This window comes from Exiguobacterium sp. Leaf196, assembly GCF_001423965.1.
Taxonomy (GTDB): Bacteria; Bacillota; Bacilli; order Exiguobacteriales; family Exiguobacteriaceae; genus Exiguobacterium_A.
Genome location: NZ_LMPV01000001.1, coordinates 1 through 57,671, shown reverse-complemented (window position 1 = coordinate 57,671; position 57,671 = coordinate 1). Strand labels below are relative to the sequence as shown.

Genomic DNA, 57,671 nt, shown 5'->3' with positions numbered 1-57,671 from the left:
CTGTGATCGTCAATCCGACAGCACGTCCGATGATTTCTGCTGTCTCAACAGCGCGAGACAACGGGCTTGCTAGCAAGACATCCCACTTTTCATTGGCTAGATAAGCGGCGCTGAGTTCCGCTTGTCTTTTTCCTGTTGCATTCAACGGGATGTCTTCTCTTCCTTGGATTCGTTCATTTAAGTTCCAATCCGTTTGACCATGTCGCACTAAACAAATTTCAGTCATGCCTCTGTCTCCTTCATTCAAGAAATATGACTGATTGTATCATGTTTTTCATCGGGAAGTTGTCGCGGTGGCAATAACAACACCTGACAAGTGAAGCGTTCAATTCGTTCGAGCAGTCGTTCAATTTTCAATGGATTTTCTGTCTGTGCAAAACTAGCAAGTGAGTGGGTACCGTTCGGAAAAGAAAACAAACGGACATCAGCTCCGACATCGGCTCCTTTTTCAACGAAGTGAAGAGCTTGGGAAAACGGAACGATTGGATCTTTTTTGCCATGCAGGAGCATGATCGGTGGGGCGTCTGACGAGAGATGCGTCACAGGTGAAACGTGGGTCATGAGCTTGCGCCATTCTTCCCGTCCACCTTTATAAAACTTAATGTGAGCGATCCAGGTCTGAATGAAAGTAAACAATAAAAAATTCGTCGGTGGATATAAGGCAATGACACCACTGATCAATGGCATGTGTCGTTCATCGCGCTCACCAACGAAAGCAGATGGGGCAAGTGCCGTCGTCAGCATGAGTGCAGCTCCGGCTGAGTCTCCCCATACTATCATCCGTCCTCTTAAAATGCGAAGATCTTCTGCTTCTTTGTTCAAAAAGCATAAGGCATCCCGTACATCTTCGAGATTATCCGGAAAATAACTCCCTTCTTCAAACAGACGATAATCGATACTACAAACAGCAACCCCAAGTTCAAGCAGGCGATCAACGATCGGGCTAAAACAGAACAGATCCTCGCGCTCTCCACGAACGAATGCGCCACCGTGCGCGTAGATCGCGACCGGAAACGGTCCTTCCCCCGGCGGATAATAGAGATCGAGTTGTAAGGTACGGTCTCCCACTTGTTTGTAAGTGATTGTCCGCGGTGCGAGTTGTTTTTCTGTGATTGGCAAGGCGGGTTCAGTCCACCGAAGTAATGCACCGTAATTGTTCCAGATACTTGCTCCCGCAGCTGCTGTCGTTAGTAGTGCAGCTCCCCCCATTAGCCATGCAGTTTCACGTTTCACTTGATCACCTCCAAAAGACGTATCAATTCCTTCATTTTATTATCCTTTTACCCCGTTTTAAAAGAAGTCGAACGTCTCGGTATTCGTACTTGACGCTTCTCAAACGTTCCGCTATAGTGAAAAAGTCCAAATCGGAATAATTACGTTTTAATAACGGAGGTAACATATAATGAAAAAAATCATTCCTGCTTTAACGGTCGCATTCGCGAGCGCAAGTATCCTCGCAGCTTGTGGATCAAACACCGATTCATCGACTTCAGATGATAAAAAGACGGAAATCTATACATCGACGTTCGCAACAGCTGCCATTGCCCGTGAAATCGGTGGTAATCAAGTCAACGTCAAGATGATCGTCCCACCTGGAGCAGATCCGCACTCCTATGAACCGACGTCAAAGCAACTCACTGAGATTGCCAAAGGTGACCTTTTCCTTTTGACGGGTACGACACTTGAACCCTATTCAAAAAAAATCCAAGAGAGTCTAAAAGGCACGGACGTCCGGTTCGTCGAGACGAGTAAGGATGTCACTTTGCTGGAATCGGATGCTACGCTTCACGCACATGAAGAAGAGGGACATACAGAAGAAGAGCATGCGCACGAAGATGCAGGGCACGATGATCACGCAACTGATGAACATGCGCACGAAGAGGAAGAACACGATCATGGAAAATACGATCCACACGTCTGGCTTGATCCTGTCAACGCCAAAGCAATGGCACGTTCTATCACAGTCGCCTTATCAAAAGAAGTACCAAAAGACAAAGCAACATTCGAAAAAAACTTGAAAGCGTTCGATCAGCAAGCTGACGCACTCGATAAAGAGTTCAAGCAAGCCGTCGCTGACGGATCAAAAAAAGAACTTCTCGTCACACATGCAGCTTACGGTTACCTCGCCGAACGATATGGTTTCACGCAGCTTCCAATCGCCGGAATTTCCCCTTCCGATGAACCCTCACAAAAACAACTGGCTGCTTTAGTGAAAGAAGCGCGGATGCATGATTTGAAACACGTCGCGTTCGAAGAAACGGTTTCACCAAAGGTTGCGCGTGTCATCCAAAAAGAAATCGGAGCTAAATCCGTGACGATCCATAACCTCGAGTCGGTGACGAAATCGCAGCAAAACAGCTCGTATTTTAAGTTGATGGAAGAAAACGTCCAGACGTTAGAACAGGCACTTCAGTAAAGTACAGTTGACACGCGTTACTCAATGCGGTACGGTAAGAAACGTGTTTTACAACAATTGAATGACTTCTTTTTATCGCGAGAAACGGAGGGACTGGCCCAATGATGTTTCGGCAGCGGACGATTTGATTCGTACTGTGCCAAATCCAGCAAGCGAAAGCTTGAGAGATAAGAAGAGCGTCTTTATTTCATAAAGACCTCCTTCTTTCTTGCGAAGGGGTCTTTTTTTGTATCTTTGAGAAACGAGGTGTCAACAATGAATGAAATGATCACGCCTAACAAATGGGCACTGCTTCCCCTCGTCGTATTTCTGGTCCTCTTCATCGGAGCCGGTATCTTCTATGACGACTTTTACAAATTCCCGATTCTGATCGCTGCTTTGATCGCGCTGATCTTTGCTGCAATCACGACGAAAGGATCGATTAATCAAACGGTTGAACGAATCGCAACCGGTGCCGGAAATCCCGATATCATGATTATGGTCTTCATCTTCTTATTAGCCGGTACGTTCTCTGGAACGGCAGAAGCAATCGGCGCCATTGATGCGACCGTCAATGCTGCCTTAACGTTCCTACCTCCGTCACTCCTGATGAGCGGTCTGTTCGTCATCGCTGCCTTCATCTCGATGGCAATGGGAACTTCGACTGGAACGATTGCTGCACTTGCTCCAATCGCCTTTGGTATTCATGAAGCAACAGGTATCAACGTTGCGATCGCAGCAGCGTCAGTCGTTGGTGGTTCGATGTTCGGTGATAACTTGTCGTTCATCTCGGATACGACAATCGCTGCCGTTCGGACACAAAAAACGAACATGCGCGATAAATTCCGGACGAACTTCATGATCGTTCTCCCGGCTGCCGTCTTAACGGTCATCTTACTCGCGTTCGTTTCTGGTTCTGGCGATGCGGCAGCAGCTAAAGCATTCGAGTTCTACAAATTAATTCCGTATCTCGCCGTCATCGTCCTTGCACTATTTGGTGTCAATGTCATTCTTGTTCTCGTCGGTGGCACATTGCTCACTGGAATCATCGGTATGATCGACGGTAGCTTTGGCTTAAGTGGGTTCGTCCTTTCGATGTCTGAAGGAATGATGGGCATGGCAGAGATTTCAATCTTGACACTCCTCATGGGTGGTCTCGTCAGTTTGATCACGTTCAATGGCGGAATCGCCTACTTGAAAGAGACGTTGACGCGCAAGATTTCACAGCGTCGCGGTGCTGAATTCAGTATGGCAGCACTCGTCAGTGCGACGAACCTCGCAACGGCGAACAATACGATCTCGATTCTCGTCGCTGGACCACTCGCGGCTGAAATCGCTGATACGTATGAAATCGACCGCAAGAAATCAGCGAGTATTCTTGATATCTTCTCTTGTGGTATTCAAGGCATCATTCCGTATGGGGCACAACTGCTGATCGCAGCAGAGTTGACGAAGACAGCTTCACCAGAACTGATTCCGTATCTGTTCTATCCGTTCCTGCTCTTCGTCTGTGGATCGATTGCCATCATCTTTGGTTTCCCACGTCCGAAAAAATCAGTTGCTCAACAGGAAAAAATCTCTTCTTAACCAACGACAGGTCCGATCATGGTGATCGGACCTGTTTCATTATTTTTTCTGCTTCGCTTGTCGTTCTAAAATCAAATACGCGATTGCTGGAAGTGGAAACTGAAGGAGTCCCGCACCTCCCCATACCCACGGGTTACGTCCTGATTTTCGTGCACTGAAAAATAAGCTAACTGCTTGCGTGACCAACAAGGCACTAATACTAAGCCAAGCTCCCTTTGATAGCTTTTTATTCTTTTGAGCCATCCTTTCTCCCCCCTCTTTCTGACATACGGTCAGATGTGATGAATTCTCTTTTATTTTAACCCATTCTATTCCTCCATGAGCATGGAAACGGACGGTTTCGTTCGTTCGTGCTAAACTAAACGAGCAAATCTAAACTACGTTTTATGAGGAGGAGTAACACATGCAATACGCAAAACTTTCAAACGGTATTACGATTCCCCAAATCGGATTCGGTGTCTGGCAAGTAGACGAAGAAACAGAAGCACCCGCTGCTGTTGCTGAAGCACTACGTGTCGGCTATCGTCATATCGATACAGCTGCTGTCTATAAAAACGAGCGCGGTGTCGCAAAAGGAATCAAAGAAAGCGGCGTGAAACGTGAGGATCTCTTCTTAACGTCGAAAGTCTGGAACGATGATATTCGTGCCGGTCGGACGAAGGAAGCATTCGCAGAATCGCTCGAACGTCTCGAAACAGACTACCTTGACCTCTACCTGATCCACTGGCCAGTCGAAGGCTATATCGAAGCGTGGAAAGCAATGGTTGAACTTTATGAAGCAGGCAAGATCAAAGCGATCGGTGTCTCGAACTTCAAGGAACATCACCTCGATACATTGGCAGAAGAGGGCTTGATGGCACCAATGATCAACCAAGTCGAATTGCATCCACAATTGCCGCAACACGAACTGCACGAATACTTGCAAGATCACAACATCCAAGTCGAAGCATGGAGTCCACTCATGCAAGGGAAATTCCTCGAAATCAATGATTTCAAGGAAATCGCAGAGAAACACGGCAAGACACCTTCACAAGTCGTCTTACGTTGGCACCTCGACAACGGCATCGTCGCTCTTCCAAAATCTGTTACTCCAGCACGCATTGCGGAAAACTTCGACGTCTTTGATTTCCAACTCGATGCCGATGATCTTGAGAGAATTGATCGTCTGGCAACGGATGTCCGCCTCGGACCGGATCCAGACGAAATCGATTTTTAATCTAAAGGTTATCGTAAAAAAGAACGGCTTCCATGTGAAGACGTCTTGCTTCATCTGAACGACGAGAGACCCGTTTCCAGTCTACGACTTGGAAGCGGGTCTCTTTTTTTTTATGATTTAAGCTGATCAGACATAATAAATTAAAATCGTATCTTCCGCTTCTTCTGCTTTTTGAAAATAGGCGCGTAAATCGGCGAACTGTTCCCAAACATCCTCGAATTCGCCTGGCGTTCCAGCTTCATCATGAATCGAAGCGAGTGCCCGCTGATCAAAGTTCCGCATCACTTCAGCGGAAATGATCAGAAGCGGTAAAGGAAGAATCCCGACGATCGCCGCTTTCTCTTCATTAACGATTAACTCTTCGCCAACGATCGCTCGTCCCAGGTTGTAATGTGTGTCTTGATCAATATAGATATCGATTTGATTCATCAAATGATAGATGGCGTTCGTCTGTTCGAGAGCGAATAATTGTTCATGATCGGGTTGTGTCTCATGAATGAATAAAATCCAGTCCATGATGATGTGGGGATCGTTTCCGAACGACTCCCAGACCGCATCCGTGACGCGGACGAAATGTACGTTTTCCATTCTCCCCCTCCCTTCTGTACTCTGTATTCCCTTTTTAAATTCGTTCTATACAAAAAAAGAGCCAGATTTCTCTGACTCCCTTTTCCTTAGATTGCTTTTTCGTCTTCTTTTGATTCCTGCCATGCTTCAAGCGTATCTTTCCCTGGCAAGTTCGGAATCGAGTCCGCATAAAACCGTGGCTCTTTCCCTGCTTTTCGTTGTGCCATGTAATCATCGAGGGCAAGCTTCGCAATCTTTGCGAGACGGAAAATCGCATACAGATTGACGATCGCCATTAGTCCCATGAAGATGTCCGCTAACGCCCACACGAGACTAGCTGACTCGACAAGTGAACCGAAGACGATCATGACGAGGACGAGTACGCGGTATGCCATCATGACTTGTTTATTTTCACGGATGAAGTTGATGTTCGATTCACCGTAGTAGTAGTTTCCGACGACGGAACTAAACGCAAATAGGAAGATGGCGAGTGCCATGAATCCTGTCGCAAATGATCCAACTTGTGACGCAAGTGCTCCCTGTGCTAAATCAATACCAGCTAAGGCATCTCCATTCGCATCTTTTGTCGGAACCCCACTGACGAGAACGATCATCGCAGTCGCCGAACAGACCATCAATGTATCGACGAAGACCGCGAATGATTGAATCAAGCCTTGTTTGACCGGGTGAGAGACTTCCGCTGTTGCCGCTGCGTTCGGTGCTGAACCCATACCGGCTTCGTTCGAGAACAAACCGCGACGAATACCATTCAGAACGGCCGCCCCGATTGCTCCCCCTGCTAACGTCTTAAACTCGAATAACCCTTCTTGGAAAATCAATTTAAAGACACTTGGTAATACTTCAAGATTCGTCACCATGATATAGAGAGCGATTAAGATATAACCACCTGCCATGATCGGAACCATGAACGAAGCGACTGTCGCAATACTGCGGACACCGCCAAAAATGATCAGTGCCGTCAAGACGACCAATCCGACCGTAATCCACATCTTATCCACGCCATATTGACTTTGTAGAGAAAGCGAGATCGTATTCGATTGGACAGAGTTGAAGACAAAACCAAATGAGATCGTGATCAGAACACTAAAGACAATTCCTAACCACCGTTGTCCAAGCGCTTTTTCCATGTAATAGGCTGGACCACCACGCCATTCTTTTCCGTCACGTACCTTGTAAATCTGAGCAAGCGTACTTTCGACGAATGCTGATGCCGATCCAATTAAGGCAATCAACCACATCCAAAAGACTGCTCCCGGACCGCCGAGTGCGATTGCAGCCGCTACACCCGCGATGTTTCCGGTACCGACACGAGCTGCCGTACTGATTGCGAATGCTTGAAACGGGGAGACACCATCTTTTCCATCATCTGTTCCTTGGAACAATAAGCGAACCATCTCCGGAATCATCCGGAATTGAACGAACCGCATCCGGAATGTAAAATAAATGCCTAACACGACGAGTAACGTGATCAGTACATTTGTCCATAACAAATCACTGGCTCTATTCACTAACGTCATTAATTCCTTTTCCATCATATCTCCTCACTTCCATCCGTCTTTTCTCTCTATTTGTATGTAAGTTTTTTTCACATGTGAATTATCATACGCAATTTTTTTTGAAAAATCAAACTCATCTATACCTTAGAACACAAAAAACGTGTCAAACCTCACATCAGATGTCAGGTTTGACACGTTCACATAAACAGTTTTTTAGATTAGATGAACAGATTCAAATTAGCACCATCCGTTGCACCAAGGTAACTGGCAACACCACCGTAATCAATGCCGTCGAGGAGTTCTTCTTTCTTAATGCCCATGATATCCATCGACATCGTGCAGGCGATCATTCGGACACCGGCCGCTTGCGCTTTTGCCATCATCGTCTCGAGCGCATCTACTTGTTTGTCCTTCATGACTTTTTTCATCATCTTTTGACCGGCTCCTGCCATGTTCATGTTCGAGAGCGGTAATTCTCCGGCATGTTTTGGCATCATCATGCCCATCATCCGTTCAATGCCTGCTTTCTCGACTACCGGTGCGTCTGGTTTTCGAATGATGTTCAAGCCCCAGAACGTAAAGAACATCGTCACTTGTTTCCCCATCGCTTGTGCACCTTGTGCGATGACGAAAGAGGCAAGTGCTTTATCAAGATCACCACTGAAGACGACCATCGTCGCATCGTCTGCCGGATTGACTTGAACCGGTGCTGCAGCAGGTATCTCTCCTTGCCCTTTTTCAAGCAAGACCTCGACGACCCCTTGATTCATCTCCGCTGAATGGACTGTGTGACCTAGTTTTTTCGCCCATGCTTGAACATCCGGCAAGAATCCTGGATCCGACGCTTTGACGAAAATCTGCTCGCCATCCGTCATCTGATCGATTTTTGTTTTCAGCTCTAAGATTGGGCCTGGGCACTGTAAGCCGCACGTATCGAGCAGCGTCACTTGTTCTGGTGCAGTCTTCGTTGTTGGTTCACGTTTCGTTAACGTTACAGCTGTCTCCTCCTTCGCTTGGCTTCGCGCTTCCTGATCACGATGCACGACCGACCATGTTTTGTAGCCGCCGCTTAAGTTTTTCACATCATAACCATGTTGTTGCAACAATTGACTCGCGACATATCCACGTAATCCGACTTGGCATGTTACATAGATCGTTTGATCTTTCGGCAGATCATCTAACTTCTCACGTAACGTCGGTAACGAGATGTTGACCGATCCCGGAATCGCACCTAACTCGTTTTCCGATGGTTCACGAACATCGAGTAACAAACCACCGTTTGCGACGATTGCATCGATTTCGTGCCAATGAACGTTCGTACTGTCACCTAAGACGATATTCGACGCGATATATCCTGCCATGTTAACCGGATCTTTTGCTGAACTATACGGTGGTGCATATGATAGTTCAAGATCTGGTAAATCAAGCACTGTCAAGTCGCCTTTAATCGCTGTCGCGAGGACATCAATTCGTTTCTCGACACCTGTCATACCGATTGCCTGTGCACCATAAATCGTTCCTTCAATTGGATCAAATAACAGCTTCATCGAAATGGGACTTGCCCCTGGATAGTAACCCGCATGGGATCCCGGATGGAGGTGAATCGCTTCATAACGCATACCGAGTTGACGCAATCGTTTTTCGTTGTTACCGGTAGAAGCGACTGTCAAATCGAAGACTTTCGCTACTGCTGTACCGAGCGTTCCACTGTACCGGACATCGCGCCCGGCAATGATGTCGGCGACGAGGCGCCCTTGACGGTTCGCCGGCCATGCGAGCGGCACATGTGTCGCTTCCTTCGTGATAAAATCTTTAACTTCGATCGCGTCACCAATCGCAAAGATCGACGGATCGGATGTCCGCAGTTGATTGTCGACTTGAATCGTCTGTTTAATTCCAAGCGTTAAACCAGCATCTGCTGCGAGCGTGCTCTCCGGTGCGACACCGATTGATAAGATGTTCATCTCTGTCTCAATCACGCGTCCACTTGTCAAGACGACACGACGACCTGCTTCTTCAAAACGAGCGACGCCATCTTCTAGAATCAGCTCGACGCCTTTTGCCCGAAGATGTTCATGAACGATCGCTGCCATTTCCGGGTCGATCGGAGCCATGACTTGGTTTGCCATTTCAACGAGGGTGACGTGTGCCCCACGTTCGACAAGATTTTCTGCCATCTCGAGACCGATGAATCCTCCACCGATGACGACTGCCCGTTCCGGACGTGTCGTATCGACGTATTCTCGCATCCGGTCCGTATCCGGAATGTTCCGTAACGTAAAGACATTTGTTGCATCACTCAGTCCTTTAATGTTCGGACGAATTGGTTTTGCACCTGGAGAAAGAATTAGATGATCGTACGATTCATCGTATTCTTCACCTGTGTCAACGTTACGGATCGTGACAGTCTTCGCTTCACGGTTGATCCGAATCGCTTCCGACAAGTTACGGACGTCTAAATTAAATCGTGCATGCATCCCCTCTGGCGTTTGGACAAGTAATTTATTGCGATCTTTAATGACATCTCCAATATAGTAAGGCAGTCCGCAGTTCGCGAACGAGATCTCTTTTCCGCGCTCGAGCAAAATGATTTCTGCCGTTTCGTCAATCCGGCGTAGTCGTGCCGCTGCCGTTGCGCCACCTGCGACGCCACCTACGATGATCGTTTTCATCTAAATGATTCCTCCTTGAAGTACTATCTGCCACTCAATATACCCTGTTAGGTATGTATTTTCAAGTCAGTTGCTTGCGGCTTCACAGATATGACATATCCCATTCGTTTTGTATTTTCTTCCTATCTGAACGGACATTAGTTGCATTTCCTTCTGAAATGCTTGAAACTAAATCTATAGTATATAAAGGGGGATTTTGCAATGGACCAGGAACGTAACTCGAACGAATCAAACGAGAACAATAAAGTGACACCGATTCACCAAGATCGTCAACCCGAAACAAACGAACAAGGAATCGCGCCACAACAGCAACAACACTTAGAAGCTTTCCAAGCTTTCCTCGTTGAAAAAGGCATTCCAATGGAAGCACGTGAGAATGAGACACACGTCTTCTTCATGACACAAGAAAAAACACCTGCAGGAGCAGAACCGATGATGATGATCGTCTTCAGTAAGACGACGACAGATGTCGAATTGTTCGCTCGTACGGTGACACACGTACCAGATGGTGTCGAGGATCTTCCGATTCTTAATGCCATTAACGATTTCAACCAAGAGTTCAAATACTTCCGCGTCGTTCTCGATAGCGACCGTGATGTCACGATCGCATCGACAATTGATCTGGATCACGGCTTCAATCCAGCAGCGATCTTCGGACATTCTGTCATGATGTTCCAAGCATCGGATGAAGTCTATACGTATTTGACAAAACTGTATGAACAGTTCTGATTTTTGATTTTGGACGGCTTTGGATTCTTATTCCAAAGCCGTTTTTTATTTAAAGTTCAATTAAAAATATGAATTATTCTCCTTACGTTCAGATTTCTGAAAACAACTACATGATAGAAACTTCTTATCACTTTTGTAGGAGGTCACGATTATGAAAAAGCGCATAAAACTAGCTTCGATCTTTATGTTAGCTGGCATCTTAGCTGCCTGCGGTTCGAACGAAACCGATACGACTGTACCGAAAAAAGAGCAGTCGACAGAAACGAAATCAGCGGATGCTGGAATCGCTGCAACGACATTGATAGATGAATTGACGATCTACAGCTCGATCAAAGCAGAACTCGACAAAGCGAAAGACGGACAAGCAATGGATTGGAAGATGGTCAAGACGAGTTATGAAGCAAAACTAAAAGGTGGTGTCAAAACGGTAGCACCAGAAATCGACCAAGTCATTCAATCCGCTTTAATAGATGTTGAAGCGAAGAATCTCGATCAGAACATCGCACGTCAACTCGTCGATAAAGGTCTACAATCCTATTTCTATCAATTACAAAAGGCAACTCAAGCAAAAGCTGAAGAAGCACTCGTTGCGGGTAAACCGGAAGCTGCAACAGAAGCACTCAAAGATGTCGAAGCAATGGCAAAGACCGTTTTCATCCCGACAGCGAAAAAGTGCGACGTAAGCTACGATTTCAAAAATGAAGACGCGATTGCTCAAGCAATTACTTCTGGTCTATCTGCTCAGCAAGAAGCCATTGATACTAAAAAAATCGGTGACTTCAATGTCGCGAAACAAGTAACGGATAAATCGATTTATCGTTCGTTCTACTTGGCTGCACTCGATTATGCTCAAAAAATCGAGGATGGTGTCAAAAGCGGGACGGACGAAAAAGAATTACAGGTAGGGCAAGCAGAAGGATATGCTTCCCTCCTTGCAGTTGAAAAATCTTTAGCGGATGGCGAGGAAGAGGCTGTCAAAATACTAAAAGAACGTTATGACTTCTCGAAGACAAAGCCAGCTGACGTTTCTTACAAAGAAATCGAAGGATTATTCGCACAAGCGTTGACGGAAAAAGTCGACGAATCTCATGAAGAAACACAAGAAGCAATCGAGAAGAAAGACATCGATACAGCACGGGCAAAAGCAATGGAAGCTAACCTGTTCATCGTTGCGATGAAACCCACGCTTGAAAACCGTCTCGGTAAAGAAAAAGTAGCGCAAATCACTAAAGATGCGAACGAATGGTTCGCGCTCGTTGAAAAAGGTGACGTCAAGGCCAAAATGATAGGTGAACGGATTACGGACGCACTCAAACCATTTAACTAAGCAAAAATGTTATGAAAACGGAGTGCTAAGGTGAACCTCTTCATGTCTACACCAAGCTTCCGCTTTACGAGTGATGCCCGATACGAATCAGAAGACGCGCAAGCGATTTGTATCAACTAACGATGCCATGATGGCATGACTATAAAAACCATGTCGATTCCCGAATGACACTGTGGAGATCGACATGGTTTTTTCATTGCTGTATATCGTAACGACGTTCCATATAATCAAAGGTACCGCCACTAATTTCAATCGTCCGGACCGGTTTAAAGCCAAGACGGCGATACAGTCGTTGCGCTCCAACGTTCGTTTGATCAGCGTTTAACGTAAACGCTTGTAGTCCCTGTTTCTCGCCTACTTCCGCTGCTGCCTGCAACAGTTCCGTACCAATTCCTTTTCCACCATGACGCGCATCCACTGATAAGGTATCCAGGTAATAGACCGGTCCTTCCGTCTCGACGTCGATCTGGACGTCTTGACCTGTCCACTGTTTCAATTGTTCTTTAATTGGTTCGTCGAGTTGTTTCGCCTCTGTTCCGGCATAAGCGATCACGATGCCCGCTACTTCGTCCTTGATGATTTTCACGAGGATGTTCTCATGACTGAGCCGGTTTCCGGTTTGGGAAACGAAATAAGCGAGCCTTTCTAGAACCTCTTCTTTTTCTGTCGTTCCCGTCAATGTCTCAGCAATCTCATGAATCGCTTGCTCAATCAACGGGGCAATCTGTTGTGCTTCAGAAGCATGTGCTTGTCGAATCATCTAATCGTTCTCCTTTGAACTTATTTTCTAATTAATGAACCTGAAAAATCGGACTCGACGATGTCGAATCCGATACATAATTTTTTTAGATCTTCATCCATTTCACTGCGTGACTTTTTGTACGACAGGTGCCGGTACGATGATAGGCTCCCGTGTCATGACAGCAACAACACGACCGGCGATCGCTACGGCCAGTAATGTGTATAACGTCAAGCTAAGTGGCAGATAAACAAGTGAAATCACTAACACGATGGCGTCGAGTCCGAACAAAATCGTTCCGATCGATAGACCTGTCAGTTTACTGAGTCCCATCGACAGTAGATCGTCTCCACCTGTCGCTGCTCCACTTTTCAAAACAAGTCCGAGACCATATCCGGTCACGATTCCGCTAGCGATCGCTGCGATAAGTGTCGCTGGCCAAGCCTGTTCTGGAAAGTGGAACAAATCAAGTCGGTGCCACATCTCGTAAAAGAGTGATAACGCACCTGCTGAAAGTAACGCTTCGCTGACGAAACGTTTTCCTTTGAAGTACAAAGCGCCAATGAAAAATGGAATATCGAACACGATCATCGAGATCGAAGGATTGATATCAAAAAAGTATCGACCGAGCAACGATAACCCAATAAAGCCGCCTTCTGCTAATCCGAACTGTTCATTCAATGTGTAGTAACCGAACGCCATGATCAGCGTTCCGGTTAAGATGGTTGCGATTCGTTTCATGTTTTATTGTCCTCTCCCATTTACATCGTGGGAGAGGTTTTATACGTCCCGTTTGGGTATTCATCTATTTTCGCTCTCCCTGATTTTTATAAGCCATTACCGTCTTGTTCGTCTTGACCGGTACTGCTAAAAATCAGGTAAGCTGAATAGATGATTGGTCCTCTCGGTATCCATCGGTTTCCACCCCTTCATTAAAAATCTATTTTCATTATAACCCGAATTTCAGTAACTAAAACAGTTTTACGCATTCTTCACATAATCCAAACACTTTTGCTCACTCATTCACAATTTAGACAAGATTATGCTCAATGTTGAACAAACTACTTGAAAGTGAACTTGTGAAGGATTACACTAAGTATATCAAATGAATGTGATTTACATCACAAACAAAACACAAAGGAGACTTTACCCATGAAAGTAGCAGTCATCGGATGTACACACGCAGGAACAGCAGCAGTCAAAGAACTCGCTTCACAACAAGATGTCAAGATCACCGTTTATGAGCGGAATGACAATGTATCGTTTCTCTCTTGTGGGATCGCACTTCACGTCGGTGGTGTCGTCAAGCACGCGGAATCGCTATTTTACTCGTCACCAAGTGAACTTGCTGAGCTCGGAGCCGAGATGCGTCTGAAACATGATGTACTTGAAATCGATAGTGAACGTCAAACGATCATTGCGAAAAACCTCATGACTGGTGAAGTCGTTCACGATACGTACGATAAACTCATCATGACGACTGGATCTTGGCCAATCATTCCAATGCTTCCTGGTATTGAGTTGAATCAAATCGAGCTCTGTAAAAACTATCACCACGCTCAAACAATCATCGAAAAAGCATCAGATGCAGAGCGGATCACGGTCGTTGGTGCAGGCTATATCGGTGCTGAACTCGTCGAAGCGTTTGAAGCCTACGGAAAAGATGTTACGTTCATCGACAGTGCAGATCGCATTCTCAACAAATACCTCGACCGCTCGTTCACTGACGTCATTGAACGCGAATTAACAGATCGCGGCATTCGTCTTGAACTTGGACAAACCGTCCAAAGCTTCAAAGGAGAAAACGGTGCTGTCACACACGTCGTTACAGATAAAGGCACATTTGAAACGGATCTCGTCATTCTCTGTGTCGGTTTCCGCCCAAGCACAGAACTCTTAAAAGGACAAGTCGATATGTTACCGAACGGTGCCATCATCGTTGACGATTATATGCGGACGAGCAACCCGAACATTTTTGCTGCTGGTGACAGCTGTGCCGTCTATTACAACCCAGCTCGGACACATGCCTATATTCCACTCGCAACGAATGCTGTCCGGATGGGTACGCTCATCGGAAAAAACTTACTCGCGCCAAAGATTCGTTACCAAGGAACACAAGGCACATCTGGTCTTCGCTTATATGATTTGAACATCGCGTCGACTGGTTTGACAGAAGAAGCGGCACCCTTGTTCGGACTTGAAGTGAGCAGCACGACAGTTACAGATGCGTATCGTCCAGAGTTCATGCCAACAGCAGAAGACGTCCAATTGAAGCTCGTCTTCGAGACGGCAACACATCGTGTCGTCGGTGCACAAATCATCTCAAAAGTTGATTTGACACAGGCAATGAACACACTTTCTGTCGCGATTCAAAATGACATGACACTTGAAGAGCTCGCTTTCGTCGATTTCTTCTTCCAACCGCACTACAACAAACCGTGGAACTTACTAAACCAAGCAGCTCTACAAGCAATGAGCGAGCGCCAATCAGCTCGTGTCTAAACTTATTGCAAGATAGATTAAGTGCAATTTTTCTCTATTATGAGGAGAAAGATTGCACTTTTTGTTCATTTCGAACCGTTTTCTATAAAAGAACACGTCATGCAGTTTGCGATTTGAATGCGTAATCAATGACTGAACGTTACAGTCACCTCTTCATTTTTCCGTTTCAATCTGATAAAGATGCTGCCAGTCCTGATACGACATCGTTCCGTTCATCGTCTCCATATCAAAGCGTAACGGTGCGATCAATTCGAGTGAATTACCATCTGGATCCTCGAAGTAGATTGCTGCGTGCGCATGTGGATGATTATCGAGAATGAGCGGTTGATTTGCTCCTGCTACACCGAAGGCTGATCGAACTTCAATCCCTCTCTCCTTTAACCAGTCCTGTGCTTTGTCGATATTTTCATGCTCCATCCGAAACGCAACATGGCGAATCGACGGATGATACGGTAACTCAGCTTGACCTGCTTTCCATAGCCCCAACCAACTCTTACCGTGCTCGATCCAAAAGAAAGCGACGCGTTCATTTCGGAACGCACATTCAAGACCTAACTCTTCGTAAAAGACAATCGATCGTTCGAGCTCTTTGACCGGTAAATGGGCTTCATACAGTCCAGCAATCATCTTCTTCACACTCCTCTTTTTCTAGTGTAAGCCATCAATTTCCAAATTTACTACCATCAAAAACGTTTAATCCGACTTGTTGAGGGAACATACAACCTATACCAAAACCAACTTTCAGGAGGAATGTTTACATGGCTGCATCGAAAAATCCGTTAACAAAATACTTCAATGACGATTTCCCAAAACAATATCAGGACGCCCCAGCGGTTCAAGCAAAAATGGAACCTGTTCCCGATTGTGGAGAAGAAAGTTATAAAGGTTCTGGCAAATTGATCGGCAAAAAAGCACTGATTACGGGTGGCGACTCCGGCATCGGCCGAGCAGCAGCAATCGCCTACGCTCGTGAAGGGGCTGATATCGTCCTTAACTACTTACCGGAAGAACAACAGGATGCTGAAGAGGTCAAAGCACTCGTTGAAGCAGCGGGACAAAAAGCATATCTCTTACCTGGTGATTTAAGTGATGAAGCGTTCTGTGGACAACTCGTCAAAGAAGCACATGAATCACTCGGTGGACTCGACATTTTGGCACTTGTCGCGGGTAAACAACAAGCTGTCGAAAACATTCTCGACCTTTCGACGGAGCAATTACGCAAGACATACGAAATCAACGTCTTCTCCCTCTTCTGGGTCGTCAAGGCAGCCTTGCCACTCTTAAAGGAAGGCGCTTCGATTATCACGACGACATCTGTCCAAGGATATAATCCAAGCGCGAATCTCTTGGATTACGCTTCGACGAAGTTTGCCATCAACGGTTTCACGCGTGGACTCGCTAAACAAGTCGCGCCAAAAGGAATCCGTGTCAACTCCGTCGCACCTGGTCCGATTTGGACACCGCTTCAAATCTCGGGTGGTCAGCCAAGCGAGAACATTCCAGAGTTCGGGCAGGAAACACCACTGAAACGAAGTGGTCAACCGGTCGAACTGTCTGATGTCTATGTCTTCCTTGCTTCAGACGCTGCAAGCTATGTCACAGCGCAAATCTATGGTGTCACAGGTGGAATCGAGTTAGCATAAGGATCGAATCTCGACAGGGTAGCTTCGGCTATCCTGTTTTCGCGTGTCTTAACGGGATATCAGTTGCATCACCCGGTGCCATTTAGTCTAATGAAAGTAATAACGATGAAGGAGTGAATCAGATGACTGAAAAAGAAAAGATGATTAAAGGGGAACTCTATTTAGCACAAGATCCAGAACTTGTGGCCGACCGCATCCGGGCACAATCGCTCTGTTATGAGTTTAATCAATTGAGTGTCCATGATCGTGCCAAGCGAAAGATGCTTTTGCAACAATTATTTCAGACGGAGCAAGCCGACTTTTACATCGAACCGACCTTTAAATGTGATTATGGCTACAACATTACGTTAGGGGCTCGTTTTTATGCCAACTATGACTGTGTCTTGCTCGATATTTGTCCGATTACGATCGGCGACAACTGCATGCTTGCTCCAGGAGTACATATCTATACCGCGACCCACCCACTCGATCCTGTCGAGCGCAATAGCGGTTATGAATTAGGAAAACCGGTCGTCATCGGGAACAATGTCTGGATCGGTGGACGCGCGGTCATCAATCCCGGTGTGACGATCGGAGATAATGCAGTTATTGCCTCAGGTAGTGTCGTCGTCAAGGATGTACCGGCAAACAGCGTCGTTGGTGGAAATCCAGCTCGGATCATCAAGACGATCTAATTCTCATCAAATTCTAATCTGTTCCTCAGTTTCCTTTCACGTGGTCTGGTTATTCTATGTATAAGAACAACAGCCACTACTCAAAGGAGGACATCATCATGACTGAAAAACGAACAGATAAAGGAAATAAACGTTTCAAAAAAGGAATCGCTACACTTGCCGTAACGGGTACAGTCTTAACAGGAGCTGGTGCGTTCCTACTCTTCACAGGCCCAGGACACTCTCTCGTCAACTCGACGGTCACCACTTCACAGCAGGCAGAGCAAAAAGTCGAAGCTGCTTCGCGCCAAGTCAAACAAAAGCTTCCTGCTTCAATGCGTGACGATCAAGAAATCGAAGGCACATTGCAGAAACTATCAGATCGTTCGATGACGATCGACGTTAACGGTGACGCTCAGACGTATGACTTTGCTTCGTCAGTAGAACGTGAAGCCGTGCAAAAAGAGGATTGGGTCAAAATCGATCTGAATGCGAATCAGCAAATCACGGAACTTGAGCGAGAAGATCCAGATGATCGCAATGACCGAGAGGACGATGGCAATCGCTCAAATGATTCATCGGACGATGCGAATGAACGGTACGGTATCCTTCGTGCCCTATCACAAAGTGAATTGACACTCGAACAAGATGGACAAGAGACGATTTACGCAATGGCGGATCGTGCGGAACGTGACGTTGCGAAATCTGGGGATATCGTAAAAATCGAATTGAATGCAGATGGTCAAGTCCGTGAGCTTGATCGGGAAGAGGATGACGAAAATCGTAATGATGTACGCGATGAAGACCGTGACGATGCACGGGAGCAAGAAGTCCGCGGTACACTCTCTAAAATAACGAATCAAGAGATCATCATTGAACAGAATGGTGCGCAAAAATCGTACTCTCGTACATCAAACATGGAACAAGATGATGACATCCGAGTTGGTGGTTCCGTCAAACTTGAGTTGAACGCATCAGACGAAGTGACAGAAATCGATGAATGATCATTAAAGGAGGATGTTTATGTCAACCACCATCTTAATCGTTGAGGACGACGCGAAAATCGCACGCCTCCTTGAACTCGAACTCCAATATGCCGGGTACGCGACACGTGTCGCCCCCAACGGAAAAGATGGTCTCGCTGCCGCTGAGCATTCGGTTGATCTCGTCTTACTCGACGTGATGATGCCGGAGCTGAGCGGCTCCGAGGTGTTGCGCAGGCTCCGTGGAAAAGGCATGCACGTCCCCGTCATTATGCTAACAGCACGTGGAGAAGTGTACGATAAAGTCGCGGGACTCGATCTTGGTGCGAATGATTATGTGACGAAACCGTTCGAGATGGAGGAACTCCTTGCTCGGATCCGAGCGTTATTACGCACTCCGACTTCAACTAGTAACGCACCGCGCACGTTACAGTTCGCTGATCTTGTACTCAATCTTGATCGACATGAAGCATTTCGCAATGAAGGGCGACTCGATTTGACACCACGTGAGTTCGAACTTCTGACATATTTACTAGAAAACAAGGAACATGTCCTGACACGCGAACAAATCCTAAATCACGTCTGGGGGTACGATTACTTCGGCGAGACGAACATCGTCGACGTCTACATCCGTTATCTTCGCAAAAAAGTCGATGCCCACCCTCCAGCTTTGATTCAGACCGTTCGTGGGGTTGGTTATGTGCTACGGGAGGCAATCCCATGAAGCTTCGAACGAAGCTTGCTTTATCCGTCACCGCCTTTACGACACTCTTGTTATTCCTTTCATTCATCGTCGTGACACTCGTCGTCCAAAATCATTTAATTGAATCGCGTTATACCCAACTGGAACAGGCAGAGGAATTGATGGAAGATGATTCATCGGTCCGGACATTGCTGACGCTTCATGAGGATGCTGTCGTCTTATCGAACGAAAATGGACGCTGGGTCATCTCAAACGATGAAGATGGCGACGACTCGTCTACTGTTAACGGAGACGTACAAGCAAATGACCTCCCCGGTATCCCGCGCTCGAATGAACCTTTTAAGTCTGGCGATTGGTTCGGCATCGTCTATCAGGATCAAGCCTATCTGTTCGAAGATGAGAGCGTCGATGATACAGTCTCGACACTCGTTTTGACCTTCACCATCGTGTTGGTCGTTGGAATCATAATAGCGTTCATCAGTAGCTTCTGGATTGCTTATCAGACGCTCCGCCCGCTCAGGCAACTAAATGATACGATGCAACGAATCTCCTCTTCTGGAACGCTTGAGACCGTGCAGACCAAACGTGATGATGAGATCGGTCGCCTCGGTCGCGTCTTCAATCAGATGATTGGTCGTGTCGATCAGACGATGGAACAACAACGGCAGTTCGTCGCGGATGTCTCGCATGAAATGAAGACACCCTTGACCGTCATCGAGGGATACACTCAATTATTGAAACGCTGGGGCAAAACGAAGCCCGACGTACTCGATGAATCGATCGAACATATCTTGCAGGAGACACATGCGATGCGGACGACCTTGATTGAGCCTATGCTCGAATTGTCTCGTCTCGGTTACGAGGAAACATCTGTCGAAGTGATTGACTTAGCAGAGCTTGGAAGCGAACTCGCTGATCGGATGTATCACGCAACAGGGACGATCATACCTGTTGATGCCTCCGGAACGATTCGGGCAAATCGCGAAGCGGTGTTACGTATCTTGACGATCTATATCGATAATGTCCTGAAGTATGCTACTTCACCAGAATTGCACCTGCGCAAAGAACGTCTGGCTGTCCTTGATCGGGGAACGTCTCTAACGGACGAAGAACGCGCTCGGTTATTCGACCGGTTTTACCGACTCGATGCAGCACGCGATCGTTCAGGAAGTGGACTCGGATTGTCGATTGCTGCAGCTCTAGCGACGACGCATCATTTTAAGGTCGGTAGTGAAGCCCGTCAACCAGATGGCAGTTGTTTCTATCTGATTCCCGAGCAGTCTGAATGAAACTTTTTCTACATTTGTGTCGTACACTTAAGGAAGAACGTCACATGATGAAAGAAGGAATTTCACGATGGCTAAAAAACGTTGGGGTGGACTTGCTGTTGCCGGCGCCTTTCTCTTGACGAAAGGAAAGGTCATCCTTGCCTTATTGAAATTTTCAAAGTTCGGAGGCACTTTGATTTCGTTCGGAATCTCTCTTCTCTTTTACGCTCAAATATTCGGTGTTTGGTTCGGGGTCGGATTGCTCTATCTCCTATTCATTCATGAGATGGGACATCTACTCGCCGCTAAACGACTCGGTTTTAAGACCGGTCCTGCAATTTTCGTTCCGTTCATGGGAGCCGTCATCGGCATCAAGGATACATTTCGAACGCCAAAACAAGAAGCGATTCTCGCGTATGGTGGACCACTCGCTGGTCTCGTATCCCTGATTCCGCTTGCGATCGGATATGCTGTGACGGGAAATGACTTCTGGCTCGTCATCTTCCACCTCGGGGCTCTATTGAATCTCTTCAACCTACTTCCCGTCAGTCCGCTTGACGGCGGACGGATTCTTGCGGGACTTCCGATCATCGTCTGGGTCGCGGGACTTGCTGCCTTGATTGCCTACGGTATTACCCACTTTAGTCTGATTTTGCTCTTGATTGCCTTTTTAGGCGGCAGTGCCGTTTGGAAAAGGTATAAGTTCGCGAAACAATATGAGGCGAACCGGTCGACCTTAATGTTGTACCGTGCCGCACGTGAACGCGTTTTACGGGCAAAGGCAGAGCAAGAACGTGCAGACGCTGAAGTCGCACTTGCTCCAGAACTAGAAGGTGAGGAAGAACAAACAATCGAGAGTACCTACGATCCGATCGCTTGGTCGCTTCGTCTCGATTTACAAGACTTGCGACAAGCGAGTCCGGAAGATGCACACCAGGAAGCAGACGATCTGTTACGGTATCAATATGATGCCGCCAACGATTACGATGCCTTATTGCGACGGATCGATCAGCGGATTGAACCACTTCGTCTTGCTGAAGAGTCTGTTCAGTATCATCAGATGCCGAAAAAACAACAAACGATCACGCTCCTCGCTTATTTGGCGCTCGGTGCTATTTTATTCATTGCTTTCGAATATTCGAAAGGTTACCTGCCTACACCATCTTAAATCGAGATCCATCGGATGCGCTTCATGGCGCATCCTTTTTTCATAGAACGAACACATTGACTAGAGTGATTTCTTGCATCTCGTTAAAGAAGCGACTACTCTGAGTAAAACCCTACTTACCACTTGTCTAAAATAGGAGGTCCTCCTTCCATGAATAAAAACACTGCCCGTTTGGGTGAAGCACCTGTCAATCAGCTTTTACTTAGTCTCTCTTTACCAGCGATGGTCGGGATGCTCGTCACGGCACTCTACAATATCGTCGATACGATTTTCGTCGCTCAAGGAATCGGTACGGCTGCCGTGGCCGCCGTCGGAATCGCTTTCCCCGTCCAGCTCGTATTAATGGCAATCGCCAACTCGATCGGGATCGGTGGTGCTGCAATTGCGTCACAACGACTCGGTCAAAAACAAACAGATAGTGCCAGTCGTGCTTATGCCAACGTCTTGATGGCTGTTTTCTTCATCAGTATGCTCGCTATCATCAGTGCTTTCATCTTCGTCGAACCGTTGCTACGTCTCTTTGGAGCGACGGATGAGATCATGCCGTACAGTATCGCTTTCTTACGCGTCCTCTTGATCGGATCTCCTTTCTTCATGTTGACGATGGCGTCGAGTGCGATGCTCCGCGCAGAAGGACGCGCGAACTATCAGATGCGCGTCATGTTGACGACGGTTGCGATCAATATCGTCCTGACACCGCTGTTCATCTTTGGTCTTGATTGGGGCATCCAAGGTGCTGCACTCGGGACAGTCGTTGCGCAAATCGTCGGTGCGTTACTCGTTTTTCGATTCTTCTTTACGAAACGCCGACAAACTGGCTTGACGCTCAATCGGAGTGCTTTTAAACCTGATTTCCGATTAACGTTCCGGATGATGCAAATTGGATCATCGTCGTTCATCATGCAAGTCTCTCAATCCGTTCTATTCATCACCGTCAATCATATGCTCGTCCGGTACGGGGGTACGACAGAACTAGCAACGTTTGCGGTCATCAATAAGTTCATGGCGCTCGTCGGTATGCCGATCATGGGGATCGTGCAAGGGATGCAACCGATCGTCGGGTATAATTTCGGATCCCGGCAGTTTAGTCGGATGTCGCTTGCCATCAAGTTGGCAATCCGCTACGGCTTATCGTTATCGATCAGCTTGTGGTTACTCATTCAACTGTTCCCTCGTTTTTGGGTCGGCTTGTTCACAGAAGAGGCGACACTTCTACAGGAAGGCTCGAGTGCGATGCGTATCTTATTCGCCTTATCGTTCGTCTACGGAATTCAAATGATTGTCAACGGAATGTACCAATCGCTTGCAAAAGCAAAAGTCGCTTTATTCTTGTCCTTGTCACGCCAAACGTTATACACGATTCCACTCGTCTTGATATTGCCAGTGTTCTTCGGTGTCAATGGTGTCTGGTTCGCTTTTCCGATCGCTGATGCAATGGCTGTTTTGACGGCCCTTGTTTTCGCCTATAAAGATCGCGTTCTGTTATTTAAACCGGAAGAGTACGTCGCAGAGGAACAAAAAGTCGCTACCGCGAAGTGAATGGAATGGATCTAAGATCGTCTGCTTTGCAGATGGTCTTTTTTGATGGACTTCCAGAATACGAACATGTATTCTGTTACTAGTGAATGACAGAAAGGAGCCTGCTGGATGTATACATTAGCAATTGACTTTGAAACGGCAAACCGAAATAGCCGAAGCATTTGTGCGTTTGGTTGGTCCGTTCTCTCGAACGGTCGTGTCACGGAGAGTAAACAGGTCTTAATCAATCCAGAAGAAAATTTCGATGCTGGAAACATTCGGGTCCACGGAATTCGTCCGAGCGATGTCTTTGATGCGCCGACGTTACCTGAAGCAATGGAAGCCCATGGCTTATACGATTTGATTGCCGGTGCTCAACTGATCGTTGCTCACAATGCATCATTTGATATGGGGGCACTCCAAAAAGCGATTCAAAAATACGATATGTACCAGATGCCCGTTTTCACCTACGGCTGCACGGTCAAATTATCCCGCAAATTGTATCCTTGGTTGCCGAACCATCGATTGAATACGATGGCAGAGTTTCTCAACGTCTCTTTCCAGCACCATGATGCGAAAGAAGATGCCTACGTCTGTGCGTTACTCTTAAACGATATGTTGGAACGGACGAATCTACAGGATCCGGTCACCTTGCATACGTTTTGCGGCGTTCGGATGGGACAGGTTGCATATTAAACAAAAAAACACTCTAGACACAAAATCTAGAGTGTTTCAGGTTTGTAGACAACAGGGATGACTCCAAAAAATGACGCGTCTTTTCACGCCCTTTCCTCAGGCGAGACACAAGCCAGTTTTCCCGCTTCGAGCAGGAAAACGGGTCTCGTTTGTCTCTGACAGCGCATAATGCGCTTTTTCCTGTAGGAGTGGCGTGAAGCGCGTTATTTTTTCTAGAAGAAGGATTCGAGAAGCGCGTTATTTTTTCTAGAAGAAGGATTCGAGAAGCGTTTTGTTCACTCGACATCGCTTCCTAGGGAAAAACAAGCAAGAGCGACCCTGCAACGAAGCGAAGCGGCGCGATGCTTGTCCCAGGAAAACGATGCGAGACGAACAAAAAAGCGCAATCCTTCTCGTTAGAGAAAAATTGCACTTTACCTTCAGTCTCAAAGCACTCTAGACACGAAATCTAGAGTGCTTTTTGATGCTGTTCTATTATTTGCTTGCTTGTTTGATCGGGAACCAGCCTGGACGGCTTGTGATACCTGCCCATAATGCATCTGGAACGACGAGTTCTGCTTGTGCTTCTGGATCAAGTTCTGTCCGGATTGACGCAAGGTCACCCGCTTCGACTTTCTCAACCCATTTCGGTTCCATGATCAGTTCACGACCAAGAGCGATCATTGGAACGACAGCCAAACCTTGTTCGACTTCGTCCGCTGTGTGAAGCGATCCGACACCGATGATAGGTACTTGTTCACCAACACGTTCTTGAACGAGTGTAATAGGTGATGTCGTTTCATTTTCATCACGAATTGAACCTGCGAAGAAGTCCATCACGGAAACGTGCAAGTAATCGAGGTCTTTTTTCGCCAGCTCATCGACGAGGCGCATCGTATCATCGAGTGTGATTCCTGGATTTTCAATTTCTTCTGGAGAGAAACGGTATCCGACGATGAACGAAGGATCTTGTTTCGCGACAGCTTCGACTGCATCTACGACTGCTAATGGGAAGGCGAGACGTTTTTCTAAGCTACCGCCCCATTTATCTTCACGACGATTTGAGTGTGGTGAGAAGAACTGTTGGATCAAGTACGTGTTTGCACCGTGAATCTCAACACCATCAAATCCAGCTTCCATCGCACGGCGTGTCGCTTGACCGAATGCTTCGATGATTGCTTCGACTTCTTCTGCCTCTAACGCACGTGGTGTCATCGCACCTTCACGCACGGGTGCAATAGCACTTGCACTGACCGTTTGCCCACCGACGAGTTCTGGTGGTGCCATACGACCAGCGTGGAAGATTTGTAAGATCGCTTTTGCGCCTTTATCTTGAATCGTTTTCGCGAGTCGCTTCAGACTCGGCACGAGATCGTCACGATGCGCACCAAACTCATTCGGGAATCCTTGACCGTCTGCTGTGACGTTCGCACATGCTGTAATGACAGCGCTGACGCCACCTGAACGTTCTGCGTAGTACGCGAGTTCCGCATCCGATACTTCGCCGTTCTCTTGTGCCGCATAGTTCGTCATCGGTGCCATCAAGACGCGGTTTTTCAGCGTCACACCGTTTGGTAGTGTAAATGGTTCAAACATTGCTTGAGTTGCCATGAGTGAAGTGCCTCCTCTAATTTCTTGAATTGAATATCGACAGTATACGCTCGTCTTCCTCTGAATAGCTACTGATGTGCTTACGCGATGTGTCACTTGCGGATCGCTTTACGACGCCCTCCCGGCCACCACCAGTTCCAGTGACCAAATAGCTTCATCAGTGCGGGGACAAGGAGCATCCGGACAATCGTAGCATCAATAAAAATTGCAAGCGCGATACCGACGCCAAGTTGTTTGATCGGACTAACACCTGTAAAGGCAAACGCACCAGTGACGACAATCATGATCAAGGCAGCGGACGTAATGATTTTACTCGTCTTCGCCAGTCCCATCTCGGTCGCATGATCGTTATCGCCCGTCTCGTCATAATATTCTTCCATTCGCGAGACGAGGAACACTTCATAATCCATCGATAAGCCGAAGACGAGTGAGAAGATGAAGACCGGTGTTAGAATGCCGATCGTCTCCTGCGGAAGAACTGCGCCGGACTCGAACAAGACGACGAGTAATCCAAACGTTGCTCCTAAACTGAGCAAATTCATCAGAATCGCTTTGATTGGAATCAAGATGGATCGGAACGCGATTAGCAGAATGATGAATGTCGCCAAGACGACGACACCGATAGCCAGTGGGAGTTTCGATTCAATGGCATCATAAATTTCCTGATTAAAGGCTGCTGGTCCCCCGACAAGGTAACCGTCCGCCTGCACCTTCCGTACCCAGTCTTGCGAAGTAGCATCGCCGGGATTTCCTTTTAAATTGACGTTGATCCGTGCTTGATCGTTCTCTGATAGAAACGGCTTCAGTGCATCGCGCCCAGCCGAAACAGCGAGTAACTGCTCGAGCGGAACCTGTTGCTGTTCCGCGATCGTTGCGGCGGACACGACGGAACGCACTTCTGAATCTGATTCGAGTCGAATCGTCACATCTTCGATTTTTTCTCGTCCCACCTCTGAGGAAGCATCCGCAGACAAGATGAGAACGGCGTCCGTTCCATCGTTCCCGAATGTTTTTTCCCACGACTCAAAGGCCAGACGCGACGGATAGGATTCCGGCAGGGCAGTTGCTTGCGGAATGTTCAACGTCAAGTCACGTAACGGAAATAAACAAGGTAAAAGAAGTAATAAAGATAGAATCGTCACTGTGACAGGGCGCTTCATGACGAAACGTGCGAGGCGGCGCCAACGATCTTCTCCACGACCTGCTTGTTGCCGGAAAAGTCGTCCTTTTTCTAGTACCTTCCCGAAAACGATTAATAGTGCCGGTAATAATGTCAACGCACTGACAACCGCCCCGAGTACCGAAACGAGTGTTCCGATTGCGACAGCGCGGAAGACATCAACATCAATCAACAACAATCCGGCAAGTCCGACGAATACACAGATTCCGGAAAATAAAATCGAGCGTCCTGCCGTCTCGACCGAACGAATCGCTGCCGACCGAATCCCTTGTCCGTCCTGCCGTTCTTCACGGAACCGATTAACGTATAACAGCGAAAAATCAATGCCGAGCGCCAGCGAAATCATTGCGACCGCATTCAAGACGAAGATCGATAACTCTTGTTGTCCGGCAACGAAATAAAGAACACCGGCACCAAAAACAAAAGTGACGAGTCCCATGATCAAGGGTAAGATGGCGGCAACGGGTGTACCGAAAACGAGTAGTAAGACGATCAATGCTGCTGGAATTCCGATTAACTCAGCTCGGATGAGGTCATTTTTGGACGCTGTATTCAAATCATCAACGACGACCGGTTCACCCGTTAGCCGAATCGTCCCGGTACCATCCAGTTGACGTGTGACCGCTGTTGCCCATTTCGCATCAAGTGTTGGTACACCGACTGTCACGTATCCCTTATCGTCCCGCATCGCTCGCGGATTTTCGACGGGACCAATGACGTTCCCGACTCCTTTGATGTCACGGAAGCGCTCGACATGTTGTACCATCGTTTGTCGTAGATTCTCTTGATTCTCAAATAGGACGATGATCGTATGTGGATCCTGCCCAAAATCTTGAGCGAGCACCGTTTCGACACGTTGAAAATCACCGTCACGTGTAAATCCATTTCCTTCTAGACGATCGGGTAATTGATATGCAAAATAACCAAGCACGACGAGTAGAAGCCCCCAAACGACCAACACTCCTCGAAAATACGCACTAATCAGATGACCAAGCCGTTCCATGATGCGTCTCCTTCCTGTATAAACGTACAAAAAACATCCTTCTTGCTGAAAAGCGAAAAGGATGTTTCATTACGTCTTTTGAAAAATTTGAACCCATGTGTTGCCGAATGTAGTCGATGTCGACACGATCGCAAGACGCCGCGCCTCTTCATCGAGTAACACACTTTTGAGTAAAACGGAGGAGTAGCATCCCTCGAACTTATATTTCAGCTGACTCTTCTCATACAAGTAAAACCGAGAGGAATCGGTGATCGAAAACAATTGGTGCCGGTGGTCAACGAGTGAATACTCCGCGTAATCCGAAAAAGGAATGATCGATTCCTGATTCGTCGCGGCATCCCAAATCACATACCGTTCTTGTAGATCATCATAGGAGATGATCGTCGTAGGTGCGATGAATCGCTCGAACGTCAAACGTGTATCATATCCTCGCTCAACTAAGCGTCCGAACAGCGGCGCCTCTTCATAGTTTGAGTACCGCCAGTCCCCTGTTTGAATGTTCACACAGACGACGTCCGTTTCTGCCGTGTATAGGAAGATTTCATCATCTTGCCACAAGAATAAATTACTGAACCATGCTTCGGAGAAAGCAGCGGGTCGCTTAATGTAATTTAAATGCCCTTGCTCTAAATCCAATAAACCAAAATAAGCTGACTCTTCAAATACGATGAACAATCGTCCACCGCCTGGCTCAATGTACCAGGAGAATGGAACATACGCACATGCTGTTTCCCACAGTGGTCTTAAATCCGCATCACATTTCATAAATCCGTGGCGATCTCGAAAAAGAAGCAAATCCTTCCCGATGCGATCAAACAGTGAGACGGATTCATGGAGTAACAGCTCTGCAGCAGGTTTATACATATGCATCACTTCCTACTTCATACGGTATCAACCTTCTCAGTTTCTCGCTACTATTGATGCGCTCGGCTTGCACCTCCTGTTATACTAACTTCATGGAAAAAGGAGGACGAACACGATGAAACCTTTACAATTATCCGCAGAGACAGCTGTCGAACTTGCGAAACGTCTGAACGTACCACTTGAACAACTAATGCATATGCCACGCCATATCTTGATTCAAAAGCTCGTCGAACTCGAGCAGGAACAAGCGAACACGGAACCTGATTCGTCTAGCGAATCGGAATCTTGAGTAAGTAGCCTCTTTTCCAACGGTGGAAGGAGGCTTTATTTTTTATCTTAGGATTGCGGATGGTATTCTGATTTACCGTACCGGAAGACATTAATGATCGCTTTCCCATCACTCGGATAACCGTTCGGATGATCGATCGGGAAGAGGGAGAAAAAGACGAAATAAAACGAAAAATACGCGAATTGATAGGTAAAGATCGACGCCTCGAACACACCGGCGTAAATCAGACCATTGATGGCTAAGATACTCGCCACGTTTGCAATCGATCCACCGGCATAAACCAGAATGTTGGCGAATTTCGTCTCTTTACGTAGTGCCTCATATTGACACCAGCCATCCCAAAAATAGACGCGATTCAAACGAATCGGACCAACACGAAGCAACGACTTTCCTGAACCGATATTGATCTCCATGTTTCCGCCGAATAATCGGGCAAAAAAGTAATGTCCCATCTCATGAATCAATGTCACGATAGGCAATAGTAAAAAGAACGACAAAAAGAATTTCCATAAATCACCGAAACCGAACATACAACGTACATCCTTTCACATCAAAACAACATTTAAAATACTACATATGAATTGTTCCCGAAAGATGTATGTTCAAACAATCTTTCAATGATTTTCGTAAGTCAATTGTATGACAGGCTGACATCGGACTGTCATCCGCACACAAAAGAAGGACGAAGCCATTTAGTGCTTCATCCTTCTCCATTTAATCGGTTTTCTTTCGACGCTTGTTCGCTGCGTACAACAATCCGATGATCGTCAGTGCTGCACCACCTGCTACCGCGTATTTCTTGTAATCTGCTTTTCGTTCCGCAATGACCGTAGTCGTCAATGCTGGAACGACTAACTGTTTTTCTTCGTGCAACCGTGGTGCGTGTAATTTAACGGCACCCGACTCAACCAACACCTCGAATTCACCATTTGGCAATTCAATCGTGATATCTTTTTCCGTCGCATTGTGATAGACACGCTGCCGTTCGACGTATCCTTCATATGTTCGCTTCAGTTCAAAGGCAATGACACCTTCCTCTTCTTCAAGGAAACGAAGATGTTTTTTGATCATCGCCGCGTTTGCGAGACGGAACATCGGATACTGACGACGAAGGGCAATCAATCCTTTGACGTACTCGACTGCTGGACGCTCTGTTTCTGCCCGTTCATAGTCGAGACGATTCACGACCTCTCCGGCATTGAAGCTGTCACGAATACCGTCTTTCGTCCGGAAGAACTCTTGTCCGGCATGGAGGAAAGGAATCCCTTGTCCCGTCAAAATGATCGCATTTGCAAGCATTTGCCGTTTCCGACGAATCTCTTCCGTGTCTTCTGGACGAGACACCGTCAATTTATCCCAAATCGTCAAATCATCATGAGCCTCGACGTACGAGACGACTTGATTCGGCTCATCGGCAAACCCTTGCGAAGAGACGTTACCAGCGATTCCCCGTTTGACTTCACTCGTCCGGTCAAATGCACCACTGATGAAACCACGGTCTTCTGGCGTTTGGACGTCGCCTTTGACCCCGTCCCGTAAACCGTTGTTGAAATGAGCGATTCCTGGCATCTTCGGTGCGTTGAAATAGTTCGCTTTTTCTTCCGGATCAAGTGGCGTATCGAGATCCCAGCCTTCACCGATGATCAGAATCGATGGATCAATCCGGTCAAGTGCATGGCGCACTTGATTCATCGTCTCAACATCATGAAGTCCCATTAAGTCGAAGCGGAACCCATCGAGATGGTATTCTTTCGCCCAGTACGTCACACAATCAAGAATGAACTTTCGCATCATCAGACGTTCAGATGCAGTATCATTTCCACAGAAACTACCGTTTGAGAGACTCCCATCCGCCTCTTGACGATAAAAGTATCCAGGAACGAACTGACCAAGCGGAACCGTCGCCGCATCATACGTATGATTGAAGACGACGTCCATGATGACACGGATCCCGCGATCATGTAACGCCTGCACCAATTGTTTTAATTCAAGGATCCGCGTTCGTGGATCATCCGGATTCGAGGAGTACGAACCTTCCGGCGCAAAGTAGTTCACCGGATCATAACCCCAGTTATAGTTATCCGGGTCGTTCGGCGCTGTCTCATTGACCGAGCCAAAATCATAGATCGGTAGTAACTGGACATGTGTCACACCGAGGTCTGCCAAATAATCAAGCCCTGTCAATCCACCATTTGGTGTCCGTGTCCCTGCTTCCGTCAGTCCAGCGAACGTACCACGTGCAACGACACCACTGGCCGGATGACTCGTTGCATCGCGTACGTGTAATTCATAGACAACTGCGTCTTGCGAAGAATGGAACAATGGACGTTCTTCAATCCATCGTTCTGGTGTCACACTGGTCGGGTCAATTAATGCGCCGCGCTTTCCGTTCGTTCCGACGGCTTTCGCATACGGATCGACCGCCTCGACCTTTTGTCCGTTGATGCTCGCTTGAAACGTATAGAAATAACCTTCATATGTCGCTCGATCGAGTTCAACGACGTACGTTCCTCGTTCGTCTGCCACCATCTCGACCTCTTCGACTTTTCGTGCGCGTAGTGTCTTGTAGAGACGAATCACGACACGTTCTGCTGTCGGCGCCCACAAGCGCACGTGAATCGCTGTCTCTGAGAAGGTCGCTCCTAAATCATTTCCACTATAGGCAAATCGCTCATCCAGTTCTTGCGGTGTGAGCGTCAACATGTCTGCTGTTTGTTTCAAAGCCAAGCACCCCTTTCATTTCATGGTTTTTATTATAACAAAATTTCAAAGCAGTGGACGCTTCCGGTATTCCTCTCTAAAATAGAGAGTGGAATGAAAGGGGAGATTGAAATGGCAGCAAAAGATAATTCATTTGATATCGTGTCACAAATCAACATCGAGGAAGTCAAGAACGCGGTCCAAATCGCACTGAAGGAAATCACGAACCGCTTCGACTTCAAAGGTTCAAAGAGCGACATGAAGCTCGAAAAAGAGGATTTGATTCTAATCTCAGATGACGATTTCAAACTCGATCAAGTCAAAGATGTCTTAACAGCAAAATTGATCAAGCGCGAAGTCCCAACCAAAAACCTGCAGTATGAAAAAGTCGAGCAGGCTGCCGGGAATACGGTCCGACAACGTGTCATCCTGAAAAGTGGAATCGACCGTGACGACGCGAAAAAGATCAACAATGCCGTCAAGGAATCGAAATTAAAAGTGAAGACACAGATCCAAGATGACCAAATCCGCGTCACAGGTAAATCACGTGACGACTTACAACAAGTCATGCAGATCGTTCGTGAGCTTCCATTATCAGTCGATGTTCAATTCATTAACTTCCGTTAATCGATTGATCTGAACGCTCATATTCAAAAGATAGGCATAACGCATTTTCGGGTATCTCCTTAACAAAGGAGTGGTCGATCATGCGTTATGCCCTTTTTGCGGATCTTCACAGTTCAGTAGCCGACACAGCGGCTGTCCTAGCTGACATACGACAGCTCGCTCCCGATGCGCATTTGTTTTGTCTCGGTGATGTTCATGAATGCCATGTCGGTAAAAAGCGAGCGAAGCGCTATTCTTTCGAATTGCTCTCCCTCGTCGTGACGCTTGATGATGATTTTTTAAACCTAATTGATTTTAAGACATTACTGGGTAATCAAGAAGAGCGCATCCTGTCGCTCGTTCCACCGCAACTATCTCCTGTCATCGATGCGTTACGCGACTGCCCTCGAAAACAACACATCGAGGGTGCATTGTTGATTCATGGAGATCAATTGAATTGGTCCCGTGATTTTTTGCCTGATCTGTCACAGCAACGTGAACCAGTACTCTTTTTTGGTCATAGTCATATCAGAGGTTTGTTTCGAAATGGTATTGCTCTGTCGAGCCCATTGTATCAATCTTTATCCATTAATGGAGGACGATATGCCATCAATCTAGGTCCTGTCGTGTTCGAACGAGAATGGTGTCTTTACGATTCAGTGCAACAATCGATCGTATTCTATCAGGCGAAGTAAGAGGATACGACAAAAGCCGTCGGGCACAGGGCGCGACGGCTTTTGTTCATGCATCTTATTGATCAGAGATAACGGACAAGCGATGCCTTGACGATATCCACTTGTGTGAAGTTCGTCTCTTCCGCGAATGCTTCGATGACTTGACGGACATCCCCTTGACGACGAACGAAGCTCGTCGGAACTGGTGTTGTACCGACAAGTTGCTCATGCAAACTCGTCAATCGATGATCATCGATGATCGTCGTCATCAAATCAAGGAACAGAAGAACATGCAGACGGTTCAAATAATCCCATGGTTTATCTTCCGAACGGAATTCATTACGAGCGAGCCATTTTTTTAATCCGATCGCATCGATTTGACTCAACGTCTCTGTCGTGCGTGCCGACTTCCAAAGCGTCAACAGTTCGCCGAGTTTTTTTCGTGTCTGTTTCTTACGCATGAAGAATTCAAAATTGTCTTTCGTGCGCAACGCGTCTCCTTCAATCGGAGCAATCAAATCAGCTTCCGGCGCTGTCACGAAATCGTGAACGAAATCGACAGACTCTCCCGGTAACCAAGCAGCGACTTTCCCGTGAAAATCAGCCATGAAGGCGACGGTTTCTGCCAAAGGCTCCTGCTTCATCTGTGAAGCAGCTTGCTGTAATCGGTCTTTCGTCTCAGTCTTCATAATCTACCTCTTCTTATTCGTGGATTGGTCTTACATTTCTTCCGGAGCGCCGACACCAAGTAAACGAAGACCTTCTGTCAAGACGATCGTGACAGACTTGACGAGTGCAAGACGCGATTGTTTTGCTGCGTCATCTTCGAGAACACGGACGTGTCCGTAGTATTTATTAAAGCTTTGTGCAAGATCTAAGACGTAACGGCTGATGATTGACGGCTCGCGACGTGTAAACGCGCGATCGATGACCGTCGAGAATTGGTTCAGCATCGAGACGACACCCCATGCATGATCATCGGCACTACCAGCGAATGGTGTGCCATCATAGCTACCTTTACGGAGCAACGAGTGCGCACGAGCATTCGTATACTGGACATACGGTCCTGTTTCACCTTCGAATTTCAACATCTGCTCAAGATCGAACTCGATATTATTCATCCGTTCATTTTTCAAATCATGGAAGATGACGGCGCCGACACCTACTTGACGAGCTGTGGCTTCGGCATTCGCTAAGTTCGGATTTTTTTCCGCGATGTTTTGCTTCGCGACGTCGATTGCTTCTTGTAGTACTTCTTCAAGCAAGACGATCCGACCTTTACGCGTCGACATTTTCTTTCCGTCCTTCATGATCAAACCGAACGGTACATGGTGCATTCCGTCGACGTTCTCAAATCCAAGTTTCTTCAGGACTGCGAACAATTGCTTGAAGTGAAGCGCTTGTTCCCCACCGACGACGTAGAACGCTTGCTCAAAGCGGTACGTTTCGAGACGATAGACAGCAGCTGCTAAGTCACGTGTCGCATAAAGCGTTGCGCCATCCTTCTTTTTAATTAAAGCAGGCGGCATACCTTCTGCTTCGAGGTCGACGACCATTGCCCCTTCTGATTCGACGAGTAAATCTTTTTCTTCAAGCAAATCGATGACGTGTTGCATCTTATCGTTGTAGAAAGCTTCTCCGTTCAAGCTATCGAATTTAACTCCGAGCATCTCATAAACACGGTTGAACTCGACGAGTGAGACTTCACGGAACCACGTCCAAAGCGTCGTTGCCTGCTCATCACCTTGTTCGAGTTTTTTGAACCAGAGACGTCCTTCGTCCTCAAGCGTCGGATTTGTTTCCGCTTCTTCGTGGAACCGGACGTATAATTTCAACAATTCCTTGATTGGTTCTGCACGGACCGCTTCTTCCTCACCCCACATCGTGTACGCCACCATCAATTTCCCGAACTGTGTTCCCCAGTCCCCTAAGTGGTTGACACCGACGACGTCGTACCCTTTTTTACGTGAGATTTGGTTGAGCGCATTTCCGATTACTGTTGAACGTAAGTGACCCATCGAGAAAGGTTTCGCGATGTTTGGTGATGAAAAATCAGTGACGATCGTTTTTCCATTCGCTTCACTTGATCCGAACGCCTCTTGCTCCGTCAGGACTTGGTTGACGATTTCTTGCGAGACGACTTCCCGGTTCAAGAAGACGTTAATGTAAGGACCAACAGCTTGAACGTTTGAGAACAACGGCGCATCAATTTTTTCTGCGAGCTCCGAAGCAATCATGTTCGGTGCTTTACGGAATGCTTTCGCGAGCATGAAACATGGGAATGCCAGATCTCCATGATCTTCATGTTTCGGTTGCTCGATCAGTTGTTCGATTTGTTCAACCGATAAGGCACCTTCCATGACTTGATGTAATACTTCTGCGTATTGCGTTTTATAACTCATCTTTATTTCCTCCTGCTTCACTGATTTTTGGCAATAAAAAACGCCCCTTGCGCCACGCGCAAAGAGACGGAATGACCGCGGTACCACTCTTCTTGGTGTCATTTTTGACACCCACCTTGTTCGGGGATAACGGGGTTCCCCCGGCTACGCCTTTTCCTTCAGGAATCGGGTAGCGTCTCAGAAGTGCGCTTCACGACCGGTTCGTCCTCAGGCTTCCACCATTCCCTGATTCGCTAGTTGACGAAAATCAACCGTTACTCTCTTCATCATCGACTGTATTCGATATCTTTCACATTATACGCAATTCTTTCTTTTCTCTCAACCTTATTTTTTTGGTAAATGGCTTATCAAAATTTCCACAATTCGGGTATAGGAATAAAAGATACTTCTCAGGGGGAGGGATGTTTCATGCGCTACTACCAACAGGTAGCCCGGACGAGCTGGATCGTTTTCAGTCTCGTCGCCTTGACGTTATTATTGATTGGCATCGTTCATCCACCTACCTTCCATCCTTCCATCTCCATCGTCAATACCCTTTATTTGTTTGGGCTCGTTCTCCTGTTTCAGTTCGATAATGTCCGTCGTGGCGGCATTTATTATACATTCCAAGAAGGCATCATCTTATTTTTATTCCTCAATTACGGTTTGACGTACGCTTTGATTTTAAGCCAAGTCGGTATTCTCGTCTTTCAATTCATGTCTCACCGAAAAGCGATTCGCTGGAAACGTTTCGCCTATCTCTACCCGATCAACGCCTTGTTTGATTTAGTCTACATCTCGCTTCCGGTATTTGCGTATGAAGCGCTCGGTGGACCGATCGGCTCAAACTTTACGTATACGAAAGCCCTGCTTCCCTTCATCGGCTTTTTGATCACTGTCTTCCTTGTCTCTTACTTCCAATGTCTGTTCGTCAATCGCTTCCTCTACTTGAAATACGATTGGCGACGTCTCGTGAAGTTGCAGTCCCTCGTTTATGGAATCAGCATGTTAAGTGCTCTACTTGGAATCTGGTTCTACGATGAAAGTCCGCTCGTCGCGGCTACAGTATCCGCCTTGATTCTCTTCTTGTTCAAACGTCTGTTGCAAGAACGTGGTGACTCCCTTGAAGCAAACGATAATGCCAAACGATTTGATGATGCGAAGGAACACTTGTTGATTTCCCGCTTCGAGCGCGAGACGATCGATTCGTTACTCCTCGATTTACCACATCTGTTGCCGTTTTCTGAAGGTTGGATCTCAATTCAACAACAGCGGAAACAAGTCATCTATAACATTCGGACGAAACAACCAATCGACGTGTTACCACTGTTTCATTCCTTGTCAGCTGACGATTTGCATACCCCAATCATCTATGGTCTGCGTTGCGACTGGGGAAACGATATTCAAATCGGATTGCCTGTCGATCGTCACTCGATGCTAGCGATTCCTTCGATTACGAGCGGAGAGGTCGATGTTTCGATCATCCTGTTCCATCAAGTCGCTGACGCCTATGATGTGACAAATGCTGACGAATTATCTCGTTTGCTTCGTACCTTTTGTCGCGTCTTAGAACGCTCGCGTGAAACGGTCCAACTCTATACGGAAAGTCGGACCGATGCTTTGACCGAATTACCGAATAGCCGTGCTTTTTATGAACACGGTCGGCAGGAATTTGCCGCTGACTCCTACCCGCTCTCCGTAATTCTGTTCGATATCGATCATTTCAAACGTGTCAATGATACGTACGGTCATAAAGTAGGTGATCTCGTCCTTCGTGAACTCGGCCGACGTATCCAGGCGATCCAATTGCAACATGATGATGTCTTTGCTGCTCGTTATGGTGGGGAGGAATTCGTGCTTCTGTTGCGAAATGGTAGTCAAGAGGCTGCTATTCAGATTGCCGAGACGGTCCGCCATGCGGTCATGGATCGTCCCTTCCTCGTCGATGGTCACCGACTGTCCTTAACCGTCAGCCTCGGAATTGATACAGTGGATGAAAGATATCAACGGACGTTCGAAGAATCGTTACGTCAAGCCGACCATGCACTCTATGTCGGCGGAAAACACAACGGACGCAATTGTACCGCGCATTATGCAAACCTTTGAAAGGTCGTGACTCTATTGTCGATTACGGAAATTGAAATGACGCTACCGACATCACAAGCCCACCGGACGATTCGAATTCATCGTCCGCCCCATTTGGATCCTTCTGAAGCATTACCAGTAATTTATATGCATGATGGACAAAACGTCTTTAGTGGAGAAACCGCCTCGTTCGGAAAAGGCTGGGAGATTCATCTTGCACTACAACAGACACAGATTCCGGCAATGGTCGTCGCGATTGACAGTCCAGAAGATGGAATGGATCGGTACGATGACTATGCTCCTTGGAGTGACGAAGCCTTATTGATGCGGAGCGCCTATCCTTCGCATCGGACGTCAATTGGTGGCAACGGTAAGGTCTATATGGACTGGATCATCCGCGAGTTAAAACCATACATTGATGCCAACTATGCGACACGCCCTGATGATACGACAATGATCGGCAGTTCGATGGGTGGCGTCATCTCGCTATATGGATTATTCGCGTATCCGGAAGTCATCACGCGCGTCGCTGCCTTATCGACTGCCGGATGGGCAAACTTCTCCTCACTCCTTGAATTCATAGAGCGAAGCCCGTCTCTGTCTGCAACGCATCGCTGTTATATGGACGTCGGCACAAAAGAAGTGAGTGGTCCGATGACCGAGACGGATTATTTACACACGAATGATGTCTTAGCGCGAGCGGTTGAACAGAAACTCACTCAAAGTCGCTATACGATCATTCCGGAAGCAATCCATCATGAAACGGCCTGGGCCAAACGTTTGCCAGATATTTTACGTTACTTGTTCCCGTCCTCTTGAATACACAAAAAAAGCCGGACGGTTTCTATTAAAGAAATCATCCGGCTTTTTACGCGTGCCTTATACTAATTCTTCTTGTTGCTCTTTTTCATAACGGTTGCGCGGATGCTCCCGGCATTCATCGGAACACGAACGCATGACTTTTGGTTCGCATTCTTCACAGCAGAAGTGCTGTCGATTACATTCCGGGTTTGCACAATTAACATAGCGCGTCTCCGGTTTTCCGCAGTAGTAACATTCTGAGACGACAGACGGATTGACGGCATTGACAGGAACTTGTACACGCTCATCAAAGACGTATAGTTCACCTTCCCAGTCTTCTCCTTGTGTCTGTTCATCTTTTCCATACATGACGACTCCGCCTTTCAGGTGGAAGATATCATCACTCTGTTGCCGTTTACGGAAGTACGCCGTGAATTTCTCACAACGAACGCCACCCGTACAGTATGTGAGAACCTTTTTTCCTTCAAACAAATGCTCGTTCTCGTCTAGCCATTCAGGGAATTCCCGTGAAGCATCGACATCGACTTTTACGGCATTCTTGAAGTGTCCGAGGTCGTATTCGTAGTTGTTGCGTACATCGAGAATGACGACGTCATCTTGTTTCATCATTTCTTTCCACTCTGCTGGTTCAAGATACGCAGCGTGTTCTTCTGGTACGTTGAATTCGTCCTCAAAACGCCATGTGACGAGTTCTTTTTTGTAACGGACGAACGTCTTTTTGAAGGCATGCTCTTCAACTTCATCAATTTTGAATTCGATGTCAGCGAATCGTGGATCCGCCGTCAAGTCCTTCATGTATTGTTCCGTTTGTTCGACCGTTCCAGAGAGTGTGCCGTTGATTCCTTCTGGTGCAATCAAAATCCGACCTTTGATACCGAGCTCTTTACAGTAAGCAAGATGCTCTTTCGTTAGCTGTTCCGCATTTTCAATTGGAACATACTTATAAAATAATAGTACGCGATAAGGTTTCATATTCCTCATTAGCCCCCATGTCAGTTTTTTGCAGTAAAACGAACGTTGGCAAACGAAGCGTCTAGCTATTGACTAGCTGGGAACGCCTGCAAAACGCACCCATTTAAGTATAATACCAACTCCCTTTCGAATGTACAATCTACAATTCCTGAATCCCTTTCAAGGAATTTCATTCCCTTTCTGAATCAGAAAGAGGTAAAATAAAACACAGTAGTACATCTCGCAAGGAGGATTCCGAATGCTCCATACACTTCGTGACTGGATCGAGCAGATGATTTTCTTTCTCCAAGACTTACCTGGAGGAGCTGCCACCGGTTTGATTGCCCCGTTTCTTGAGTCTCTATTTCCTTTCCTACCACTCGTCCTGATCATTTCCGCGAATGCGGCAACTTATGGTTTTGGTATGGGTGTTCTCGTATCATGGGTCGGGAGCATGCTTGGATCACTCGTCGTCTTCGCTTGTATTCGATATCTATTTCGTCGTCCGGTCACGCGTTGGCTTGAAAAACACCATGCCGCGCAACAGTGGATTGAACGTGTTCGTCACATGAGTCCCATCTCACTCGGATTCTTTTTTTCGCTTCCATTCATGCCTGCGTTCATCATCACGTCCATTTCTGCCATGATTCAACTATCGCTGCGGACGTATTTGATCGCTGCTGGTGCCGGGCGTCTGATCGTCGTCATCATCTTCTCGCTAATCGGAAAGGAATGGTCCACGTTCCTCGAACGTCCGATGCGTCTTGTCCTTCTATTTTTGATTTTACTCGCCATCTGGGGAGTTAGTCGCGGGACGGAAGAATGGTTGAAGCGTCGTGCCCTTTCAAAACGTGCGGATCATTTACGAGAAATCGAAGATAAGATCGAACGTCCATCTGAAAAATGACTCAAGCCTGTCTATGATTCCATAGACAGGCTTTTTAAGCTGTTCTCATTTTTCTAGGGACTAGGTCTTTTGAATCATTTTATAAAGTGATTAATATATAAAAATAACGTTCAAACAATGTTCAATATTGAAAACGCTTACATTAAATTGGTATGACCAATATTAATATAATAATGATCTTTTCTTATTAAAAATTAGGATAGCTTTTCCAGAAACGACATCCTTATAATGAATTTACATTCATTCCTTAAAGGAGGCGTCCTCATGCATCAAGTGTCCGAAGTTCAAAAAAATGAAGCGACTCAATCTGCTCCAGCAATCGTCGAGAGTGCTACCTTTCAACAATTGATGCGCCAAAAGAACGGCTTCATTCTTCCAGCTATTAGTTTTTGCCTTATTTTTTATTTTGCGCTTCCGATTTTGACAAGTTACTTCACGATTTTGAATGAGCCAGTATTCGGTGATATTACAGGAGCTTGGGTATTCGCATTTGCCCAGTTCATCATGACGTGGACGTTCTGCATGATGTATAGCAAAAAAGCACGTGCCTTTGATCGACTCGTCGAACAGATCAAGGAGGAGTCGAAATGAATTATACTGCCGTTGCCCTATTCGCAGCAATCGTCGGTTTGACGCTCGTCATTACATACTTTGCTGCCCGTAAAACAAAAACAGCTAACGACTTTTATACAGCGGACGGCGGACTCACTGGTGCACAAAACGGGATGGCGATTGCCGGCGACTACATGTCAGCCGCCTCGTTCCTCGGAATTGCCGGGATGATCGCTTTAGCCGGATTCGACGGATTCTTTTACTCGATCGGCTTCCTCGTTGCTTATCTTGTTGTCTTGTACCTCGTTGCCGAACCACTTCGGAACCTCGGAAAATACACGATGGCTGATATGATTGCCGCTCGTTTTAACGCCTCAAAAGTTCGTGGAGTCGCTGCCATGAACTCGATCGCGATCTCGATTTTTTACATGATCGCGCAACTCGTCGGTGCAGGTGCCTTGATTGAATTGTTGTTAGGAATTCCTTATACGACGAGTGTCATCATCGTCGGTATCTTAATGACGGTCTACGTCGTCTTCGGTGGTATGACTGCGACTTCGTGGGTTCAAATCATCAAAGCAATTCTCTTGATGGCAGGAACAGCCGTCATCTCGTTCATGGTCTTCGCGAAGTTCGATTTCTCGATCTTCAAGATGTTTTCAGAAGTGAAACAAGCCACGCCGCTCGGGGATTCATTCTTGAATCCTGGAAACAAATTTAAGTTACCACTCGATACGATTTCGCTCAATCTCGCGCTCGTTCTTGGAACAGCTGGATTACCACATATCTTAATTCGTTTCTTTACTGTTAAGGATGCTCCGACAGCTCGTAAATCCGTCGTGTACGCGACATGGATCATTGGTGTCTTTTATATCTTGACGATTTTCCTCGGCTTTGGTGCTGCTGCTTTCGTTGGTTCTGAAGATATCATCGCTGCTAATGCTGCTGGTAACATGGCTGCGCCACTTCTCGCTAAAGCACTTGGTGGCGATTTACTCTTTGCATTCGTCGCTGCGGTCGCTTTTGCGACAATCCTCGCCGTTGTTGCAGGACTTGTCTTATCCGCTGCGTCTGCCTTTGCTCATGATTTTTATAGTCATATTCTACGCAAAGGGCAAGCAACGGAAAAAGAACAGATGACGGCAGCGCGACTTGCTTCCATCGCTGTCGCCTTGATTTCGATGGTACTGGCATTGTTCGCACAATCGATGAACGTCGCGTTCCTCGTATCGCTTGCCTTCGCTGTCGCGGCAAGTGCCAACTTGCCAGTCATTCTCTTGACGATCTTCTGGCGCCGTTTCAATACTGGCGGAGCTGTCACAGGTATGGTCGTTGGGTTATTCTCTTCACTGATTCTCGTCGCACTCAGTCCAAACCTTTGGGCAGTCGACGGTTCAGCCTTGTTCGTCGGGGAAGCCCTCTTCCCGCTGACGAATCCAGGAATCGTCTCCATCCCGCTTGGTTTCCTCGGAGCTATCGTCGGGACATTGTTGACGAAATCGAACGAGGTTGCCGGTAACTTCGAACGTATCTTAGTCAAGGCCAATACCGGTATCGATGCAGCAACGGAAGTCGCCGCGTCAAAAGAATAAGTTCCCCTTAACGGCTCCTTCAACCCCCTTGAAGGAGCCGTCCCCTTTTACATTCTTCTCATTCATTGCCATACTAAGTGAATAATAGAGAAGAAAAGGAAAGGAAGACTGTACATGGATCTCGCTTTTTATTATTTCTTAATCCTCGGATTTTTCATTGGAATCATTTCCGGATTTTTCGGAATCGGTGGCGGTATCATCTTGACGCCCCTGTTACTCATTTTAGGATATGCTCCAAGTGTCGCGATCGCGACGAGTCTTATGCTGACACTTGGATCTACCGTTTCAGGAACGATCTCTCACTTACGTCTTAAAAATGTCGTCTGGCGCGATAGTCTCGTCGTCGGTGGCGTCGGAATCATCGGTTCGACGATCGCGACACCACTCGTTCTTCGTCTAGAGGCAGTCAATGGTGCTCATCTCGTCATCTCAATCGTTTATATCGGTCTCTTACTCTACTTCGCGAATAAATTTTTACGTCCGAAATCAACGACGGGTGAACAGACGGGGTGGAAAAATCGATATCTCGCTCTTGCCTTCACTGGTTTGTTCGCCGGATTCATTTCTTCATTACTTGGTGTCAGCGGTGGCTTCATCATCACCCCGTTACTCGTCGGGATCGTTGGCTATGAGTTGAAACGTGCGGTCGGAACGAGTATTGCTTCCGCGTTGCTGATTGTCCTATCGGGACTTGTCAATTACACGGTCGCAAGTACGAACATCGATATCCTGGTCGGAATCATGCTGATCGTCGGTGCCTTGCTCGGAGCACCGATTGGCGCAAAGCAATTGACGCACTTCGAAAGCCCATTCGTCAAAAAGTACCTCGGTATCTTCTATTTGACGGTTGCGATCAGTGTTTTACTCGAGGTCATCGGCTGGAACGTCGCTTCACTCTCTGTCCTCGTTGCGCTGAGTTTGATTTTCTTACTGACACTCCTCATCTACAGTCGTCGTCGGACGAATGGATGAATCGTCTCATCATAAAAGCCGTGGTGCCTGTTTAAAGGCATCACGGCTTTTGTTCGTTTAAGCGACTCGTTTATGACCCGTCCGTTCGTAATTCCTCGTTTGTTCAATGACCAAGTGCGACAAGAACAGCATCCCGATCAAGTTCGGAATCATCATCAATCCATTTGCGATATCTGCGACGAGCCACAACGGTTCTAATTGCGCGACGGCACCATAACAGGCTGCGAGTGCAAAGAATACACGGTATCCTTCGTTGAAACGTGTCGTACCGCTCAAGTACTCCAAGCACTTCTCTCCATAGACATACCAACCGATGATCGTCGAATAACCGAAGAAGAAGACGGAGAATGCGACAGTCCATTCTCCAAATGATCCAAGGACGCTCGCAAAGGCGGTTGCTGTCAGTGCTGCCCCGGAAAGATTCGCATCATGCGTCATACCTGAATGTAGTCCGCCTGACGGATCCCAAAAGCCTGTCGTCAGAAGGACGAGTGCCGTCATCGTACAAACGATCAAGGTCACGATGAAGGTACTCGTCATCGAAATCAATCCTTGTTCGACCGGACGCTCACTTTTCGCAGATCCGGCAATCAATGCTGCTGTCCCAAGTCCTGCTTCGTTCGTGAAAATACCACGTGCTACACCGACTTGCATCGCCATCATGATCGATACACCGGTGAAGGCTCCTGCAGGCGCAAGCGGCTGGAGGGCGTACTCAAAGATTAAACCAAAGGCTGGTAGAATCTGATCCGCCTTCAATATTAAAAGGACACAAGCGGCACCGATATAAAGTAAGCTCATGATCGGAACAAAGATCGTCGAGATCGCACTGACGCGTTCAAGTCCACCACGAATCGATACATAGACCGCCAGCGCGAGCAGAATGCCGAAGAGTAGAAGCGGTACATGAAACGATTGCTCAAGCACCGTTGCCATCGCATTCGCTTGCACGGTGTTCCCGACACCAAATGATGCAATCAAACCAAATGCCGCAAACAAGATGGCGAGGAATTTAAATTTTGCACCTAGTCCCTTTTCGATATAATACATCGGTCCACTGACAGCTTCGCCGCGTTCATTTCGACTTCTAAAAAGAATCGCAAGAAGACTTTCCGCATATTTCGTCGCCATTCCGATCAAACCGACGATCCACATCCAAAAGACTGCACCCGGTCCGCCCATCGTCAAGGCGACCGCGATTCCCGCGATGTTTCCGTTCCCGATCGTCGCTGCAAGAGACGTCATTAACATCTGAAAGCTACTAATTTCCCCTTCACCCTGTCCTGATTTTTGAACAGACAATTGAAACGCTTGTTTCAAGCGACGAAACTGAAGACCACGTAAACGAATCGTAAAGTACACTCCCGTTCCTACTAACAACACCATGCTTGGAATTCCCCAGACCCAAGCAGATATCAGACGTAACACATCCATGCCATTTCATCCTCTCTCCTTTTTCCGAGGCTTACCGTAGCATGGAGTTGTGTTTTCATACAATACGAAAGAATACTTTTTGTGATTTCACACAACAGAAGCTATACTAAAGATACTGAACGAGAGAGAAAGAAGGGATTCCTCCATGTTAGAAGCTTCATACCATTCGTTAGACGATTTAGCGGAAGCGATCGGTATCGCCTTAAATGCGCCGATTACGATTGAAGATCGTAATCACCGTCTCCTTGCCTATAGTACGCATACTGCTGACACGGACCCTGCTCGTGTCGCAACGATCATCGGTCGCCGGGTACCGGAATCGGTCATCGACCAACTCTGGAAAGACGAAGTCATCCAGAGTCTCGCTACTCAAGACGATCCGCTCATCATTTCTGCGCGCACGGATGTTGGACTGAATGACCGCGTCGCCATTGCCATCAAACAAGATTCAGAAATTCTCGGCTACATTTGGTCGATTGCTCGCAGTACCCCGTTCACTCCATCAGAACTAGCAGATTTAAAGAAAGGAGCTCTGCTTGCTCAACGTCAATTACTAGCGATCGACATGCAGAAAAAACGGAAGGAAGAGCAGACGGAACAATTCTTCTTTGAGTTATTACATGAAGAACTATCCGAGTCGGAGATCCTGAAAATGTTTTCTAAGCTCCATGTCGCACCCCCTGGCATTAGTCGTTTGATGGTCATCCGTTTTTCAGAAGCAATCACACCACGACTTGCGGATCGTCTGCGCTATTTATTGACGATCCAACAGACGGTTCGTCCATTACTTTACGCATATGATGAAACAGATTTTATCTTGTGGATCAGCACAAACGACCGCGACGCAGAACAAGAGCGTCTACAGTTTGACGCCTTCATTCAGTCCTTCCGTCAATTGCTTGCGGAGCGGTTTGATTATACGGATTTCGTTGCGGCAAGTAGTGAAGTCTTCACGGGCGTCCATGCGCTTCCGGAGCGTTACGAAGAGGCGGGTATCGTCTTACGTTTGAAAGATGCCTTTCCATTCGAACTGAAGAACGTGACGCGTTACGAACGTCTCGGCTTGTTTCAGCTCTTGCCAATTTTTTCAGAACGTTTGCGACGACGAACGGTTCGTCTCGAAGAAATCGAGCGATTGCGTGCTTACGATGTGAAACATGCCTCCTCTTTATGTGAGACGCTAGAATGGTTTCTTCATTATGATGGGAACGTCAAGCAAGTCGCTTCCCATCTCCATGTTCATCCGAATACGATCCTATATCGGATGCGACGGATCGAGGAGGAAGCTGGTATCCGGATGGAATCATTACCCGAACGTTCCTTACTTTATTTGTACCTAAAAGCAGACCGATATCCTTTGTGATTTTACACAAAGGATATCGGTTATTTTTGAAAACGCCGATAAAGTAGAGCGCTTTCATTTCTCGTATACTGAAGAAGAAGAGAAATTGATTTGTTTATTTGCGAAAGGGGATCGCGTTCACATGATCATTGGAGTATTAAAGGAAATCAAAAACAACGAAAACCGTGTTGCATTAACACCTGCCGGGGTAGCAGCGTTACATGCACAAGGACATCGTGTCATCATTGAATCGATGGCAGGCATGGGGAGTGGCTTCACGAACGAGGAGTACGTCAAAGCTGGTGCTGAAATCATCGCGACTGCTGCTGAAGTCTGGGCAACAGCCGAACTGGCTTTAAAAGTCAAAGAGCCAATCGCTTCAGAGTACCAATATTTCCGTCCGGACCTGACATTATTCACGTATCTCCATCTAGCTGCTGAGCCAGAACTGACACGTGCACTCGTTGATTCGAACATCACAGCAATCGCTTATGAGACAGTCGAGAAGAACCGCACACTTCCATTATTAACACCAATGAGTGAAGTCGCCGGTCGTATGGCATCACAAATCGGTGCACAGTTCTTGGAAAAACCACACGGTGGTATGGGCATCCTGCTTGCAGGTGTCCCTGGGGTTCGTCGTGGAAAAGTAACAGTCATCGGTGGCGGTGTCGTCGGAACAAATGCTGCGAAACTCGCTGTCGGTCTTGGTGCAGATGTTACGATCATTGATGTTAGTCCAGAACGCCTTCGCCAGTTAGATGATATCTTTGGTAACTCGATCAATACATTGATCTCAAACCCGTACACGATTGCTGAATCGGTCGCTGAAAGTGATCTCGTCATCGGTGCTGTCTTGATTCCAGGTGCAAAAGCACCGAAGCTCGTCACTGCCGACATGGTCAAACGGATGAAGCCAGGTGCTGTCATCGTTGACGTTGCCATCGACCAAGGTGGAATCTTTGAGACGGTTGACCGCATCTCGACGCATGATGATCCAACGTACGAAAAATTCGGTGTCGTTCATTACGCGGTCGCGAACATGCCGGGTGCCGTTCCACGTACGTCTACCCTGGCATTGACGAACGCAACGCTTCCGTATGTCCTTGAACTCGCGAATAAAGGCACACATCGTGCGCTTGCTGAAAACGATGCTCTCGAAAAAGGATTGAATGTCGCGCAAGGCTTCGTCACGTATGAAGCGGTCGCACGCGATCTCGGATACACGTACAAATCCGTTGAAGATGTACTTCACTTACACGCATAATTTCGAAAGTAAAAATAGCCGATGCTTCCTTTTCTAGGAATGATCGGCTATTTTTTATGAAAAGAAGAAATTGCGGACGAATCTCTTTATTATTTCTTGAGGCACCACTCGGCTTGTCATATGATGAAAATGAAAATATATGATTTTGAACTAATAGAGGTGATTTCATTACATGACACAAACCGTAACCGCTCATTCTCATGAACTTCAGAGCCATGTCGCTGAAGTTGCGTTACTCGAAGCACTGACATCTGATACAGAAGAGAACGTACGTATTGCCGCAACCGAGCGCTTACGTGTTCTTGTTCCATCCCATCCATTGCTCAACATTGCTACAGCCCATTCCCTTTATTTTAAGAACGAACTCACTCAAGCGCGTCGACTTATTGAAGAGACGCACTAGCAAATCGGCGAGCATGTGCAAGGATACATTCTTCTCGGTATCATCAGTGAAGAGGAAGGATATATGCACGAAGCAGAACAGTTTTTCCTTTCAGCCATCACACGTTTCCCGGAAGAACCGGCAGGACATCGTTCTCTTGCCGTCCATTACAATCATCGACAATTTTATGGAGAATCAGCCGTCCATGCGTTTACATATTTAAAGAAAGTTGGCGCATCTGGAATCGATACGCTGATGGCTATTGATTCCATCCAACAACTAGACGGTCATTCGATCGATATGTTGGAAACACTCTATGCGTTAATCATCGGGGTATCTCATCTCGATAAAACGGCTGTCTTTCATGCGACTGCTTCTGCTAATCAAGGTATTCAATACGAGATGCTACATGCTACATTGCGTGAAGACAGCGACGATACACTCTACGCTAAACTCGACGAACGCATTTCCAATATGCTCGAGCACGGCTTGTACGCAGCTGTTTATGACGATTCCGAAGAAAAAATCTATCGCTATGTTTTCCGTGATATGTGTCGAGATATGACCATCCGTCATGCAGGATGGCGTGCGTACCCAGACTATATTCGACTACGTTTTCTCTATTTCAAACAATTGTTGTTACACGACTGAAAGTCAAAAAGCAAACGCAACGAGTGCCGCGATCGTCCATGGCAAGATTAAGTTGTCGAGATCGCGATATGAGATTGCTTCGATTAAGGCTGCGATGTTTGCAAGCAAGAAGCCGTAACTGACAGCGAGCCAAATCGGTTGTCCATAAAATAAGAACGTTACAGTCAAAACAAGGAATGACGCTAAAAACAAAGCGATACTTCCTTCAAAGGAACGTTTCGTCTCACCGCGGACGTAAAACGTCTTCCCGAAGCGTTTTCCGACGAGTGCCGCGAGACCATCTCCCCAAGCGAGCACCATGCTTCCCGCAACAAGTGCCATCGGTTGTCGTTCGAAGAAGAATAGGACGAGTCCTGCCAATGCGAGCGGATAATAGACCGTTCCATAAGAAGGACGGTCGACGCCATGCATCTGTCCAATTCCTTTTCGTAATGTCAACAGATTGACGAGAGCAAAGAAAAGTAATGGTACGATCGCGATGTACCAGTGATCAAGCCATAGCAGCGCAAGAAATACCCAGTGACCGACAGCGACATGAATCCATTTCCGAACCGTCTCGGGAGAAAAACCGAAACGGCGTCCAACGAATTCAAGAATGACGAGAATGAAGCCAACGATTCCAATCGTGCCAATGGCAGCAAACCATTCCATCGTGATTCCCCCTTTCCTATTATTGTACGTTGTTTTAGTTGCCATTTGCCCTATTGAACCTTCATTTGATAACATAAGGTCAAATGACGTCCTAGAGAGGAAGTTTTGGAAATGTATGATGCTCAAGCAGTCCAAACATTATCAAGTTGTCTGCAACGCCTGAACGAGGGGAAAGGAATCGAACCCCTCGTCGCAATAGAAGGAACGGAATTGCCAAAGGTCATCAATCGCCTGAAACAATTCGATCCATTAAAAAATGGTTTATCGATCAATGAAATCGTTCATTTGGCAAATGCTCTAATCGGAGAACACATGTCAGCGACGACGATCCAGAACTGGACGAAACGTGAAGTTCGGGACATCATCGGCGTACCGCATCGTGGGAAAAAATACTCGATCAATCAAGCCGCCATCATCTACCTGTTGGATGATTTAAAACACCTCTTCTCGTTAGAAGAAACACGGGAACTGCTGACGATCGTCTTCCAGAACCCAAATATCGATGAGGATGATTTAATCAGCCCTCTTAATTTTTATCTCGTCTATACGCAGCACGCGGAGACAAGTGGACCGATCGAATTAACGGAGAAGCGTCTCAAACGCTCGCTCGAGCGGATTAACGCCTACCGCCCTGAAACTGTTCATGTCTTACAACTCTGCCTCTACGCCCGTCGTGTGTCGCATTTGACACACGAAGCCAAACAACGCCTCCATCATGTCCTGCAAACGACATGATGAAAAAAAGATGCCATCCATGTCATGGAAGGCATCTTTTTTTATTTAAACAGCTGTCAGTGATTTATAGTGGACGTTGTTCGTCAGACTTTTCAGGACAGAGAGTAGTTCGTACATCGAGAGCTTGTCAGCATCCTTGACAAGACGGTATTCATCACCGTCCTGCAATAATTCCGCAACGACTTCTCCGGCTGCACTCCGTACGGAGAATTTTCCTTTTGTCAGGTCGAAGGAAATCGTGAACGTACCACGCTCATATACGTTGTACTCACATTTCTTCGAGAAGAGCGAAAACTTCTCGCGCATTTGACCTACCTCTTGTCCATCATGGTTCATCACGACCCATTTCTTACATGTCGGAATGAACTTACCAAACGCTACCCCTCTACCTTCACCATTCATTACTTGAACACGACCGCTTTCGTCGTGTTGAACCGCACCGATCATTTGGTGCGCTTCATCATAAATCGCGGCATGACCTTGCGAAAAAACGCAACCCTGCACATAGACAACTTTGCGCAACAGAAATTCTCCTCTCACTGCTAAAACGTGCTGGTTTTTCGTCCCCAGTTTATTTAGACATCCTGTATAGTTTAACTTTCTTTATCTGTATGATATTTCGTTAACGAAAATGATTATTGCACCGTTTCTTCAAATTGACAACCCCCTTTTGTCGACAATCATTCGACAAGTTCAATGCAGGTTCATCTCCTTTGCAAATGCGAGCAATTCTTCCCGATCAATGAGGCGAACTTGATTCGGTTCTGCCAGTTGATACGCGGCTTCTGTAAAGGTCGAATTCGTAACGACCCATCCCTCGTCCATTTCGTAGAATGGAACCGAGGCAGCGACCTGTTGAACCGCTTCGAGCCCTACAGCCGCACTGTATCGCTTCGCCTGGATGGCAATCTTATACCCTCGTTCATCCTCTATCAACAAATCTGCTCCGAAGTCGCGTGAGGCAGGTGTCAACTCGACCCGATATCCTGCTGTTTCAAATAAATCGGCAAGCCATTCTTCAAATTCTCGTCCTTCCATTCGATCGAGTCTTTTTTCAAGCGACGGCGTTAAAACGGACAAAAGAAGAAAAAGGATACACCCTACTATACTGATGATTAAGATTAAAGGTTCCCAAGAACTCGAAAAAAAATAAGTTCCGAAAATTCCTATCATGGCAAACAAAGCTGCTAGTAACAATCGTTTTCTTTTTAATTGTTTCATCCTACTTTTCCCCTCTACTTCGTCGTGACCTTTTTTTCACTATACTAAAATTCTTCGTTGGTTGCTTCCTTCGACAGGAAACGCGGCTCGTCTTGCAGAAGTAAACTAACGAGGAAAGACTGTCTTAAAATCCACGGTCGAAGACCAGTCAGGAGGTAGCTCATGGCAGAACATTCATCTCCTTCATCGCTACGGATCATCTATTCGACGTTACGTGCTATGAAAGAACCCGTACTTCTTGTCGATGCAGATGGAAAGATTCACTTTCATAATGACGCGTTTCAACACCAGTTCATGACCGCTCCGGATAAAGAAACGATCCAGGAACTTTTTTCGATTACGGATGATTTGTTTCCGATCCAACAGGAAACCATCATTTTGACGACACATCAGTTAACAGTCACAGCGATTGAAGAGACGGACTATTTTCTTGTCCATGTCGCTTCTCTTAAAATAGAAGACTTATTCGATTCAACGCTTGATGCTGCCTTATTCATCACAGATCCGGAGTTTCGGATTCGAGCATACAACGAGGTAGCCAGTACCTTATTCCGATTCGATCTTGCTGAAGACATCATCGGTCTAAAACCGACGATTCTCCATGACGCAAAGGAAGTCGCTACCCGCCGTCACCATCTTGAACAACTGAACTTAAAAGATTTATCAGATGAACAACTCTTCTTACTCCATGGTCGGGAAGCGGAAAATGAATGGACCTATCATCGTCTGGATGGTTCGACGTTCCATGGACGGCTTTATATGACACGTCTGCCGAATGATACGTACTTTTTACTCATTCAGGACATCACGACACAAAAACAAATCGAATGGCACCTGACGAAAAGTGAACGCCGCTTCCGACTCTTCTCGGAGTCCGTCGTCGAAGCCGTCATTTTTCATGATCATGGCATCATCATCGATGCCAACCGTGCAGCAGAGGTCATCTTCCGGACGAAGCTTGAAAAGATGAAAGGAAAAACGACACTTGAGTTGATTCATCCGGATCATCATGCGCGTGTCTTACAACGAATCGAAGAGCATCGAGAAGAGCCCTATGAAGTTCTTGGTCAACGTGCTGACGGAACTTCTGTCGAAATCGAAGTTTTCCCACGTGAAATCATCTACAACAATATTCACATGCGCGTCGCCGTCGTTCGTGATATCACGGAACGAAAAAAAATCGAGAAAATGCTTGAACGTGAAAAAAATGCCATCATGCGTCAACGTGACATCACACAATCGATTCTTCAAGCCTCTAATGAAGGATTCCTGCTGACGGAAGAGGATGGAAGTTTCATCTTCATGAACGTCAAAGCACGCAAGTTACTTGATGTACCAGGGATTGCGCCAAGTAAGATCCAAGAACGGATCAGCTTGATCCCGAATCTTGATTTGAATACCCGATTCGATATGTTACGACAAGTCGAAGAGCTACTCGCCGGAAAACATTCTGAACTATCGTTTCGTTTTACGTTGCAGCGACCGAACGAATCAAGTCCACTTTATTTTGAATTTTATGCGACGGCGATCAAGAAGGAAAAGAGTCGTATTTCTCGTCATGGTTTCTTATTCGTTTTCCGTGACCGAACTGAGGAAGCAAAGATGGATCAAGTCAAGGATGAACTTGTCAGTACCGTATCGCATGAGTTACGGACGCCACTCTCATCGATCCTTGGGTATATGGAATTGCTTCGCTACCGAGAGCAACCAGCTGATAAAATCAAACGTTATGTCGAAATCGTTCATGAAGAGACCAAACGGCTGACGACACTATTAAATGAGTTTTTAGATATTCAGCGTCTAGAGGGTGGAAAACAGGAGTATATCTTTACCTCGTTCTCATTACGCGATCTCCTCACATCGACCGTCGATGCCTATCGGGAAACCGTCGAACACCGGATTGAATTGGAACTGCCGGAAGACCCTGTACTCGTTTTTGCGGATGAGCACAAAATCAAGCAAGTCATGTTGAACTTGCTTTCGAATGCTATTAAATACTCTCCACAGGCGGATCACATCCAAGTCCGTCTCTCGGCAAACGAAGAGAAAGCGACGTTCTCCGTGACCGATTACGGACTCGGTATTCCACAAAATGCATTCGACAAACTCTTTACGAAATTTTACCGGGTCGATAACTCGGACATCCGAAAAATTGGTGGTACCGGACTCGGTCTTGCCATCTGTAAGGAAATCATCGAATCACACGGAGGAGCGATTTCAGTTGAATCAGAAATCAATGATGGTTCGACGTTCACCGTCGTTCTCGAACGCGATCCAAGAAAGGAATGGAATTGATGCGGACCTATTTCATGACGGGTTTTCCCGGCTTTTTAGCGACCAAACTAATTGAACAACTCGCACGTATTCCAGATCAAATCGCTTGTTTTCATGTGCTTCATTTATCGTCAGAACGAAACGCAGCTGTTAAGCGACGCGATGATCTTTTAGAACGCACATCCTTACGACCTGAGCAACTCGCGTTGCACGAAGGCGATATCACGCTCGAACAACTTGCTTTGTCGTCTGATACACGGATGATCCTGCAACAAGAGGTCACACATATCTTTCATCTCGCCGCACTGTACGATTTAGCTACGGCATATGAACCTGCCTTTCGGATCAATGTCATCGGTACCGCGAACGTGACACAGTTTGCCCACACGTGCCGTGCTTTAGAACGCTATATCTACTTCAGTACAGCGTATGTCTCCGGTCTGCGCTCCGGAACGATTCTCGAAGAGGAATTACAGGCAAGTCGCTTTAAAAATGCTTACGAAGAAACAAAATACCTTGCTGAAGTGCGCTTACGCAAAGAACTCGGAACGATTCCTTATACAATCATCCGCCCCGGCATCGTCGTTGGACATTCTGAAACAGGTGAAACACCGAAATGGGATGGTGTTTATTTCGTTTTGAACGCGATGCGTCTCCTGCAATCCTTTGCTCCTCTTCCGTATCCTGGTCGAGCAAACGCGCTCGTCCATCTCGTGCCATATGATTATGTCATTGAAGCGACTGCTTATCTCAGTCATGCACCCGTCGGAAAAAATAAGACATATCATCTGACGGATCCATTTCCACATGGCGCACGCGCGATTTTCGAGATGTTACATGTCGCCTATTATGGACGTTACCCGCGTGGTATCGTACCATTTCGGCTCATCAGTACAGCGTTGACACCCACCGTCGCAAAACGACTCCAGATGCAACGTCAGACACTCGATTATTTCATCCATCCTGTTCAATACGATACAACACAGGTCTTACGTGATTTACGAGATACTGGAATCATTTGTCCGGACCTAACAGAAACGATGCCTCGGCTCGTCCAGTATTACCAAACACACGCGACACACTAAAAAAGTCCAATCGCTCTTCCCTAAGGGAAGTCGATTGGACTTTTTTTATCGGTTACCCGATCAACATATTTTCTTTTGGATAACGAATCGTCCGGTCTCGTTGTGCCGCAAACGTGAACAAGATCGTCAAGGATCCCACACGCCCGAGCAGCATCATGAACATGATCAAGAACTTCCCAAAGCTATTTAACTCTGGTGTCACATTCAATGATAGACCGACCGTCCCGAATGCAGAGACGGTCTCAAAGAATAGACCGATGAACGATAGATTCGGTTGACTCAACGCAAGGAGCGTCGTAATCAAAGCGATGAACAATAAACTGAAGACAGCAATCGCATACGCTTTTTGGATTGCCTGTGCTTGCACCGTCCGTCGCATCAGAACGGTCTCACGCTGTCCGCGTAGATACGTCCAGACATTCTTTAAGATGACCGCCGCCGTCGTAACCTTGATCCCGGAGCCTGTCGACGCGGAACCTGCTCCAATATACATTAAGACCATCATCAAGCCGATCGAGAGCGGCACCATCGTCGTTAAGTCGATTGTCTGGAAACCAGCCGTCCGTGTCGTGACGACTTGGAAGAATACGATATGAAGTGCATGAAAGAACGACTCGTCGCGTAATGAACCTAAGTGAGACACCCATTCATAGAGCATCATCGCTAAGACACCCAGTCCGTTAATGACGAATAACGACAGCACCATCAATTTCGAGTGTAGGGAGATTTTTTTGAAGCTTCGTTTTCCCGCGATGTCAGCAATGACCGTAAAGCCTAATCCACCAATCATCAAGAGCGCCGCGATCGTCAGGATGAACGTCGTATCTTGTTGGAAACCAATCAAGTTATCGCCCCAAAGTGCGAACCCTGCATTGTTAAAGGCAGATACGGCATGGAACAAACCGTAGTAAAGTGCTTTCCCAAAGCTATATTTGTATTGAATGAACAAATCGAGCGCAATCAAGAACATACCAACGATTTCGACAAGGACTGTCGTGACGATGATATTTCGAACAAGACGAATCGTTCCCCCTGGGCTATCGAGGTTGAACATTTCTTGGATGATGATGCGCTGACGAATTCCGATCTTTCGCCCTGTCACGCTCAGCAAGACGAGCGCAATCGTCATGAAGCCGAGCCCTCCGACCTGAATCAAGAGCATCATGATAAGTTGCCCGAACAGATTAAAGGCTTCCGCGATATTAATCGTCGATAGACCGGTAACGGTTCCGGCAGAAGTCGCGACGAACAAACAATCGATGAAGGAGATATCTTGCCCCTCCTGTTGCGAAATAGGCAACCATAACAAAAAACCACCTAGCAAAATCGTCAATGTGAAACCCGTCGCGATGAAGCGTGCCGGTTTATCGAACAACTGATGGTACATCAATTCACCCACACGACCAAAACGTGCCAGTGGTGAACGTCTTTTATGCGAGAACATCTTACTCCCCCTAGATTTTTTTCAGACAGAATTGTCTTTATCATACTCCCTCGAATTAAGAAGTTCTATCGAAATATGCAATCGACTAAACGTTTTCTTATTTTTTTGGTAAACTAGATAAAAGTGGACGTGTAATCATTAAAGGAGGTTGAGGGAAACAGTGGACCCTAAGACGGCTGATCATTCGATTGAGGATGTCTGGCGAAGGCTGGAACGGCAATCACAATGGATGCCTGCGCAATTGTATTATCAATTTGAGGAACTCTTGTCACTACATTTGGAGCAACCGATTCTAAATGAATTGTATCAAGTGTTAAAAAAATACGACGTACTGACCGATATAGAGCGTGACGAACGAAACGAAAGCATTCAAATGCTAATCGATGAAAACGGCGCTTGATTCTCGGTTTTTGGATTTCCGAGCAGAAGAAGTGTCTTCTGCTCTTTTATTTTTCGTTCTTATACGCATTACATACAGAAAGGTGGCACACATCAATCATGGATATCGTGTCGATAATCGGGATCATACTAGGTCTTATCACATTGATCGGAGGAATGATCTTAAAAGGTGCGCCTCCAGTCGCCCTACTTAACCCTGCAGCCCTCGTCATCATCTTCGTCGGGACAGCCGCTGCCATCATGATTTCCTTCCCGAAGGAACGCCTAAAGGTACTACCGGCACTGCTTAAAGTCATCTTTTTCGAACAAAAATTAATGACGAAACAAGTCTTACTCGGACAGTTTCTGACACTTTCGACGCAAGCACGGAAAGAAGGACTGCTGTCATTAGAAGCAGCTTTAGAAGAAGTCGACAATGCGTTCATGAAGCGTGGTGTCATGATGGTCATCGATGGGCAGCCATCTGAATATGTCGAGGACGTCATGACGCGCGACCTCGAAAACATGACGGAACGGCATCATGCCAATGCAAACATCTTCACGCAAGCTGGAACTTACGCTCCGACCCTTGGAGTTCTCGGTGCCGTCGTCGGTCTTGTTGCCGCTTTATCCGATCTGTCGGATATTGAAAAATTAGGTCATGCGATCTCAGGTGCCTTCATCGCGACGCTGTTCGGGATTTTCACCGGGTATGTCCTTTGGTTCCCGTTCGCAACGAAACTGAAGCAAAAATCAGCGAGCGAGATTCAACTGTACGAGATGATGATCGAAGGCATTCTGTCGATCCAAAACGGTGAATCACCAAAAAACTTAGAAGATAAGCTACTCGTGTACCTGACACCGAAGGAGCGTGCGAACTATGAAGCGGAAAAAGAAGCCGCATGACGAACATATCTCCGAAGGCTGGTTGATTCCCTACGCCGACTTATTGACCTTACTTCTAGCACTCTTCATCGTTCTTTTTGCTTCGAGTAATGTCGATGCCGTCAAGCTAAAAGCGATGTCCCAGTCGTTTAGCTCCGTCTTCAATGGTGGTTCAGGGATGATTACGAACAGCTCGCTCTCCACTCAAGAAGAAGAGGATTCGAAAAAACTCGACGCGCGAACGAAGGCACAAAGCTATGAAATCGCAGAACTCGAGAAGATTAAAGACGAAGCAAACAAATATATCAAAAATGAACAGCTCGAAAAAGACATCAAGGTGGAAATTACAAATGAAGGACTTGTCTTCACGATTCGTGACCGAGCCCTCTTCTCGCCAGCTCAAGCAGAAGTAAGAGGACGCTCGCTTCAAATCGCAGAAGGCATGAGTGCTCTACTCGTCAAGGCAGGACAACGTCAGATTCAAGTCTCTGGTCATACGGATAATATCCCAATCAATACGGCACAGTATCCATCAAACTGGGAACTCAGTGCAGACCGGGCGATCAGTTTCATGCGTGCCTTACAACGCAATCCAAAGCTCGAACCAAAACGGTTTACTGTCAGCGGTTACGGAGAGTTCCAACCGATTGCGTCCAATCAAACAGAAGCCGGTCGTAGTCAGAATCGACGTGTCGAGGTATTGATTCGACCATTGATCGACTTAAAAGCAAACGTACTCGACGAAACGAAAGTTAAGTCCGGCACGTAAAAAAGAGGCTGGGACATAACTAGCTGAATTTAACGAGAAGAAGGAATTGCCATCACTCAGGATGTGCAATTCCTTCTTTTTTTATTGTCTCGCGTCAAGTTG

The 57,671-nt window shown here is 46.7% G+C and carries 55 protein-coding genes, 1 riboswitch and 1 other annotated feature (1 of these 57 running past the window's edge); of the genes, 33 read left to right on the top strand and 22 right to left on the bottom strand.

The window, feature by feature from the left end; all coding sequences use genetic code 11:
* Together ASG02_RS00270 and ASG02_RS00265 are read right to left on the bottom strand one after the other, a co-directional pair.
* Nucleotides 1–226 carry the 5' portion of a histidine phosphatase family protein gene (locus tag ASG02_RS00270; protein ID WP_035412184.1) on the bottom strand. 365 nt of this gene lie to the left of the window's left edge, so the window shows 226 of its 591 coding nt (coding positions 1–226); it begins with the start codon at nucleotides 224–226; the stop codon falls past the left edge of the window.
* Nucleotides 227–243: 17 nt separating this feature from the next.
* Nucleotides 244–1,233, bottom strand: coding sequence for an alpha/beta hydrolase (locus tag ASG02_RS00265; protein ID WP_052019150.1), 990 nt, complete (start codon nucleotides 1,231–1,233; stop codon nucleotides 244–246).
* Nucleotides 1,234–1,402: 169 nt separating this feature from the next.
* On the opposite strand from ASG02_RS00265, the gene ASG02_RS00260 reads away from it, so the two are divergent.
* The gene (locus ASG02_RS00260; protein ID WP_035412181.1) at nucleotides 1,403–2,416 is read left to right on the top strand and encodes a metal ABC transporter solute-binding protein, Zn/Mn family; all 1,014 of its coding nucleotides are present in this window, start codon (nucleotides 1,403–1,405) and stop codon (nucleotides 2,414–2,416) included.
* A 69-nt stretch (nucleotides 2,417–2,485) separates the two neighbouring features.
* Nucleotides 2,486–2,590, top strand: a riboswitch (SAM riboswitch).
* 81 nt (nucleotides 2,591–2,671) lie between these two features.
* Nucleotides 2,672–3,982, top strand: coding sequence for a Na+/H+ antiporter NhaC family protein (locus tag ASG02_RS00255; RefSeq protein ID WP_035412179.1), 1,311 nt, complete (start codon nucleotides 2,672–2,674; stop codon nucleotides 3,980–3,982).
* Nucleotides 3,983–4,021: 39 nt separating this feature from the next.
* Here the strand turns inward: ASG02_RS00255 and ASG02_RS00250 are convergent, their stop codons facing one another.
* Entirely contained in the window at nucleotides 4,022–4,225 is a 204-nt protein-coding gene (locus ASG02_RS00250) for a hypothetical protein (protein ID WP_035412176.1), read from the bottom strand.
* A gap of 160 nt (nucleotides 4,226–4,385) precedes the next feature.
* On the opposite strand from ASG02_RS00250, the gene ASG02_RS00245 reads away from it, so the two are divergent.
* The gene (locus ASG02_RS00245; protein WP_056059907.1) at nucleotides 4,386–5,198 is read left to right on the top strand and encodes an aldo/keto reductase; all 813 of its coding nucleotides are present in this window, start codon (nucleotides 4,386–4,388) and stop codon (nucleotides 5,196–5,198) included.
* Between the two features lie 126 nt (nucleotides 5,199–5,324).
* Here the strand turns inward: ASG02_RS00245 and ASG02_RS00240 are convergent, their stop codons facing one another.
* The 3 genes from ASG02_RS00240 to ASG02_RS00230 form a co-directional block, all read right to left on the bottom strand.
* On the bottom strand, nucleotides 5,325–5,786 hold the full coding sequence (locus ASG02_RS00240) for a hypothetical protein (RefSeq protein ID WP_023469641.1): 462 nt from the start codon (nucleotides 5,784–5,786) through the stop codon (nucleotides 5,325–5,327).
* 86 nt (nucleotides 5,787–5,872) lie between these two features.
* Nucleotides 5,873–7,318 carry a sodium:alanine symporter family protein gene (locus ASG02_RS00235; RefSeq protein ID WP_035412170.1) on the bottom strand — a complete coding sequence of 482 codons (1,446 nt, stop codon included), beginning with the start codon at nucleotides 7,316–7,318 and terminating at the stop codon, nucleotides 5,873–5,875.
* 182 nt (nucleotides 7,319–7,500) lie between these two features.
* Nucleotides 7,501–9,954: a CoA-disulfide reductase gene (locus ASG02_RS00230; RefSeq protein ID WP_056059903.1), complete on the bottom strand. Its 2,454-nt coding sequence runs from the start codon at nucleotides 9,952–9,954 to the stop codon at nucleotides 7,501–7,503.
* Nucleotides 9,955–10,155: 201 nt separating this feature from the next.
* Between ASG02_RS00230 and ASG02_RS00225 the strand changes: the two genes are divergently transcribed.
* Entirely contained in the window at nucleotides 10,156–10,683 is a 528-nt protein-coding gene (locus tag ASG02_RS00225) for a YbjN domain-containing protein (protein ID WP_023469644.1), read from the top strand.
* A gap of 151 nt (nucleotides 10,684–10,834) precedes the next feature.
* Nucleotides 10,835–12,010: a hypothetical protein gene (locus ASG02_RS00220; RefSeq protein WP_035412165.1), complete on the top strand. Its 1,176-nt coding sequence runs from the start codon at nucleotides 10,835–10,837 to the stop codon at nucleotides 12,008–12,010.
* Between the two features lie 193 nt (nucleotides 12,011–12,203).
* On the opposite strand, the gene ASG02_RS00215 is transcribed toward ASG02_RS00220, so the two are convergent.
* Complete coding sequence (locus ASG02_RS00215; RefSeq protein WP_035412163.1) at nucleotides 12,204–12,770, bottom strand: GNAT family N-acetyltransferase; 567 nt, start codon at nucleotides 12,768–12,770, stop codon at nucleotides 12,204–12,206.
* Nucleotides 12,771–12,872: 102 nt separating this feature from the next.
* On the bottom strand, nucleotides 12,873–13,490 hold the full coding sequence (locus ASG02_RS00210) for a YitT family protein (protein WP_035412160.1): 618 nt from the start codon (nucleotides 13,488–13,490) through the stop codon (nucleotides 12,873–12,875).
* Between the two features lie 411 nt (nucleotides 13,491–13,901).
* Between ASG02_RS00210 and ASG02_RS00205 the strand changes: the two genes are divergently transcribed.
* Complete coding sequence (locus ASG02_RS00205) at nucleotides 13,902–15,251, top strand: FAD-dependent oxidoreductase (protein WP_056059899.1); 1,350 nt, start codon at nucleotides 13,902–13,904, stop codon at nucleotides 15,249–15,251.
* Nucleotides 15,252–15,404: 153 nt separating this feature from the next.
* On the opposite strand, the gene ASG02_RS00200 is transcribed toward ASG02_RS00205, so the two are convergent.
* On the bottom strand, nucleotides 15,405–15,878 hold the full coding sequence (locus ASG02_RS00200) for a VOC family protein (RefSeq protein WP_056059896.1): 474 nt from the start codon (nucleotides 15,876–15,878) through the stop codon (nucleotides 15,405–15,407).
* Nucleotides 15,879–16,009: 131 nt separating this feature from the next.
* On the opposite strand from ASG02_RS00200, the gene ASG02_RS00195 reads away from it, so the two are divergent.
* The 8 genes from ASG02_RS00195 to ASG02_RS00160 all read left to right on the top strand — a co-directional run bounded on the left by ASG02_RS00195 (nucleotide 16,010) and on the right by ASG02_RS00160 (nucleotide 23,883).
* A complete protein-coding gene (locus tag ASG02_RS00195; protein ID WP_035412151.1) occupies nucleotides 16,010–16,894 on the top strand; it encodes an SDR family oxidoreductase in 885 nt (294 codons plus the stop codon).
* Nucleotides 16,895–17,016: 122 nt separating this feature from the next.
* The gene (locus ASG02_RS00190; RefSeq protein WP_035412148.1) at nucleotides 17,017–17,568 is read left to right on the top strand and encodes a maltose acetyltransferase domain-containing protein; all 552 of its coding nucleotides are present in this window, start codon (nucleotides 17,017–17,019) and stop codon (nucleotides 17,566–17,568) included.
* Between the two features lie 98 nt (nucleotides 17,569–17,666).
* Complete coding sequence (locus tag ASG02_RS00185) at nucleotides 17,667–18,551, top strand: hypothetical protein (RefSeq protein WP_035412145.1); 885 nt, start codon at nucleotides 17,667–17,669, stop codon at nucleotides 18,549–18,551.
* A gap of 19 nt (nucleotides 18,552–18,570) precedes the next feature.
* Complete coding sequence (locus ASG02_RS00180; RefSeq protein WP_035412143.1) at nucleotides 18,571–19,254, top strand: response regulator transcription factor; 684 nt, start codon at nucleotides 18,571–18,573, stop codon at nucleotides 19,252–19,254.
* Entirely contained in the window at nucleotides 19,251–20,522 is a 1,272-nt protein-coding gene (locus tag ASG02_RS00175) for a HAMP domain-containing sensor histidine kinase (RefSeq protein ID WP_056059893.1), read from the top strand. Before ASG02_RS00180 ends, ASG02_RS00175 begins: the two co-directional genes overlap by 4 nt.
* 67 nt (nucleotides 20,523–20,589) lie before the next feature.
* Complete coding sequence (locus tag ASG02_RS00170; RefSeq protein ID WP_056059890.1) at nucleotides 20,590–21,669, top strand: site-2 protease family protein; 1,080 nt, start codon at nucleotides 20,590–20,592, stop codon at nucleotides 21,667–21,669.
* A 150-nt stretch (nucleotides 21,670–21,819) separates the two neighbouring features.
* Complete coding sequence (locus ASG02_RS00165) at nucleotides 21,820–23,208, top strand: MATE family efflux transporter (RefSeq protein ID WP_056059888.1); 1,389 nt, start codon at nucleotides 21,820–21,822, stop codon at nucleotides 23,206–23,208.
* A gap of 108 nt (nucleotides 23,209–23,316) precedes the next feature.
* A complete protein-coding gene (locus ASG02_RS00160) occupies nucleotides 23,317–23,883 on the top strand; it encodes a 3'-5' exonuclease (protein ID WP_056059885.1) in 567 nt (188 codons plus the stop codon).
* Between the two features lie 474 nt (nucleotides 23,884–24,357).
* Here the strand turns inward: ASG02_RS00160 and ASG02_RS00155 are convergent, their stop codons facing one another.
* The 3 genes from ASG02_RS00155 to ASG02_RS00145 all read right to left on the bottom strand — a co-directional run bounded on the left by ASG02_RS00155 (nucleotide 24,358) and on the right by ASG02_RS00145 (nucleotide 28,520).
* Nucleotides 24,358–25,473, bottom strand: coding sequence for an NADH-dependent flavin oxidoreductase (locus tag ASG02_RS00155; protein ID WP_056059882.1), 1,116 nt, complete (start codon nucleotides 25,471–25,473; stop codon nucleotides 24,358–24,360).
* 92 nt (nucleotides 25,474–25,565) lie between these two features.
* Nucleotides 25,566–27,656, bottom strand: coding sequence for an MMPL family transporter (locus tag ASG02_RS00150; protein WP_056059880.1), 2,091 nt, complete (start codon nucleotides 27,654–27,656; stop codon nucleotides 25,566–25,568).
* Nucleotides 27,657–27,725: 69 nt separating this feature from the next.
* Nucleotides 27,726–28,520, bottom strand: a complete 795-nt coding sequence (locus ASG02_RS00145; protein WP_082478635.1) for a hypothetical protein — start codon at nucleotides 28,518–28,520, stop codon at nucleotides 27,726–27,728.
* 115 nt (nucleotides 28,521–28,635) lie between these two features.
* Between ASG02_RS00145 and ASG02_RS15390 the strand changes: the two genes are divergently transcribed.
* A complete protein-coding gene (locus ASG02_RS15390; RefSeq protein ID WP_069201452.1) occupies nucleotides 28,636–28,809 on the top strand; it encodes a YycC family protein in 174 nt (57 codons plus the stop codon).
* 47 nt (nucleotides 28,810–28,856) lie between these two features.
* Here ASG02_RS15390 and ASG02_RS00140 read toward each other — a convergent pair whose 3' ends face one another.
* Together ASG02_RS00140 and pulA are read right to left on the bottom strand one after the other, a co-directional pair.
* A complete protein-coding gene (locus ASG02_RS00140) occupies nucleotides 28,857–29,339 on the bottom strand; it encodes a site-2 protease family protein (RefSeq protein ID WP_056059874.1) in 483 nt (160 codons plus the stop codon).
* A 184-nt stretch (nucleotides 29,340–29,523) separates the two neighbouring features.
* The gene (pulA, locus tag ASG02_RS00135; RefSeq protein WP_235513987.1) at nucleotides 29,524–31,530 is read right to left on the bottom strand and encodes a type I pullulanase; all 2,007 of its coding nucleotides are present in this window, start codon (nucleotides 31,528–31,530) and stop codon (nucleotides 29,524–29,526) included.
* A 111-nt stretch (nucleotides 31,531–31,641) separates the two neighbouring features.
* On the opposite strand from pulA, the gene ASG02_RS00130 reads away from it, so the two are divergent.
* A complete protein-coding gene (locus tag ASG02_RS00130; protein ID WP_023469671.1) occupies nucleotides 31,642–32,136 on the top strand; it encodes a YajQ family cyclic di-GMP-binding protein in 495 nt (164 codons plus the stop codon).
* Nucleotides 32,137–32,216: 80 nt separating this feature from the next.
* Nucleotides 32,217–32,810 carry a metallophosphoesterase gene (locus ASG02_RS00125; RefSeq protein ID WP_056059868.1) on the top strand — a complete coding sequence of 198 codons (594 nt, stop codon included), beginning with the start codon at nucleotides 32,217–32,219 and terminating at the stop codon, nucleotides 32,808–32,810.
* Nucleotides 32,811–32,872: 62 nt separating this feature from the next.
* Here ASG02_RS00125 and ASG02_RS00120 read toward each other — a convergent pair whose 3' ends face one another.
* Nucleotides 32,873–33,478: a hypothetical protein gene (locus tag ASG02_RS00120; protein WP_035412119.1), complete on the bottom strand. Its 606-nt coding sequence runs from the start codon at nucleotides 33,476–33,478 to the stop codon at nucleotides 32,873–32,875.
* Nucleotides 33,479–33,508: 30 nt separating this feature from the next.
* A complete protein-coding gene (argS, locus tag ASG02_RS00115; RefSeq protein ID WP_056059865.1) occupies nucleotides 33,509–35,191 on the bottom strand; it encodes an arginine--tRNA ligase in 1,683 nt (560 codons plus the stop codon).
* A gap of 59 nt (nucleotides 35,192–35,250) precedes the next feature.
* Nucleotides 35,251–35,470 (bottom strand) — a binding site (T-box leader).
* A gap of 129 nt (nucleotides 35,471–35,599) precedes the next feature.
* Between argS and ASG02_RS00110 the strand changes: the two genes are divergently transcribed.
* Nucleotides 35,600–37,276, top strand: coding sequence for a GGDEF domain-containing protein (locus ASG02_RS00110; RefSeq protein WP_035412114.1), 1,677 nt, complete (start codon nucleotides 35,600–35,602; stop codon nucleotides 37,274–37,276).
* Nucleotides 37,277–37,291: 15 nt separating this feature from the next.
* Nucleotides 37,292–38,074, top strand: coding sequence for an alpha/beta hydrolase (locus ASG02_RS00105; protein ID WP_056059862.1), 783 nt, complete (start codon nucleotides 37,292–37,294; stop codon nucleotides 38,072–38,074).
* 60 nt (nucleotides 38,075–38,134) lie between these two features.
* Here the strand turns inward: ASG02_RS00105 and ASG02_RS00100 are convergent, their stop codons facing one another.
* Nucleotides 38,135–39,049 (bottom strand): rhodanese-related sulfurtransferase, encoded by a 915-nt coding sequence (locus tag ASG02_RS00100; RefSeq protein WP_023469680.1) that lies wholly within the window; start codon nucleotides 39,047–39,049, stop codon nucleotides 38,135–38,137.
* A gap of 238 nt (nucleotides 39,050–39,287) precedes the next feature.
* Here ASG02_RS00100 and ASG02_RS00095 point away from each other — a divergent pair, with 238 nt between their 5' ends.
* The 4 genes from ASG02_RS00095 (at nucleotide 39,288) to ASG02_RS00080 (ending at nucleotide 43,051) form a co-directional block, all read left to right on the top strand.
* The gene (locus tag ASG02_RS00095) at nucleotides 39,288–39,935 is read left to right on the top strand and encodes a TVP38/TMEM64 family protein (RefSeq protein WP_023469681.1); all 648 of its coding nucleotides are present in this window, start codon (nucleotides 39,288–39,290) and stop codon (nucleotides 39,933–39,935) included.
* 264 nt (nucleotides 39,936–40,199) lie between these two features.
* Nucleotides 40,200–40,526, top strand: a complete 327-nt coding sequence (locus ASG02_RS00090) for a DUF485 domain-containing protein (RefSeq protein WP_056059859.1) — start codon at nucleotides 40,200–40,202, stop codon at nucleotides 40,524–40,526.
* Nucleotides 40,523–42,079, top strand: a complete 1,557-nt coding sequence (locus ASG02_RS00085) for a cation acetate symporter (RefSeq protein WP_035412105.1) — start codon at nucleotides 40,523–40,525, stop codon at nucleotides 42,077–42,079. The genes ASG02_RS00090 and ASG02_RS00085 overlap by 4 nt, the downstream gene beginning before the upstream one ends.
* A 114-nt stretch (nucleotides 42,080–42,193) precedes the next feature.
* Nucleotides 42,194–43,051, top strand: coding sequence for a sulfite exporter TauE/SafE family protein (locus ASG02_RS00080; protein WP_035412101.1), 858 nt, complete (start codon nucleotides 42,194–42,196; stop codon nucleotides 43,049–43,051).
* 57 nt (nucleotides 43,052–43,108) lie between these two features.
* Here the strand turns inward: ASG02_RS00080 and ASG02_RS00075 are convergent, their stop codons facing one another.
* Entirely contained in the window at nucleotides 43,109–44,485 is a 1,377-nt protein-coding gene (locus ASG02_RS00075; protein WP_056059856.1) for a sodium:alanine symporter family protein, read from the bottom strand.
* Between the two features lie 145 nt (nucleotides 44,486–44,630).
* Between ASG02_RS00075 and ASG02_RS00070 the strand changes: the two genes are divergently transcribed.
* From ASG02_RS00070 to ASG02_RS00055, 4 genes are all read left to right on the top strand, one after another.
* Nucleotides 44,631–45,848 (top strand): CdaR family transcriptional regulator, encoded by a 1,218-nt coding sequence (locus ASG02_RS00070; protein ID WP_035412096.1) that lies wholly within the window; start codon nucleotides 44,631–44,633, stop codon nucleotides 45,846–45,848.
* Between the two features lie 121 nt (nucleotides 45,849–45,969).
* The gene (ald, locus tag ASG02_RS00065) at nucleotides 45,970–47,094 is read left to right on the top strand and encodes an alanine dehydrogenase (RefSeq protein ID WP_035412092.1); all 1,125 of its coding nucleotides are present in this window, start codon (nucleotides 45,970–45,972) and stop codon (nucleotides 47,092–47,094) included.
* A 172-nt stretch (nucleotides 47,095–47,266) separates the two neighbouring features.
* Complete coding sequence (locus ASG02_RS00060; protein ID WP_056059853.1) at nucleotides 47,267–47,497, top strand: hypothetical protein; 231 nt, start codon at nucleotides 47,267–47,269, stop codon at nucleotides 47,495–47,497.
* Nucleotides 47,498–47,560: 63 nt separating this feature from the next.
* Nucleotides 47,561–48,127: a hypothetical protein gene (locus ASG02_RS00055; protein ID WP_056059850.1), complete on the top strand. Its 567-nt coding sequence runs from the start codon at nucleotides 47,561–47,563 to the stop codon at nucleotides 48,125–48,127.
* Between the two features lie 3 nt (nucleotides 48,128–48,130).
* Here ASG02_RS00055 and ASG02_RS00050 read toward each other — a convergent pair whose 3' ends face one another.
* Complete coding sequence (locus ASG02_RS00050) at nucleotides 48,131–48,778, bottom strand: diacylglycerol/polyprenol kinase family protein (protein ID WP_035412085.1); 648 nt, start codon at nucleotides 48,776–48,778, stop codon at nucleotides 48,131–48,133.
* 111 nt (nucleotides 48,779–48,889) lie between these two features.
* On the opposite strand from ASG02_RS00050, the gene ASG02_RS00045 reads away from it, so the two are divergent.
* Nucleotides 48,890–49,513, top strand: a complete 624-nt coding sequence (locus ASG02_RS00045; RefSeq protein ID WP_035412080.1) for a DUF1836 domain-containing protein — start codon at nucleotides 48,890–48,892, stop codon at nucleotides 49,511–49,513.
* A gap of 45 nt (nucleotides 49,514–49,558) precedes the next feature.
* Here the strand turns inward: ASG02_RS00045 and ASG02_RS00040 are convergent, their stop codons facing one another.
* Together ASG02_RS00040 and ASG02_RS00035 are read right to left on the bottom strand one after the other, a co-directional pair.
* Nucleotides 49,559–50,035 (bottom strand): hypothetical protein, encoded by a 477-nt coding sequence (locus ASG02_RS00040; RefSeq protein WP_056059846.1) that lies wholly within the window; start codon nucleotides 50,033–50,035, stop codon nucleotides 49,559–49,561.
* Nucleotides 50,036–50,206: 171 nt separating this feature from the next.
* Complete coding sequence (locus tag ASG02_RS00035; protein WP_231496919.1) at nucleotides 50,207–50,551, bottom strand: restriction endonuclease; 345 nt, start codon at nucleotides 50,549–50,551, stop codon at nucleotides 50,207–50,209.
* A gap of 345 nt (nucleotides 50,552–50,896) precedes the next feature.
* Between ASG02_RS00035 and ASG02_RS00030 the strand changes: the two genes are divergently transcribed.
* A complete protein-coding gene (locus tag ASG02_RS00030; RefSeq protein ID WP_056059843.1) occupies nucleotides 50,897–53,029 on the top strand; it encodes an ATP-binding protein in 2,133 nt (710 codons plus the stop codon).
* Nucleotides 53,029–54,093, top strand: coding sequence for an SDR family oxidoreductase (locus tag ASG02_RS00025; RefSeq protein WP_056059841.1), 1,065 nt, complete (start codon nucleotides 53,029–53,031; stop codon nucleotides 54,091–54,093). Before ASG02_RS00030 ends, ASG02_RS00025 begins: the two co-directional genes overlap by 1 nt.
* Before the next feature lie 52 nt (nucleotides 54,094–54,145).
* Here ASG02_RS00025 and ASG02_RS00020 read toward each other — a convergent pair whose 3' ends face one another.
* On the bottom strand, nucleotides 54,146–55,537 hold the full coding sequence (locus ASG02_RS00020) for a TrkH family potassium uptake protein (RefSeq protein WP_035412070.1): 1,392 nt from the start codon (nucleotides 55,535–55,537) through the stop codon (nucleotides 54,146–54,148).
* Between the two features lie 160 nt (nucleotides 55,538–55,697).
* Between ASG02_RS00020 and ASG02_RS00015 the strand changes: the two genes are divergently transcribed.
* The 3 genes from ASG02_RS00015 to ASG02_RS00005 all read left to right on the top strand — a co-directional run bounded on the left by ASG02_RS00015 (nucleotide 55,698) and on the right by ASG02_RS00005 (nucleotide 57,569).
* Nucleotides 55,698–55,937: a hypothetical protein gene (locus ASG02_RS00015; RefSeq protein ID WP_023469697.1), complete on the top strand. Its 240-nt coding sequence runs from the start codon at nucleotides 55,698–55,700 to the stop codon at nucleotides 55,935–55,937.
* Between the two features lie 98 nt (nucleotides 55,938–56,035).
* Complete coding sequence (gene motA / locus ASG02_RS00010; RefSeq protein ID WP_056059839.1) at nucleotides 56,036–56,821, top strand: flagellar motor stator protein MotA; 786 nt, start codon at nucleotides 56,036–56,038, stop codon at nucleotides 56,819–56,821.
* Nucleotides 56,796–57,569 (top strand): flagellar motor protein MotB, encoded by a 774-nt coding sequence (locus tag ASG02_RS00005; RefSeq protein WP_035412064.1) that lies wholly within the window; start codon nucleotides 56,796–56,798, stop codon nucleotides 57,567–57,569. The genes motA and ASG02_RS00005 overlap by 26 nt, the downstream gene beginning before the upstream one ends.
* Nucleotides 57,570–57,671 lie beyond the last annotated feature (102 nt).

Bases quoted from the DNA above. Each gene is read 5' to 3' on its own strand.
- ASG02_RS00095 (WP_023469681.1), top strand. From the start codon at position 39,288: ATGCTCCATACACTTCGTGACTGGATCGAGCAGATGATTTTCTTTCTC.
- ASG02_RS00085 (WP_035412105.1), top strand. From the start codon at position 40,523: ATGAATTATACTGCCGTTGCCCTATTCGCAGCAATCGTCGGTTTGACG.
- ASG02_RS00050 (WP_035412085.1), bottom strand. From the start codon at position 48,778: ATGGAATGGTTTGCTGCCATTGGCACGATTGGAATCGTTGGCTTCATT.
- ald (WP_035412092.1), top strand. From the start codon at position 45,970: ATGATCATTGGAGTATTAAAGGAAATCAAAAACAACGAAAACCGTGTT.
- ASG02_RS00230 (WP_056059903.1), bottom strand. From the start codon at position 9,954: ATGAAAACGATCATCGTAGGTGGCGTCGCAGGTGGCGCAACGGCAGCG.
- ASG02_RS00070 (WP_035412096.1), top strand. From the start codon at position 44,631: ATGTTAGAAGCTTCATACCATTCGTTAGACGATTTAGCGGAAGCGATC.
- argS (WP_056059865.1), bottom strand. From the start codon at position 35,191: ATGAGTTATAAAACGCAATACGCAGAAGTATTACATCAAGTCATGGAA.
- ASG02_RS00165 (WP_056059888.1), top strand. From the start codon at position 21,820: ATGAATAAAAACACTGCCCGTTTGGGTGAAGCACCTGTCAATCAGCTT.
- ASG02_RS00255 (WP_035412179.1), top strand. From the start codon at position 2,672: ATGAATGAAATGATCACGCCTAACAAATGGGCACTGCTTCCCCTCGTC.
- ASG02_RS00215 (WP_035412163.1), bottom strand. From the start codon at position 12,770: ATGATTCGACAAGCACATGCTTCTGAAGCACAACAGATTGCCCCGTTG.
- ASG02_RS00155 (WP_056059882.1), bottom strand. From the start codon at position 25,473: ATGGCAACTCAAGCAATGTTTGAACCATTTACACTACCAAACGGTGTG.
- ASG02_RS00100 (WP_023469680.1), bottom strand. From the start codon at position 39,049: ATGAAACCTTATCGCGTACTATTATTTTATAAGTATGTTCCAATTGAA.
- ASG02_RS00220 (WP_035412165.1), top strand. From the start codon at position 10,835: ATGAAAAAGCGCATAAAACTAGCTTCGATCTTTATGTTAGCTGGCATC.
- motA (WP_056059839.1), top strand. From the start codon at position 56,036: ATGGATATCGTGTCGATAATCGGGATCATACTAGGTCTTATCACATTG.
- ASG02_RS00035 (WP_231496919.1), bottom strand. From the start codon at position 50,551: ATGGAAGGACGAGAATTTGAAGAATGGCTTGCCGATTTATTTGAAACA.
- ASG02_RS00080 (WP_035412101.1), top strand. From the start codon at position 42,194: ATGGATCTCGCTTTTTATTATTTCTTAATCCTCGGATTTTTCATTGGA.
- ASG02_RS00185 (WP_035412145.1), top strand. From the start codon at position 17,667: ATGACTGAAAAACGAACAGATAAAGGAAATAAACGTTTCAAAAAAGGA.
- ASG02_RS00005 (WP_035412064.1), top strand. From the start codon at position 56,796: ATGAAGCGGAAAAAGAAGCCGCATGACGAACATATCTCCGAAGGCTGG.
- ASG02_RS00030 (WP_056059843.1), top strand. From the start codon at position 50,897: ATGGCAGAACATTCATCTCCTTCATCGCTACGGATCATCTATTCGACG.
- ASG02_RS00055 (WP_056059850.1), top strand. From the start codon at position 47,561: ATGCACGAAGCAGAACAGTTTTTCCTTTCAGCCATCACACGTTTCCCG.
- ASG02_RS00075 (WP_056059856.1), bottom strand. From the start codon at position 44,485: ATGGATGTGTTACGTCTGATATCTGCTTGGGTCTGGGGAATTCCAAGC.
- ASG02_RS00175 (WP_056059893.1), top strand. From the start codon at position 19,251: ATGAAGCTTCGAACGAAGCTTGCTTTATCCGTCACCGCCTTTACGACA.
- ASG02_RS00205 (WP_056059899.1), top strand. From the start codon at position 13,902: ATGAAAGTAGCAGTCATCGGATGTACACACGCAGGAACAGCAGCAGTC.
- ASG02_RS00020 (WP_035412070.1), bottom strand. From the start codon at position 55,537: ATGTTCTCGCATAAAAGACGTTCACCACTGGCACGTTTTGGTCGTGTG.
- ASG02_RS00170 (WP_056059890.1), top strand. From the start codon at position 20,590: ATGGCTAAAAAACGTTGGGGTGGACTTGCTGTTGCCGGCGCCTTTCTC.
- ASG02_RS00250 (WP_035412176.1), bottom strand. From the start codon at position 4,225: ATGGCTCAAAAGAATAAAAAGCTATCAAAGGGAGCTTGGCTTAGTATT.
- ASG02_RS00225 (WP_023469644.1), top strand. From the start codon at position 10,156: ATGGACCAGGAACGTAACTCGAACGAATCAAACGAGAACAATAAAGTG.
- ASG02_RS00150 (WP_056059880.1), bottom strand. From the start codon at position 27,656: ATGGAACGGCTTGGTCATCTGATTAGTGCGTATTTTCGAGGAGTGTTG.
- ASG02_RS00140 (WP_056059874.1), bottom strand. From the start codon at position 29,339: ATGTTCGGTTTCGGTGATTTATGGAAATTCTTTTTGTCGTTCTTTTTA.
- ASG02_RS00160 (WP_056059885.1), top strand. From the start codon at position 23,317: ATGTATACATTAGCAATTGACTTTGAAACGGCAAACCGAAATAGCCGA.
- ASG02_RS00195 (WP_035412151.1), top strand. From the start codon at position 16,010: ATGGCTGCATCGAAAAATCCGTTAACAAAATACTTCAATGACGATTTC.
- ASG02_RS00120 (WP_035412119.1), bottom strand. From the start codon at position 33,478: ATGAAGACTGAGACGAAAGACCGATTACAGCAAGCTGCTTCACAGATG.
- ASG02_RS15390 (WP_069201452.1), top strand. From the start codon at position 28,636: ATGAAACCTTTACAATTATCCGCAGAGACAGCTGTCGAACTTGCGAAA.
- ASG02_RS00190 (WP_035412148.1), top strand. From the start codon at position 17,017: ATGACTGAAAAAGAAAAGATGATTAAAGGGGAACTCTATTTAGCACAA.
- ASG02_RS00045 (WP_035412080.1), top strand. From the start codon at position 48,890: ATGTATGATGCTCAAGCAGTCCAAACATTATCAAGTTGTCTGCAACGC.
- ASG02_RS00245 (WP_056059907.1), top strand. From the start codon at position 4,386: ATGCAATACGCAAAACTTTCAAACGGTATTACGATTCCCCAAATCGGA.
- ASG02_RS00180 (WP_035412143.1), top strand. From the start codon at position 18,571: ATGTCAACCACCATCTTAATCGTTGAGGACGACGCGAAAATCGCACGC.
- ASG02_RS00110 (WP_035412114.1), top strand. From the start codon at position 35,600: ATGCGCTACTACCAACAGGTAGCCCGGACGAGCTGGATCGTTTTCAGT.
- ASG02_RS00210 (WP_035412160.1), bottom strand. From the start codon at position 13,490: ATGAAACGAATCGCAACCATCTTAACCGGAACGCTGATCATGGCGTTC.
- ASG02_RS00235 (WP_035412170.1), bottom strand. From the start codon at position 7,318: ATGGAAAAGGAATTAATGACGTTAGTGAATAGAGCCAGTGATTTGTTA.
- ASG02_RS00240 (WP_023469641.1), bottom strand. From the start codon at position 5,786: ATGGAAAACGTACATTTCGTCCGCGTCACGGATGCGGTCTGGGAGTCG.
- ASG02_RS00200 (WP_056059896.1), bottom strand. From the start codon at position 15,878: ATGATTGCTGGACTGTATGAAGCCCATTTACCGGTCAAAGAGCTCGAA.
- ASG02_RS00145 (WP_082478635.1), bottom strand. From the start codon at position 28,520: ATGTATAAACCTGCTGCAGAGCTGTTACTCCATGAATCCGTCTCACTG.
- ASG02_RS00125 (WP_056059868.1), top strand. From the start codon at position 32,217: ATGCGTTATGCCCTTTTTGCGGATCTTCACAGTTCAGTAGCCGACACA.
- ASG02_RS00090 (WP_056059859.1), top strand. From the start codon at position 40,200: ATGCATCAAGTGTCCGAAGTTCAAAAAAATGAAGCGACTCAATCTGCT.
- ASG02_RS00060 (WP_056059853.1), top strand. From the start codon at position 47,267: ATGACACAAACCGTAACCGCTCATTCTCATGAACTTCAGAGCCATGTC.
- ASG02_RS00260 (WP_035412181.1), top strand. From the start codon at position 1,403: ATGAAAAAAATCATTCCTGCTTTAACGGTCGCATTCGCGAGCGCAAGT.
- ASG02_RS00130 (WP_023469671.1), top strand. From the start codon at position 31,642: ATGGCAGCAAAAGATAATTCATTTGATATCGTGTCACAAATCAACATC.
- ASG02_RS00025 (WP_056059841.1), top strand. From the start codon at position 53,029: ATGCGGACCTATTTCATGACGGGTTTTCCCGGCTTTTTAGCGACCAAA.